The sequence below is a fragment of the Acinetobacter sp. AOR01_HL genome, assembly GCF_027855455.1.
Lineage (GTDB): Bacteria > Pseudomonadota > Gammaproteobacteria > Pseudomonadales > Moraxellaceae > Acinetobacter > Acinetobacter baumannii.
Map to the genome: position 1 here is coordinate 1 of NZ_JAKTIM010000043.1, position 56,719 is coordinate 56,719.

General features: G+C 37.4%; 69 protein-coding genes (1 of these 69 cut by a window edge). 19 read left to right on the forward strand and 50 right to left on the reverse strand.

The window, feature by feature from the left end:
* Positions 1-55: 55 nt before the first annotated feature.
* A protein-coding gene (locus MKL62_RS13395) for an IS3-like element ISAba45 family transposase (protein WP_094081405.1) occupies positions 56-1,434 on the forward strand; the annotation gives its coding sequence in 2 pieces (ribosomal slippage) (positions 56-530 and positions 530-1,434; 1,380 coding nt in all).
* A 66-nt stretch (positions 1,435-1,500) separates the two neighbouring features.
* Here MKL62_RS13395 and MKL62_RS13400 read toward each other — a convergent pair.
* The 19 genes from MKL62_RS13400 to MKL62_RS13490 all read right to left on the reverse strand — a co-directional run bounded on the left by MKL62_RS13400 (position 1,501) and on the right by MKL62_RS13490 (position 12,850).
* The gene (locus tag MKL62_RS13400) at positions 1,501-2,325 is read right to left on the reverse strand and encodes a hypothetical protein (protein WP_031980906.1); all 825 of its coding nucleotides are present in this window, start codon (positions 2,323-2,325) and stop codon (positions 1,501-1,503) included.
* A gap of 46 nt (positions 2,326-2,371) precedes the next feature.
* Positions 2,372-2,854: a terminase small subunit gene (locus tag MKL62_RS13405; RefSeq protein ID WP_270899778.1), complete on the reverse strand. Its 483-nt coding sequence runs from the start codon at positions 2,852-2,854 to the stop codon at positions 2,372-2,374.
* 168 nt (positions 2,855-3,022) lie between these two features.
* Positions 3,023-3,205: a hypothetical protein gene (locus MKL62_RS13410; protein ID WP_270899779.1), complete on the reverse strand. Its 183-nt coding sequence runs from the start codon at positions 3,203-3,205 to the stop codon at positions 3,023-3,025.
* A 10-nt stretch (positions 3,206-3,215) separates the two neighbouring features.
* Positions 3,216-3,494, reverse strand: coding sequence for a hypothetical protein (locus MKL62_RS13415; protein ID WP_000649784.1), 279 nt, complete (start codon positions 3,492-3,494; stop codon positions 3,216-3,218).
* Entirely contained in the window at positions 3,491-3,790 is a 300-nt protein-coding gene (locus MKL62_RS13420) for an HNH endonuclease (protein WP_086321588.1), read from the reverse strand. Before MKL62_RS13420 ends, MKL62_RS13415 begins: the two co-directional genes overlap by 4 nt.
* The gene (locus MKL62_RS13425) at positions 3,720-4,010 is read right to left on the reverse strand and encodes a hypothetical protein (protein WP_270899780.1); all 291 of its coding nucleotides are present in this window, start codon (positions 4,008-4,010) and stop codon (positions 3,720-3,722) included. Before MKL62_RS13425 ends, MKL62_RS13420 begins: the two co-directional genes overlap by 71 nt.
* Positions 3,988-4,545 (reverse strand): hypothetical protein, encoded by a 558-nt coding sequence (locus tag MKL62_RS13430; protein ID WP_017724760.1) that lies wholly within the window; start codon positions 4,543-4,545, stop codon positions 3,988-3,990. Before MKL62_RS13430 ends, MKL62_RS13425 begins: the two co-directional genes overlap by 23 nt.
* 20 nt (positions 4,546-4,565) lie before the next feature.
* Positions 4,566-4,790 carry a hypothetical protein gene (locus MKL62_RS13435; RefSeq protein WP_017724761.1) on the reverse strand — a complete coding sequence of 75 codons (225 nt, stop codon included), beginning with the start codon at positions 4,788-4,790 and terminating at the stop codon, positions 4,566-4,568.
* The gene (locus MKL62_RS13440) at positions 4,780-5,310 is read right to left on the reverse strand and encodes a hypothetical protein (RefSeq protein ID WP_000433065.1); all 531 of its coding nucleotides are present in this window, start codon (positions 5,308-5,310) and stop codon (positions 4,780-4,782) included. The genes MKL62_RS13435 and MKL62_RS13440 overlap by 11 nt, the downstream gene beginning before the upstream one ends.
* A gap of 183 nt (positions 5,311-5,493) precedes the next feature.
* The gene (locus tag MKL62_RS13445; protein WP_000782273.1) at positions 5,494-5,880 is read right to left on the reverse strand and encodes a beta-sandwich lipoprotein; all 387 of its coding nucleotides are present in this window, start codon (positions 5,878-5,880) and stop codon (positions 5,494-5,496) included.
* A gap of 46 nt (positions 5,881-5,926) precedes the next feature.
* Positions 5,927-6,157: a hypothetical protein gene (locus MKL62_RS13450; protein ID WP_171290046.1), complete on the reverse strand. Its 231-nt coding sequence runs from the start codon at positions 6,155-6,157 to the stop codon at positions 5,927-5,929.
* Between the two features lie 188 nt (positions 6,158-6,345).
* Positions 6,346-6,576 (reverse strand): hypothetical protein, encoded by a 231-nt coding sequence (locus tag MKL62_RS13455; protein ID WP_017724764.1) that lies wholly within the window; start codon positions 6,574-6,576, stop codon positions 6,346-6,348.
* A gap of 290 nt (positions 6,577-6,866) precedes the next feature.
* The gene (locus MKL62_RS13460; RefSeq protein ID WP_270899781.1) at positions 6,867-7,763 is read right to left on the reverse strand and encodes a hypothetical protein; all 897 of its coding nucleotides are present in this window, start codon (positions 7,761-7,763) and stop codon (positions 6,867-6,869) included.
* 65 nt (positions 7,764-7,828) lie between these two features.
* A complete protein-coding gene (locus MKL62_RS13465; RefSeq protein WP_002000320.1) occupies positions 7,829-8,302 on the reverse strand; it encodes a hypothetical protein in 474 nt (157 codons plus the stop codon).
* Positions 8,303-8,328: 26 nt separating this feature from the next.
* Positions 8,329-8,607, reverse strand: coding sequence for a hypothetical protein (locus tag MKL62_RS13470; RefSeq protein ID WP_000847048.1), 279 nt, complete (start codon positions 8,605-8,607; stop codon positions 8,329-8,331).
* A complete protein-coding gene (locus MKL62_RS13475; protein WP_270899782.1) occupies positions 8,604-9,620 on the reverse strand; it encodes a replicative DNA helicase in 1,017 nt (338 codons plus the stop codon). Before MKL62_RS13475 ends, MKL62_RS13470 begins: the two co-directional genes overlap by 4 nt.
* Positions 9,589-10,428 carry a tyrosine-type recombinase/integrase gene (locus tag MKL62_RS13480; protein WP_270899783.1) on the reverse strand — a complete coding sequence of 280 codons (840 nt, stop codon included), beginning with the start codon at positions 10,426-10,428 and terminating at the stop codon, positions 9,589-9,591. The genes MKL62_RS13475 and MKL62_RS13480 overlap by 32 nt, the downstream gene beginning before the upstream one ends.
* 176 nt (positions 10,429-10,604) lie before the next feature.
* Positions 10,605-11,747: a cell division protein ZapE gene (gene zapE, locus MKL62_RS13485; RefSeq protein WP_000933387.1), complete on the reverse strand. Its 1,143-nt coding sequence runs from the start codon at positions 11,745-11,747 to the stop codon at positions 10,605-10,607.
* 83 nt (positions 11,748-11,830) lie between these two features.
* Complete coding sequence (locus MKL62_RS13490) at positions 11,831-12,850, reverse strand: helix-turn-helix domain-containing protein (protein WP_000830351.1); 1,020 nt, start codon at positions 12,848-12,850, stop codon at positions 11,831-11,833.
* A gap of 121 nt (positions 12,851-12,971) precedes the next feature.
* Between MKL62_RS13490 and MKL62_RS13495 the strand changes: the two genes are divergently transcribed.
* Together MKL62_RS13495 and MKL62_RS13500 are read left to right on the forward strand one after the other, a co-directional pair.
* Positions 12,972-14,519, forward strand: coding sequence for a flavin-containing monooxygenase (locus tag MKL62_RS13495; protein ID WP_109850671.1), 1,548 nt, complete (start codon positions 12,972-12,974; stop codon positions 14,517-14,519).
* Positions 14,520-14,568: 49 nt separating this feature from the next.
* Positions 14,569-15,480 (forward strand): LysO family transporter, encoded by a 912-nt coding sequence (locus MKL62_RS13500; RefSeq protein ID WP_001190745.1) that lies wholly within the window; start codon positions 14,569-14,571, stop codon positions 15,478-15,480.
* Here the strand turns inward: MKL62_RS13500 and pyrF are convergent.
* From pyrF to MKL62_RS13640, 28 genes are all read right to left on the reverse strand, one after another.
* A complete protein-coding gene (gene pyrF, locus MKL62_RS13505; RefSeq protein ID WP_000392929.1) occupies positions 15,477-16,175 on the reverse strand; it encodes an orotidine-5'-phosphate decarboxylase in 699 nt (232 codons plus the stop codon). The genes MKL62_RS13500 and pyrF overlap by 4 nt on opposite strands.
* Before the next feature lie 166 nt (positions 16,176-16,341).
* Complete coding sequence (locus MKL62_RS13510) at positions 16,342-16,707, reverse strand: lipopolysaccharide assembly protein LapA domain-containing protein (protein WP_005128787.1); 366 nt, start codon at positions 16,705-16,707, stop codon at positions 16,342-16,344.
* Positions 16,708-16,731: 24 nt separating this feature from the next.
* Positions 16,732-17,034 carry an integration host factor subunit beta gene (locus MKL62_RS13515; RefSeq protein WP_000205997.1) on the reverse strand — a complete coding sequence of 101 codons (303 nt, stop codon included), beginning with the start codon at positions 17,032-17,034 and terminating at the stop codon, positions 16,732-16,734.
* 156 nt (positions 17,035-17,190) lie between these two features.
* Positions 17,191-18,864 (reverse strand): 30S ribosomal protein S1, encoded by a 1,674-nt coding sequence (rpsA, locus tag MKL62_RS13520; RefSeq protein WP_000140309.1) that lies wholly within the window; start codon positions 18,862-18,864, stop codon positions 17,191-17,193.
* Positions 18,865-18,968: 104 nt separating this feature from the next.
* Positions 18,969-19,655, reverse strand: coding sequence for a (d)CMP kinase (cmk, locus tag MKL62_RS13525; RefSeq protein ID WP_000218018.1), 687 nt, complete (start codon positions 19,653-19,655; stop codon positions 18,969-18,971).
* Positions 19,656-19,662: 7 nt separating this feature from the next.
* Positions 19,663-20,106, reverse strand: a complete 444-nt coding sequence (locus MKL62_RS13530; RefSeq protein ID WP_001246675.1) for an SRPBCC family protein — start codon at positions 20,104-20,106, stop codon at positions 19,663-19,665.
* A 69-nt stretch (positions 20,107-20,175) separates the two neighbouring features.
* The gene (gene tadA, locus MKL62_RS13535) at positions 20,176-20,679 is read right to left on the reverse strand and encodes a tRNA adenosine(34) deaminase TadA (RefSeq protein WP_001997771.1); all 504 of its coding nucleotides are present in this window, start codon (positions 20,677-20,679) and stop codon (positions 20,176-20,178) included.
* 6 nt (positions 20,680-20,685) lie between these two features.
* Complete coding sequence (locus MKL62_RS13540) at positions 20,686-21,810, reverse strand: enoyl-CoA hydratase/isomerase family protein (RefSeq protein ID WP_001983908.1); 1,125 nt, start codon at positions 21,808-21,810, stop codon at positions 20,686-20,688.
* The gene (gene ung, locus MKL62_RS13545; protein ID WP_001177528.1) at positions 21,807-22,520 is read right to left on the reverse strand and encodes a uracil-DNA glycosylase; all 714 of its coding nucleotides are present in this window, start codon (positions 22,518-22,520) and stop codon (positions 21,807-21,809) included. The genes MKL62_RS13540 and ung overlap by 4 nt, the downstream gene beginning before the upstream one ends.
* 50 nt (positions 22,521-22,570) lie before the next feature.
* Complete coding sequence (locus tag MKL62_RS13550; protein WP_000908452.1) at positions 22,571-23,167, reverse strand: 6-pyruvoyl trahydropterin synthase family protein; 597 nt, start codon at positions 23,165-23,167, stop codon at positions 22,571-22,573.
* 229 nt (positions 23,168-23,396) lie between these two features.
* Positions 23,397-24,356 (reverse strand): type II secretion system minor pseudopilin GspK, encoded by a 960-nt coding sequence (gene gspK, locus MKL62_RS13555; RefSeq protein WP_005128789.1) that lies wholly within the window; start codon positions 24,354-24,356, stop codon positions 23,397-23,399.
* Positions 24,356-25,057 (reverse strand): type II secretion system minor pseudopilin GspJ, encoded by a 702-nt coding sequence (gene gspJ / locus MKL62_RS13560; RefSeq protein ID WP_004747380.1) that lies wholly within the window; start codon positions 25,055-25,057, stop codon positions 24,356-24,358. Before gspJ ends, gspK begins: the two co-directional genes overlap by 1 nt.
* Positions 25,057-25,437 (reverse strand): type II secretion system minor pseudopilin GspI, encoded by a 381-nt coding sequence (gene gspI / locus MKL62_RS13565; protein WP_000836911.1) that lies wholly within the window; start codon positions 25,435-25,437, stop codon positions 25,057-25,059. Before gspI ends, gspJ begins: the two co-directional genes overlap by 1 nt.
* On the reverse strand, positions 25,427-25,981 hold the full coding sequence (locus MKL62_RS13570; protein ID WP_005128793.1) for a type II secretion system protein: 555 nt from the start codon (positions 25,979-25,981) through the stop codon (positions 25,427-25,429). The genes gspI and MKL62_RS13570 overlap by 11 nt, the downstream gene beginning before the upstream one ends.
* Before the next feature lie 9 nt (positions 25,982-25,990).
* Positions 25,991-26,599, reverse strand: coding sequence for a TetR/AcrR family transcriptional regulator (locus tag MKL62_RS13575; protein ID WP_000375838.1), 609 nt, complete (start codon positions 26,597-26,599; stop codon positions 25,991-25,993).
* A 37-nt stretch (positions 26,600-26,636) separates the two neighbouring features.
* Entirely contained in the window at positions 26,637-27,410 is a 774-nt protein-coding gene (locus MKL62_RS13580) for a TatD family hydrolase (RefSeq protein WP_000497302.1), read from the reverse strand.
* Between the two features lie 17 nt (positions 27,411-27,427).
* Positions 27,428-27,769: a PilZ domain-containing protein gene (locus tag MKL62_RS13585; protein WP_001183024.1), complete on the reverse strand. Its 342-nt coding sequence runs from the start codon at positions 27,767-27,769 to the stop codon at positions 27,428-27,430.
* A gap of 11 nt (positions 27,770-27,780) precedes the next feature.
* Positions 27,781-28,761, reverse strand: a complete 981-nt coding sequence (locus MKL62_RS13590) for a DNA polymerase III delta subunit-related protein (RefSeq protein WP_001075416.1) — start codon at positions 28,759-28,761, stop codon at positions 27,781-27,783.
* An 11-nt stretch (positions 28,762-28,772) separates the two neighbouring features.
* Positions 28,773-29,534, reverse strand: a complete 762-nt coding sequence (gene kdsB / locus MKL62_RS13595; protein WP_000680692.1) for a 3-deoxy-manno-octulosonate cytidylyltransferase — start codon at positions 29,532-29,534, stop codon at positions 28,773-28,775.
* Positions 29,535-29,543: 9 nt separating this feature from the next.
* Complete coding sequence (gene lpxK, locus MKL62_RS13600) at positions 29,544-30,554, reverse strand: tetraacyldisaccharide 4'-kinase (protein ID WP_005128796.1); 1,011 nt, start codon at positions 30,552-30,554, stop codon at positions 29,544-29,546.
* Between the two features lie 2 nt (positions 30,555-30,556).
* The gene (msbA, locus tag MKL62_RS13605) at positions 30,557-32,284 is read right to left on the reverse strand and encodes a lipid A export permease/ATP-binding protein MsbA (RefSeq protein WP_005128798.1); all 1,728 of its coding nucleotides are present in this window, start codon (positions 32,282-32,284) and stop codon (positions 30,557-30,559) included.
* Positions 32,281-32,709: an ExbD/TolR family protein gene (locus MKL62_RS13610; protein ID WP_000669684.1), complete on the reverse strand. Its 429-nt coding sequence runs from the start codon at positions 32,707-32,709 to the stop codon at positions 32,281-32,283. The genes msbA and MKL62_RS13610 overlap by 4 nt, the downstream gene beginning before the upstream one ends.
* 15 nt (positions 32,710-32,724) lie before the next feature.
* Positions 32,725-33,360 (reverse strand): MotA/TolQ/ExbB proton channel family protein, encoded by a 636-nt coding sequence (locus MKL62_RS13615; RefSeq protein WP_000264037.1) that lies wholly within the window; start codon positions 33,358-33,360, stop codon positions 32,725-32,727.
* 49 nt (positions 33,361-33,409) lie between these two features.
* Positions 33,410-34,297 carry a ParB/RepB/Spo0J family partition protein gene (locus MKL62_RS13620; RefSeq protein ID WP_000023429.1) on the reverse strand — a complete coding sequence of 296 codons (888 nt, stop codon included), beginning with the start codon at positions 34,295-34,297 and terminating at the stop codon, positions 33,410-33,412.
* The gene (locus tag MKL62_RS13625; protein ID WP_000057212.1) at positions 34,294-35,076 is read right to left on the reverse strand and encodes a ParA family protein; all 783 of its coding nucleotides are present in this window, start codon (positions 35,074-35,076) and stop codon (positions 34,294-34,296) included. Before MKL62_RS13625 ends, MKL62_RS13620 begins: the two co-directional genes overlap by 4 nt.
* Before the next feature lie 21 nt (positions 35,077-35,097).
* Positions 35,098-35,730, reverse strand: coding sequence for a 16S rRNA (guanine(527)-N(7))-methyltransferase RsmG (gene rsmG / locus MKL62_RS13630; protein ID WP_000553193.1), 633 nt, complete (start codon positions 35,728-35,730; stop codon positions 35,098-35,100).
* An 87-nt stretch (positions 35,731-35,817) separates the two neighbouring features.
* On the reverse strand, positions 35,818-36,507 hold the full coding sequence (gene murU / locus MKL62_RS13635; protein WP_005111008.1) for an N-acetylmuramate alpha-1-phosphate uridylyltransferase MurU: 690 nt from the start codon (positions 36,505-36,507) through the stop codon (positions 35,818-35,820).
* Positions 36,507-37,520: an aminoglycoside phosphotransferase family protein gene (locus tag MKL62_RS13640; RefSeq protein WP_005111009.1), complete on the reverse strand. Its 1,014-nt coding sequence runs from the start codon at positions 37,518-37,520 to the stop codon at positions 36,507-36,509. The genes murU and MKL62_RS13640 overlap by 1 nt, the downstream gene beginning before the upstream one ends.
* Positions 37,521-37,640: 120 nt before the next feature.
* Between MKL62_RS13640 and MKL62_RS13645 the strand changes: the two genes are divergently transcribed.
* Together MKL62_RS13645 and MKL62_RS13650 are read left to right on the forward strand one after the other, a co-directional pair.
* Positions 37,641-40,082 (forward strand): LPS-assembly protein LptD, encoded by a 2,442-nt coding sequence (locus tag MKL62_RS13645; RefSeq protein ID WP_270899784.1) that lies wholly within the window; start codon positions 37,641-37,643, stop codon positions 40,080-40,082.
* Positions 40,082-41,392, forward strand: a complete 1,311-nt coding sequence (locus MKL62_RS13650; protein WP_000850091.1) for a peptidylprolyl isomerase — start codon at positions 40,082-40,084, stop codon at positions 41,390-41,392. The genes MKL62_RS13645 and MKL62_RS13650 overlap by 1 nt, the downstream gene beginning before the upstream one ends.
* Before the next feature lie 118 nt (positions 41,393-41,510).
* Here MKL62_RS13650 and fba read toward each other — a convergent pair whose 3' ends face one another.
* The 3 genes from fba to MKL62_RS13665 form a co-directional block, all read right to left on the reverse strand.
* Complete coding sequence (gene fba / locus MKL62_RS13655; RefSeq protein WP_001174011.1) at positions 41,511-42,548, reverse strand: class II fructose-bisphosphate aldolase; 1,038 nt, start codon at positions 42,546-42,548, stop codon at positions 41,511-41,513.
* 121 nt (positions 42,549-42,669) lie between these two features.
* A complete protein-coding gene (locus MKL62_RS13660) occupies positions 42,670-42,912 on the reverse strand; it encodes a hypothetical protein (RefSeq protein ID WP_005128800.1) in 243 nt (80 codons plus the stop codon).
* 124 nt (positions 42,913-43,036) lie between these two features.
* On the reverse strand, positions 43,037-44,224 hold the full coding sequence (locus MKL62_RS13665; RefSeq protein WP_001011094.1) for a phosphoglycerate kinase: 1,188 nt from the start codon (positions 44,222-44,224) through the stop codon (positions 43,037-43,039).
* A gap of 138 nt (positions 44,225-44,362) precedes the next feature.
* Between MKL62_RS13665 and MKL62_RS13670 the strand changes: the two genes are divergently transcribed.
* The 14 genes from MKL62_RS13670 to putP all read left to right on the forward strand — a co-directional run.
* Entirely contained in the window at positions 44,363-44,746 is a 384-nt protein-coding gene (locus tag MKL62_RS13670) for a DUF2237 family protein (protein ID WP_000022187.1), read from the forward strand.
* Positions 44,746-45,339, forward strand: a complete 594-nt coding sequence (locus MKL62_RS13675; protein ID WP_000812866.1) for a Maf family protein — start codon at positions 44,746-44,748, stop codon at positions 45,337-45,339. The genes MKL62_RS13670 and MKL62_RS13675 overlap by 1 nt, the downstream gene beginning before the upstream one ends.
* A 30-nt stretch (positions 45,340-45,369) precedes the next feature.
* On the forward strand, positions 45,370-46,533 hold the full coding sequence (locus MKL62_RS13680) for a ribosomal protein uL16 3-hydroxylase (RefSeq protein WP_030423812.1): 1,164 nt from the start codon (positions 45,370-45,372) through the stop codon (positions 46,531-46,533).
* Between the two features lie 336 nt (positions 46,534-46,869).
* Positions 46,870-47,436, forward strand: coding sequence for a TetR/AcrR family transcriptional regulator (locus tag MKL62_RS13685; RefSeq protein WP_000037059.1), 567 nt, complete (start codon positions 46,870-46,872; stop codon positions 47,434-47,436).
* Positions 47,437-47,910: 474 nt separating this feature from the next.
* The gene (locus MKL62_RS13690) at positions 47,911-48,219 is read left to right on the forward strand and encodes an ArsR/SmtB family transcription factor (protein ID WP_000651464.1); all 309 of its coding nucleotides are present in this window, start codon (positions 47,911-47,913) and stop codon (positions 48,217-48,219) included.
* Between the two features lie 421 nt (positions 48,220-48,640).
* Complete coding sequence (gene sstT / locus MKL62_RS13695) at positions 48,641-49,843, forward strand: serine/threonine transporter SstT (RefSeq protein ID WP_000889007.1); 1,203 nt, start codon at positions 48,641-48,643, stop codon at positions 49,841-49,843.
* A gap of 5 nt (positions 49,844-49,848) precedes the next feature.
* A complete protein-coding gene (locus MKL62_RS13700) occupies positions 49,849-50,529 on the forward strand; it encodes a YoaK family protein (RefSeq protein ID WP_001116532.1) in 681 nt (226 codons plus the stop codon).
* 3 nt (positions 50,530-50,532) lie between these two features.
* On the forward strand, positions 50,533-51,069 hold the full coding sequence (locus tag MKL62_RS13705) for a DUF2058 domain-containing protein (protein WP_000240310.1): 537 nt from the start codon (positions 50,533-50,535) through the stop codon (positions 51,067-51,069).
* Positions 51,070-51,443: 374 nt separating this feature from the next.
* Positions 51,444-53,291, forward strand: coding sequence for an ABC transporter ATP-binding protein (locus tag MKL62_RS13710; RefSeq protein WP_005128802.1), 1,848 nt, complete (start codon positions 51,444-51,446; stop codon positions 53,289-53,291).
* Entirely contained in the window at positions 53,291-53,746 is a 456-nt protein-coding gene (locus MKL62_RS13715; RefSeq protein ID WP_005128803.1) for a MaoC family dehydratase, read from the forward strand. Before MKL62_RS13710 ends, MKL62_RS13715 begins: the two co-directional genes overlap by 1 nt.
* 92 nt (positions 53,747-53,838) lie before the next feature.
* Positions 53,839-54,864: an AraC family transcriptional regulator gene (locus MKL62_RS13720; protein WP_000705524.1), complete on the forward strand. Its 1,026-nt coding sequence runs from the start codon at positions 53,839-53,841 to the stop codon at positions 54,862-54,864.
* A 38-nt stretch (positions 54,865-54,902) separates the two neighbouring features.
* Complete coding sequence (gene gcvH, locus MKL62_RS13725; protein WP_001016343.1) at positions 54,903-55,277, forward strand: glycine cleavage system protein GcvH; 375 nt, start codon at positions 54,903-54,905, stop codon at positions 55,275-55,277.
* A 94-nt stretch (positions 55,278-55,371) separates the two neighbouring features.
* Positions 55,372-56,079: an SIR2 family NAD-dependent protein deacylase gene (locus MKL62_RS13730; RefSeq protein WP_109850673.1), complete on the forward strand. Its 708-nt coding sequence runs from the start codon at positions 55,372-55,374 to the stop codon at positions 56,077-56,079.
* 407 nt (positions 56,080-56,486) lie between these two features.
* Positions 56,487-56,719, forward strand: partial view of a sodium/proline symporter PutP gene (gene putP / locus MKL62_RS13735; RefSeq protein ID WP_000119795.1) — the beginning only. Its footprint extends 1,258 nt past the window's final position; the window shows 233 of its 1,491 coding nt (coding positions 1-233); the start codon lies at positions 56,487-56,489; its stop codon lies off the right edge, out of view.

Sequence of the window (56,719 nt, forward strand, 5' to 3'; positions counted from 1 at the left end):
TGAACTGCACCCCGAAAGTTGGACACATTCAGTCTAACTTGGAGGGTGCTTTTCTATGGCTAAATATTCTCAAGAATTTAAACTTGAGGTTGTCCAATATTACTTATCTGGTTTTGGCAGACACCAAGTAAGTCATAAATTTGGAATACATCATAGCGATGTTGCTAAATGGGTAGCCAATTATAATAATCATGGTGCTGAGGGTCTGAGCAGGAAAAACACAAATACTGTATATACTCCTGAATTTAAATTTAAAGTTATTCAGTCTGTTCTTGAACAAGGTTTATCTGTACGTGAAGCTACAAATCAATTTAATCTGAAATCACACACACAGTTATTAAGTTGGTTGCTCCAATACGAAGAACACGGTATAGATGGCTTAAAAGCTAAGCCGAAAGGACGACCTAAATCCGTGCCAAAGCCTAAGATAAAAAAAGTCAAAAATGCTCTGAATGATAGAGACAAAACCCAAGAACAGCTACTAGAAGAACTTGCATATCTACGAGCTGAGAACGCTTATTTAAAAAAGCGGAGAGCCTTGATTCAGAAGCAGAAAGAACAGGAACAAGCCGAACAGCAACGGTTACAAGATTCATTTCTGAATTAAGGCAAAACTATAAATTGAAATATCTATTACGTGCATCACAGATGGCTCGAAGCACGTACTTTTATCATGAGCAGCGATCAAAGCTTAACGACAAATACAGTGACCTTAAGCAGCAAATTAAGATGATCTATCATAAGCATAAAGGTCGGTATGGCTATCGTAGAATTACTCTTGCTTTAAAGAATATGGGATTAACAATTAACCATAAATGTGTACAAAGACTCATGCAGTCAATGAAACTTAAATCACGCATTAGAATCGCAAAATATCGTTCTTACAAAGGGGACATCGGGCAAGTTGCAGATAATGTACTACAGCGCCAATTTAAAGCTGACAAACCAAATCAGAAATGGGTAACGGATGTAACCGAGTTTAATATTCGAGGAGATAGGCTTTACCTATCACCAATTATGGACTTGTTTAATGGGGAAATTATTGCCTTCCAAACCCACCGTAGACCAATGTATGAGTTAGTAAAAAATATGTTGAAAGATGCACTTACGAAGCTTGCAGATCATGAAAAGCCTATCATCCATTCAGATCAGGGATGGCAATATCAAATGCGTCATTATCAGCGAGAACTAGCAGAAAATGGTTTAACCCAAAGTATGTCTCGTAAAGGAAATTGCTTAGATAATGCATCAATGGAGAGTTTCTTTGGAATACTTAAATCAGAATGTTTCTACGGTGAAAAATTTAATTCTGTTGAGGAATTAGAGAAAACTGTGAAAGAATACATTCATTATTACAACCATGAAAGAATCAAGGTTAAATTAAAAGGACTAAGCCCTGTACAATACAGAACTCAGTCCTTAGAAGCTGCTTAATTAATTGTCCAACTTTATGGGGTCAGATCATTTTAAGACGGTTTTTCAATAAATAAACTTTAATTACTAGCTTAGTAGATTTAAATTTTTACCAAATAATTCTTTTCTTCTTTTATTTTCTGCTAAACCACCTATTAAATACTCTAAACAATTTTGAACTGTTTTTGCTCTTATTAAACATTCTTCATCTGTAAAGCTATGTACACCTTCACTCAGAATTTTATAAAGCGAACCCAATGGATTTTTCCCCTGCACATAAAGTGTAAGAGGTAAAGCATTTTTTGCAATATCAATCTTATTAGACATTGGGCTTTCTTTTTTTAACTCACTGATTGCTTTTTTCATATTTATATCAGCACCATCATCTTTTTCGATCATTTCTAAAAGTGAAATAATGCTGTTTTCAATAAGCCTTCTAAAATAAACAAATGCTCCGATACCATAACCATTATCAAGACAAGCAATTGCTTTTCTATACAACTGCATTTCAGTTTTAAAAAATTTATCCAAATCTTTATTTTTAGTTAGTTTTTTTTGTGGAAATTCACCAAATTTTGTAATTTTATACTCACATTTTTCTCCTGCTAAATCTGAACCATCTACATAATCAACTCCTATAGAAAATGTTTTTTTTTGCGACTTGCATGAAACACATTCAAATTCAGCCATTACATTTAGATTATTAACTTTTCCTATAAAGCGAAATACATATAAATCTTTATTTAAGTTATGAAAAGGTCTAACTTTATTACAAACATCACATTCAAAATTAACTTCCTCAAGCATGATAGAAGTATAATCATAGATAGAATGATTACCTACCATTACAAAGCTAGTATAAAGTGCTTGGTTTTCACATAAATCTTTGAATTTTTCGCTATTTTCACACATAAGTTTTACATAAAATTTATTTCGCCATTATTTTACACATTATTAATTAACTTGGAAGTTGATTATTTAAAGTACCAAACTTGCTAGATTTCGTAGCTTGCTTTGCCTCCTCCTCTTTGGTTTGTTTCTTGCCCTTTTCAGCTACTTTACCGTGTTTATAAGGCAATGCTGCAATTGCTGCTTGCATTCTAAGTGGCAGCTTGTTGCCATTGAAGTTCATGACCTTAATTAAAAAATCTAAAGGATCATCACCTTCAAATTGAAATTCCTCAATAGGGTTTTCATCTTCACCACTATTTTCGGGTGTATCTTTAGGTTTAACTTTTGGTGAATTAGATGTTAAAGAGCGCCCTTCTTTTTGGGCCTTTAACATTTCAATATAGACAATAATTTCAGGATCTTTTGCTAACCTAGCACCTGCGGCGGATGCAGTTTTTTCCGCATAACCTGCTGAAATTGCTGCTTCTTTATTTGTCTTGCCGTCAACAATGGCAAGAGCAAATTTTTCCATTTTCTCTGTTAATGCCATTGCTCTACCTTTAACTTGATTTTAACTTTTTGCTTTAACTTTTTCTGAGAGGGAAATTTTTTTATAAATGAGATGGGGGCGGTGTCCAACGGCGAAGGGCTTGGAACTTTTGACCTCCCCCCTGCCTGCTGGATTTTTGTGCATCATTTTGGTGCATCCTAAATATATTTAATAAAGCTTACAACCCGCTTCTATCTCTTCAGGTTCTGCATACCGGACCTTGCTTGAATCTGCGTAGTCACCCGATGTGAAATAAACCTTCCCACACTCTACCTTTTCAACTGTCATAAGGTCAGTCCAAGCACCCTGCAAAGCAACCACATCACCTTTAGCAAAATCTTTAGTAATCATTTAGCAATCCTTACCCGCATATAGGATCTTTATAGAGTCTATAGAATTGATCTATAAGCAGAGCTTCCACATCACCATTATCGTGACGAAATAAAACATGCTGCTTATCCAGCTCTTCTATGTAGTCTCTAGTGTGAACACGAATGGAACTGCCACCAATAAGAAACTTGTTTTCTTGGTGCATCTTTTTTACCCATGCAGGCAATGTTGAAAAATCTTCTTTTGCTCTTATTAAAAGCGCCTCAACATGCCAAGCATCAACTGTGCGCTCAATTGTTATGCATTTCATTGCCGGCTCTCCTGTAGGGTTTTCTTTTTATGGCATGGAACACAAAGAGATTGGAGGTTGGATTCATCATCCGTTCCACCTCTTGCCACATTGACAATATGGTCAAGTTCTAAGTCTTTAGTGACAATGCCACAACATTGACAGGTCCACTCATCACGTAAATGGATCTTGGCTTTAAGACGGCGCCACGGACGGCCACCACGACCAGAACCCCAATTGTTTTGTTTAGAGTTCTTCTGGCTTTGTGCGGGTGCCTGTAGCGTCTGCAACTTGTTTTTGAATGTTTGGAGTTTCATTTAAGTTTACTCGCGCATCTACACCATTAAGTAAGTCAATGGATATCCAATCGATATCTAAACCCTTGCGTTGATACTCTTGGACCAATCTAACTAAACGAAGTTCCAATTGTTTACGCTGGACTTCTGGAGTTTCTGGCTCAACTATTAAATGCGGCTGTTCAAGATCATCTAATCCATAAAACCCTAAGCGGTTATTAATAATGCTCTTCTGAATCATCTTGCTCACCTTTGGAATCTGGAACGGTGCGAACAATACCCTGTTCATCTTTCACCAGCCCTGTTACTGGTGGAATGATTGTTGAATGAGAAGGGTTGTTTTTAAGGAACTCCGTTAAAGCATCGTTCTTAGGCGGCTTTAAAACTCTCTCACCTTTATCAACCAAGAAAGTCCCTTCCATTGGTACATTCGCTACACCAGCTATTGAAAGCCCTGTTACTTCTGGACGGTGTTTGCGTTCAATGAGCACCTTCTCGTCTTGTAGTTGCTGGATTTCCTTTTCAATCTCATCCAAGCGGTTGTATTCTTGGTCACGTTTAATAACCTCAACATCTGCAAGCAATGCATTAATTTGCTCTTGATTAGATGGGTACACTTCAATGATTGCTTTCCACGGCGAATCAACTTCTGCTACTAAAGTGATTTTGTGGACACATCGTAGGTACTCGCCATTATCAAGCAATATTTTTGTACCCTGTGCTTTAGTAATGTTGGAGTCATCTTTAGGCGGTATAACCGATACAATTCTAGGCATTGATATTCATCCTTATAAAATCACCCATCTAGTGATCCTGACCGTTGTGCTGGTTCACTATCTTCAAGCATTAATAGAACTTCGGATAACTGAGCGGATTGTTCTGCATTGATTTGAACGAGTAAGCTATTCTGTTCGATCAGTCTATTGTTGTGATCAGTCAGCTTATTGTTTTGGTCAATAAGCTTGTTTGTTTGCTCTATCAGTTTAAGCACTACATCTTGCAAATTTGAATCATTGCTCATTTTGATAACACCACTTAAGGTCATCCGGGATAATCAACATCACGCCCAAGTCTCTATGTGCATAGATGTTGATCTTATCCAGATATTTGGTGAATTCTTTAATGGTGGCCTTCTTGCTTTGCAGGTGGTCTTTAATGAAGGTATTGACCAAAACTTGGTAATCCTTTTCAAGTTGACGGCGCTTAGGTCCATCGAATGCTTGAATAACATCTTTAAAGTTCTGCAAAGCCATGTACTTTTCTGCAGTCTCTTGCCGACCTTCAACATAGATCCGGGCAAGAAACTTTTTCTTAAAAAGTAAATGAAGGTCATCCTTTGAATTACCGGTCTTTTGCCTGATCTGTTCAAGCCAAGCCCAGTAAAGCCGATTTTGTGCGGCGCTCCTGTCGTCTTCCTTCTGGTTGATTCTAACGACTAAAGGTTTACCTTCTGCGGCTGCTTTGGAGTGGTTATTGTTCAGATAGTTAATTACCTGAACAATCCCAGAATAACTATTGATTGGGAATGTTGCTGGTTCCATACACTCACCACTGGCTAAACAACCATCTCAAAGCCAACACACTCAGAACCATGCCTATAACAAAGCGGAAATGCTCTGTGATTAAAATCAACATGAAACCAAGCACTAGGCCAATGCCTATTGATAATAATGTGTGTCTGTCCATATTCCCCTCAAAAATTAAAACCCTCGAACTCGAGGGAATTAATTCACTTTCAGATCAACGTCAGGGATGATTGATTGAGGTTTAAAAGCTACCTTGTAGTGGTATGTGCTAACACCTTTACTTGTTAGTTGCTCAGAAAAATAAGTAACATTGTCAGATATACCCAAAGAATGTTTCTTGAATTCTGAATCACCTGTCTTGCAAGTTACATCCACTTTCTTTTCACTTACTGCATCAAAAGAACATTTACCCTCGATTGTGAGAATGTAGTCACCAGTAATCCCGTTATAAAAAACAATCCTGCGGTCCAGCTCAAAGTTATCAGCAGCATAAGAAAGGTTCTTAGAAGCTACTTGAGCATCACGTGAACAACCAATCATTGTCATTGTGCACATTAAACCAATAGCTAAGAATTTCATCTTCATTGTTTCACCTTTATAAAGATACAAAAAAAGAGCTTCTCAGCCCTGGTTAAAATAAATCATCATCAGGCTCAAGCATTGTGTTGGTTCGCTTAAGCCATTTATTAAATAAGTCTTCGCTTTCCTGTCTGTTGCCTAGTTGGTAGGTATCAAACAAACGATGGCAGGAAAAACACAAGGAAATAGTTTTAGAGTCGCAAGCCTTAATAGATCTGCCTTTACCGTCTTTGCTTGAATTAGAGTGCGCGGCTTGGCTTGGTGCTGGTGCACCACATCTCATGCATGGCAGCTTGCGTACTTCGGCTAGTCTTTTGGCATCACGCATTCAACATAGACCGTAAATTATTAATCTTGTTTCTAAGTCGAATAATGATTCGATCTATAACAAGCATTTCTTCACGACTTAACCCGGTGCGAGATAAGTTCTGGTAGCGGTTTAATTCATCCGAATATTTGTTTAAATTTTTCTTAGCTTCGCTTGTATCCATGTTCGCCACCCAATGCCTGTTTTAATTCTGACAATTTGTAGTGTGAATGTGGATTGTGAACACCGACAATACACTTATCTGTGTAAAACCCATGTACCTTAAAATGCTCATTCCATTCATCCACAAAATAAACAGCTTCTTGGTGTGCACTCTCAAGAATCTTTTTTATTCCCTTAGCACCAAGCTTCTCTAAAAGTTTTTTAGCTTTCATATATCCCCCGAAAAAATAAAAGCCCCGCCAATAACTAGTATTCAGCGGGGCCATATATGCCGTAATCCGTTCGGCAAAATTGAGAGGCGCCCCAACATGGCACCTCTCGCGAGATAAGATTTTTATCTTTCCAGAAACGCAAAAAGCCCATCAACTTAATGACAGGCTTTAATCTAGTTTCGCCTTCTTGCGTATGGTGCAAGGGTTACTTACTAATTTAGTTGCACCTTATTTACACTTCGCACAACTTTAACACAAAAATACCACTAGCCCTGATCAGGGTCAAGTGTTCAAGCAAAATTATTTGCATATTTTTCGATATTTTTTTTCTCATTTGGTTTTGTAAATAACACGGCGAATTGAACTAGGTTTTCAGGGGTAAATAAGCGATTGGCTCTTTTAATGAAATCCTCCAACTCCCTTAAATTTTGGTCATGCTGTCTAAGCTTTTTAGATAATGCCTTAATTGCCACCCCGTCCATTTGGTTAGGGTTCTTGATTTCCCTGTACAGTCGATCAAAATAGTCCTTTAATCTTTCAGCATTATGCCAAGTGGCGATAACATCATATTCAGCAATATTTGCGACCAAAACCCGCTTGATGTCTGAGATGTTCTTTCTACCACTTAGGATTTCAGCATTGATTTCTTCTTTTGTTTTGAAGTAATCAATAAAAATAGATCCGTTGCTTGTTACCTCTTGCCTAATTCTCATTCGTATCCAGCAATCCAATGCATCTTCTTTAAAGCTCTTTACTGCCATCTTTATTTGCAAAAATGTCATTTTGCCCGACTGGTTCAAAATTCTTTCTAGACTTTCCTTTAACTGTGGCAGCTTTTCAAACATTGCCTTAATTTGCAGATATTGATTCGCATTGTCTCTAAGATGCTTGAACTGTTTAGCTTTTTCATCAAAGGTCACACCAAAGTGTTTTTTCCCGCACTTATGGCCAATGATAATTTCATTTCCATCATGCAGTGCTGCGATATAACCCTTTTGGTGCTTTCTACCGCAACTAGAAATTCCACAACTAACAAAATCCCTTAATACATAAAACCCAACTAAATCAGAGATAATGTTTTGAACATCCTCACCCCTAGCAATCGTCACCTTTTCAACAAAATTAGGTCTAGATGTGATTTCTTCAAAATTTGTTATTAAATTAAAATGTTGCGGATTTTCTATCATTCTTGCTCACCGTTGTTTAATCTTCATACAATTATCTGAATTACCAATAAATATCAATAGTTAGATCATACTGAGCCATTTTTATATCTAATAAACTGGTAGCGATTGTGCAAAGCTGCTAAGCCACAACGAACATCGTATTTTGCATCCATGGCCGTTCGCTCTGGAGTTACTAACTGAGTCCACGATTTTTGATTGAAATAACGCTCTATAATTGCGTCCATCCAATCAAGCATAGCCTCAGAAGTGCAGCCGTCTAAAATATCAATGATCAAGCGCTGAACGGCTCTAGCTTCATCGTCTGTAATTAGACAGACATTAGGTTTTTTAGATGGCTTCTCGATAAAATTTTCATCACAGAGATAATAAGCAACGATCTTTTCCCTATCCCCTTTCTTAAGTCTAAGTTTTGCTTTTTTAATCGCTCCTACTAATGGATTTTCAGTAGATCCACCAAAGCGAATCACTGCCCCTTGCCAATAACCAAATTGGCGCAACCATTCAGGCAAATCATATTTAGACCAGTCTACACCTTGCATGATATGCAACTTTACATTTTCTTTTATCACGCTTTACGCTCCCACTTTTCGAACCGATAAAAAATTAGATACAACGCCAACAAAAATAAAATTCCGTGAGAAAACGCCAGATATTTACCTCCACCCAATACGATTAGGGTCAAAACACATAAAAAGAAAAAAGTGATATCCATGAAAGCCAAAGAAAAACGAAATTTAGCTAGACTTCCTGAAAACTGGTGCAGCTTTGCAGCTAATGCAGCCATAACCAAACCGAGAAAAGTTGAAATACAAATAAGAACCATGATTGATAAGAACGTTTTCATATGAAGCTTCCTGAATTATCTTTACTTTCAAGAGCTGCCAATTGATCACTATGCACATTTGAGAAGCGGCTATAGTCCAGCTCAGAACAAAGAAAGGTTTTGCCTACTGAGCCGTCACGCACTTTTGCGGCGTTCACTTCAAGCAAACCGGGTGTTTTTGACTTCTCGCCGTTGTAATACTCATCCCGGTAAAGGAATAAAATTACGTCAGCATCTTGCTCAATTGCTCCAGATCCGCGAAGGTCTGACATAATTGGTCGCTTATCTGATCGGTTTTCCAATTGACGACTTAATTGCGATAAAGCAAACACTGGGCAATTAAATTCCATTGCCACGCGCTTCAATGAATCTGAGATATAAGTCAAACGGTCATTTTCAGACGCACTTGCTGGCAAATGCGGTGTAATAATTTTTTGTAAGTAATCAACAAAAATGGCACCCAGCGAACCCTCTTCCGATCTCACTTTGCGCGCATGCTTTCTGATATCAGAAATTGTGACGGCGCCATCCATGATCATGAGAGGCGAATTTTGAATAACTTTTGCAGCCTCAGTAAAACAAGTCCAATCTTCGCCATCCAACTCAGCATTTTTGATTTTTGAAAGTTTAAGATCCCCTACGCTTGAGATGATCCGCTTGGTGATTGCATCTCTTTTCATTTCGATGGATTCAATCAAAACCGGCTTACGTAAATTAGTTGCAATATTGGTTGCCAAGTTCAAAGCAAAGGCCGTTTTACCCATACTTGGACGAGCTGCAATAACAACTAAATCGCCGTTATTAATTTCCCCAATTCGATGATCAAGAGCTACAAAACCAGTATTAACCCCACGAACTCTGTATTGACCGCTCATCCTTTCAGTTTGGATGCTGTTGATCTCTTCCATTATTGAAATTACAGAATGAGAAAGGTGCTCTACATCACCCTTGTTAGACACGGAATTAATATTGCTTAAGAGGGTATTTGCCTTTTCCAAAACATCATCGGCAGATCCATAACCGGCGGCTATCATGGAAAGTAAAACCTTCTAAACCCGCTTCTAACTTAGCATCACGAAATTCATCGGTTGCATCATCGCTAGTTATGCTAAATACATACCCTTGCTTTTTTGGGCCGATGGATTTAAAGATTTCAACCGCTTGGGAACTTAAAGGCACTTCCCTTGCACGACCATTTTTTGTAAGATCTAAAATTAAATAGCTTTTACTCAATCTAATTTTTTCCCATTTCAGGTTGCAAATTTCTGAAAGTCTCATTCCAGTTTGTAAAGCGATTAAAAAGATATAGCGCATCTCAGTAGATAAGAAAGGTAATAAAATTTCTATTTCTTCATCACTAATTACACGTTCTCGATGCGGTGATTCTGAAGGGAACTTAATTTCACGTAGAGGGTTCACTGATAGCCATCGCTTGACCTCAATGCACCAAGTAAAAAAAGCTGACAGCAAAATAAACTCACGCCTAATCGTGGCACCTTTAACATTTAAAAGCCTTTGCTCACGCCATTCTGTTAAGAAGTCTTTATTAACTTGAATGAGCGGCTGATCTACATACATGGCTTTTAATAAAAAGTTTATTTTTCTTCGTTCTTTTTCATAGCCACGTTTATTAATAGAGACAGTATCACGGTACTCAATTAAGGCATCTTTAAATATAATATGGTCGAAAATCTCTAACTTTTCATTCTTTAATCTTACTTCTGTTTCTTGCGCCCACTTCTTTGCATCGCGCAAAGTATCAAATGTTTTTGATTTAGCCGGATGCGGCTTAATTCTAACGGTAGCTGTCACTCTACCATTGCGTTTTTGAAAGGTCGCCATTGTTTAAAATCTTGCTGCACTTTTGTTGCACTTGATTTTAAATTCTATGCAAATTGAATTGCAAGAAAATTAAATATAATTTATAAGTAATTGTTTTTTATAATTATTAAACAAATGAAATTTGATTAAATTTAATAAAAAGCGCTCAATTTAGAGCGCTCTTCATATCTGACTTCTTAAGAAGTTTTAGTCGCATCAATATGTCGATGTTCAGAATGCAAATACTCATCTGACTGCATTTCTAATAAACGTGAACGAGTACGCTCAATTTCAAAAGCCAATTTCTCGCCTTGATAGATATCAATAATACTATCTTGAGAGGTTAAAAGTAGTTTGACTCCACGATCATAAAATTCATCGACTAGATAAATAAAACGACGTGTGCCTTCAGACAAGAAGTCTGTTAAGTGAGGAACATTACTAACTAAAACCGTATTATAAATATTGGCAATTTCAATAAAGTCTGCTGGACTACGGGGCTTTAAGCAAAGTTCAGAAAACTCACACCATAAAACATCTTCCGTATGCCCTAGGGTTTCAACAACACGGTTATTGATCACAATCGGTTCATGAGAATTTGTTTGAGTATGAGTTAAAGCAGTATAACGCTCTGATATCCAGCTTTGAGCTTCATTACCTAATGGTGATTTAAACAATTGAGCCTGTTTTAAAACACGTAAACGGTAATCCACTCCTGCATCTACATTTAAAACGACACAGTTCTTTTTAACCATTTCAATTGTAGGAATAAAACGATCACGGTGAATCCCGTTTTTATATAAACCGTCTGGTGCAATGTTTGAAGTTGCAATGAGTGTTACACCACGAACAAATAACTTTTGGAATAAGTCACTCAAAATCATTGCATCAGTTACGTTCGAGACAAAAAACTCATCGAAACAAATAACGACAGCATCTTTATAAATTTGATCAGCTACGATATCGAGTGGATTACGTTGACCCGAAAGTTTATTTAACTCTTTATGAACATGTTGCATAAAGTGATGAAAATGCATACGTGTTTTACGGCGAAATGGTACAGACTCATAAAATTGGTCCATAAGCCAAGTTTTGCCACGTCCTACACCGCCCCACATATATACACCTTTTGGAGAAGTTTGGCGGCGGAAACGACGGAAAGCTTTTTTAGAAGCCTTATAACGATTTAAAAGTTCTTTCCATACACGATCTAATTCTTGCACTGCCTGTGCTTGTGCTTCATCTGCCATAAACTGGCCTGAAGCCAATGCCTCAGCATAGCGCTCTGCTGGGGAAGACGGAGTAAATGCAGTACTATGAGAAGATTTTAAATTTAACATATCATTTTATTTCAATTTTAACTGAAGAGAGTATAGCGAACATTTTGTCCGACCACATTAGCTTTTAGCATCAAGAGTTACACTCAGTAAAACTCTTTTCCATATTGCCGAGGACTCTGTCCAAACCATCTTTTAAATGCATGATTAAAAGCGGCAGGTTCAGAATAACCAAGTGCTTCTGCAATAACTTCTATTGAATACTCTTTATATTCCATAAGTTTAAGCGCCTTATTCTTAATAATCTGTTCACGAATTTGTTTATAACTCGTATTAAGCTGCTGCAATTGATGCCTTAATGTCCTTTCAGGCATTTTCAAAGCAAAAGCGGTTTCCGCCATGCTCGGGATAATTCCTTGTTGTAGCTCTAAATAATCTTGCACATATTGAATAATAGGCGGTATTTGATGATCTTGTTCATTTAATCTTTCTATTTCTTTGATACATTTAGCCTCATAGATACGATGAGTAATAATATCTGCTGAAGGAATTTTTATTTCCAGCATATTCTTACTTAGGCTAAATGCTGCATGTGTAGAATTAAAATGTAGATCATCTCCATAATATGCGTAATATTGAGCAACGGTATCTGGATCAGAGGGTTCCGGAAATGGTAAATCTATACGCATATCAGGCATTTTTAAGCCCATCATGGTATAAATATCCTGAATAAACTTATAAGTGCCCGAAATTTCGCATTGGGCACGGAGTAAACCGATTTCTGTTTTTAAATCGACCGGTAAATAGTTCAAAATGATGTGATTTTCAGTTTCTTGTAAGCTCAAAGTACCAAATAAATGCGTAAGCTTTTGATACTGTATGCCTTTTTCTAAGGCTGTTTGTATATCATGGCTGGTCACAAGTAACATGAGTAAAGGACCATAACCTGCCAATGCGTAATGTTGTCCAATAAATAATCCTTTCTCTGGGTCAACATTCTCACTAATAATTTGCTGTATATCCCATTCCAAACTGTCATGAATTGTTGAGCTTGGGTCCAAGGAATCTACTTTAATACCTATATCTGCCAAACGTGAGTCGACATCAATGCCCGCATTGCGCATTCCTTGAATTAAATAGATTAAACCAAGTGCCGATCGTTTCATTCTTTTATCAATTTCCCTAGACTGAAATGTTTTACTATAAAGAAGTGATAAAATTAATTGCCGAATCTATCAATTTTCACGTCGATACAATCATGTTTAAACTGTTTAAAAAACGTTAGTCTTGCCTGCAATCCTCTTTACCGCATATGCAGGGTTTCCAATGCTAAACGCAAAACAACATGCTATTCAAAAAACTAAAATCGCAATTATTGGTGCTGGATTCGGTGGCCTTGCCATGGCTATTCGTCTGTTACAAAGCCAACAATCAGATTTTTTTATTTTAGAAAAATCTAATGATGTCGGTGGAACTTGGCGTGAAAACCGATATCCAGGAGCTGCGTGTGATGTTCAATCACATATGTACTCTTTGTCTTTTGCACCTAAAACTGACTGGTCAAAACGTTATGCAGAAGCTCCTGAAATTTTCGATTATATCCAAGATATAACCAATCAATATCAAATTAAAAATTACTGTAAGTTTAACCATGAGGTTACTCATGTACAGTATGATGAACTGCGCCATATATGGACACTAAATTTTGCAAACCAACCTTCTCTCGAAGCACAATTTGTAGTTTTTGCATCAGGTCCGCTACATATTCCACAAATCCCTCATATTCAAGGTATTGAAAAGTTCAAGGGTAAAGTTTTTCACTCTTCCCAATGGGAACATGACTACAGTCTAGAAGGTAAATCAGTTGCTTCCATCGGTACTGGTGGTAGTGCAATTCAATATATTCCAGAAATCGCAAAAGACGTTAAGCAATTATATGTATTCCAACGTACAGCAGCTTGGGTTATCCCACGAGATGAGCGTAAATACTCTAATTTGAGCAAAGCTCTATTTAAAAAATCAAACCTCTACCGACAAATTCATCGCAGCCGCCTTTATTGGAGTAATGAATCCCGCGTTGTTCCTATAGTTCAGCCGCAAATCATGAAATATGGGCAAAAATTAGCTGAGGCATTTATACGCTTCCAAGTTAAAGATAAAGATTTAGCCAAGAAACTTACACCAGACTTTGTGATGGGCTGTAAACGCATTCTTATTTCAAATAAATACTTCCCTACTTTTAACCGTAAAAATGTTGAATTAGTGACCGAGGGTATTCAAGAAATTAAAGAGAACAGTATTATTACAAAGGATGGAAAAGAAAGACCAATTGACTGTTTAATCTATGGAACTGGTTTTGTTACCGATCCACGTATTTATTTAAAACATTTTACATGTATTGGTCGCAATCAAATTGAATTGAAACAGGCCTGGAAAAACGGTGCAGAAAGTTATTATGGAATTATGACCAAGAATTTTCCTAACCTATTTCAACTGGTCGGGCCAAATACCGTTTTAGGTCATAACTCGATTATATTTATGATTGAGTCACAAGTTAATTATATTTTACAGCTTATTGATCTGGTTGAAAAATCTGGACAGCACGCTATAGAAGTTAAACCGGAAGTTCAGGATTCCTTCAATGAAAGAATACAAACACAACTTCAAGGTACTGTATGGCAAGCTGGCGGATGTAGCAGCTGGTATCAAGCTGCCGATGGAAAGAACTTTTCTTTATGGCCAACTTATACATGGAAATATTGGCTAGACACTCGTAAAATTAATCCTAAAGATTATTTGTTATTAAATAAATGCTCACAGAGCTATGCAGCATAAAATGTTCAATAGATAATAGATAGGTTGATAACAATCTATCTATTATTATATGCAGTCCATTAGTCTCATTATTCAAATTTTTCTTGTATTAGCATTTGGTTATTTTCTAGGTCCTAAACTCTCACTAAATATTCGGCATTTTATTTTTAAAATCCTACCTTATTTTTCTTATATTTTACTAACCAGTGTAGCTTTAGAACTAACACTCGCCCTTGATCAAATTGATAATCCTTCTACTATACTTCCACCTGCTCTATTAATTGCATTAACCACTTCTCTTGGTTCTTTTTTTACTTGCTTATTCGCCTATACAATTTTTGATAAAGAGAGTGTTAAAGGGAAAATTTCACTTCAACTTTTTATGAATGCATTAAAAAATATTGCCAAGGCATTTTTAGCTTTAACAATAGGCGTGATTTTAGGAATTCTTCTTACCCAATTACATACCCATATTCCCTTTAATAGTTGGTATTTACTATTACTTTTTATTTTTTTAATCGGAATCGAACTTGCTTTTACTCATTTTAATCGCACATGGTTAAGCTGGAAAATTCTTATTGTACCTTTGGCCGCCTTTATAGGCTCCTGCTTAGCTGGGTTTCTCAACTATTCCTTACTTGGTCATGAGTTTACACTTAATGAAATATTAGCTTTGGGCCAAGGCTATGGTTGGTATTCAATGTCAGGTATTTTATTTACACAGCTACATTCAGCTGAGTTAGGTGGGATTGCCTTGCTTACAGATCTATTTAGAGAGATAGTTGCAATTTTACTCATGTATACCATGGGTTGGCGGTTTCCACGTCCAGCGATTTCAAGTGCTGGCGCTACTTCAATGGATGTAACATTAGCAATGGTAAAACAGTCATGTGGCACACATTATGTACCACATGCCATGATGAGCGGCTTACTCTTAAGTCTACTCGCTCCACTTTTAATTACTGTGTTTTTAAACTTTTAAACAATTGAAGCAAGAATTGATTTCAACATTTCAGTTGGATTTTCTGCTTTAGTAATCGGACGACCAATAACTAAATGTGTAGACCCATCAAGCATTGCCTGTTTCGGAGTTACAATACGTTTTTGGTCATCTGCATTACTACCCTCAGGACGTATTCCCGGAGTAACTAAAGAGAAATCTTGTCCGATTAACTCACGAAGAATTTTAGCTTCTTGAGCAGAACAAACTACACCATCTAAACCACTTTCTTTAGTAAGTTTCGCCAATCTTTTAACTTGCTCTACAGGTTCAATATCTAACCCGATATCTTTTAAATCTTCACGGCCCATTGAAGTTAAAACTGTTACCGCAATTAATTGTGTTTGATAATTACCCGCTTTTAAACGCTCTACACAGGTTTCCATCATTTTACGGCCACCTGATGCATGTACGTTAACCATCCATACACCTAAGTCTGCGGCAGCACATACAGCTTGGGCCGTCGTATTTGGAATATCATGGAATTTTAAATCTAGGAAAACTTCGAAATTTTCTTCTTGAAGTTTTTTTACAACAGATGGGCCTTCATGAGTAAAAAGCTCTTTACCTACTTTTACGCGACATAAAGTAGGATCAAGTTGTTCAACAATTTTTAAAGCGTCATATTGGCTTTTAGCATCCAACGCAACAATGATACTCAAGAGACTTTCTTCCATCACATAAAATCAGCGCTATTATAATAGACAAGTCAGCCAGTAATAAAGAAATCTATTGAACCAAGTTCTTAAATGAGGAAATAGTGATTTTAAACTAGTAGGATAATGAGGAATATAGAAGGGAAAATACTACTCTTTATGACGAGATAAAGAGTAGTACCAAAAATTATAAAGGAGTAGAGTTTTTATCTTGCGGATAAATATCTACAACAGTTTTTTCGTGTCTTACATTTGCAGCTGCTTCTGCTGCAGCCAATTGAGCATTTTGAATTTGTTCTTTTCTCAAATGATCAATATCTTTGCGAAGACGTTTGATTTCCCAGCTTTTTTGGAAAACTCGGAAAACTTGTACACCTAATAAAAGCCCAACTACAATTCCAAGCGCTAAGGTAAGCAACAATAATAAACCTAAACGCATTGCAGGAACTTGAGTAAATAATAAATCAACAGGAAGTTCTGTTGGGTTCTGCAAAACAAGTGCTAAAGAATAGCCAAATACAATAATGAGTAATGCAATTAGAATATAACGCATAGGCACCCCACTTATGAGTTTTATTTATTTTCCAGATTCATTCACTGCATCACGAAGTGCTTTACCTGGTTTAAAATGTGGAACAGCCTTCGCTGCAACATCTACTGACTTACCTGTTTTAGGGTTACGACCAACTCTAGGTTCACGGTGGTGTAATGCAAAGCTACCAAAACCACGGATTTCAATACGATTGTCAGACGAAAGAGCTTCGATCATTTGGTCAATCATAATCTTAACCGCTTCTTCCACCAATGGTTCAGCCAAGTGTGGATTTTTTAGCGCAATGCGTTCAATCAAATCAGACTTATTAAGAGCTTCAGTAGTCATCTACGACCTCGTTATTTATTACTACTCTAAGTCGTTTGATAATAACCTGTTTAAATACAAAACGGTAGCGCAGTATGTTGAATACTACGCTACCGTTTACAGTAATTTGTATAAAAAGTACAATTTCGTTACATGAAACTGTACTTTGTTAACTTATTACTTCATTTGTGCTTTGATCAAGTCACCAATAGTCTTAGGACCATTGTCTTGAGAAGCTGATGCTGTACGCAAGTTAGCAACTGCTTCTTTCTCTTCAGCTTCGTCTTTCGCTTTGATAGACAAGTTGATAGAGCGAGATTTACGGTCAACGTTGATGATTTTCGCTTCAACTTCTTGACCAACTTCTAAGAATTTAGTTGCGTCTTCAACGCGGTCACGGTTGATTTCAGAAGCTTTAAGAGTAGCTTCTACTTCGTCAGCTAACTTAACAGTTGCGCCACGAGCATCAACTGCAGTTACAGTACCTTTAACTAAAGCACCACGTTCGTTAGCAGCTAAGAAATCATTGAACGGATCGCTGTTCAATTGCTTGATACCAAGGCTGATACGGTTACCTTCAGCGTCTACAGACAAGATAACTGCTTCAACAGTGTCACCTTTCTTGTAACGACGGATAGCTTCTTCGCCTTGTTCGTTCCAAGAAATATCAGACAAGTGAACTAGACCGTCAATACCGCCATTTAAACCAATGAAGATACCAAAGTCAGTGATAGACTTGATTGTACCTGAAACTTTTTCGCCTTTCTCATGAGACTTAGCAAACTCTTCCCATGGGTTAGCACGAGTTTGTTTGATACCAAGGCTGATACGACGACGTTCTTCGTCAACTTCAAGAACCATAACATCAACTTCGTCACCGATCTGAACAACTTTAGATGGGTGGATGTTTTTGTTAGTGTGGTCCATTTCAGAAACGTGTACTAAACCTTCAACGCCTTCAGCGATTTCAGCGAAACAGCCGTAGTCAGTTAAGTTAGTAACACGTGCTTTAACGATAGAACCTTTAGGGTAACGGCTCATGATCGCTAACCATGGATCTTCGCCTAATTGTTTAAGACCTAAAGATACGCGGTTACGTTCACGGTCAAACTTAAGTACTTTAACAGTAACTTCTTGACCAACTTCAACAACTTCTGAAGGGTGCTTGATACGCTTCCAAGCCATATCTGTGATATGAAGAAGACCATCAATACCGCCAAGATCAACGAATGCACCGTAATCAGTAAGGTTTTTGATAGTACCTGTAACTGTTTGACCTTCTTCAAGTTGAGCAAGTAATGCTTCACGGTCAGCAGAAGATTCAGCTTCCATAACAGCACGACGAGATACAACAACGTTGTTACGTTTAGCATCAAGCTTGATTACTTTAAACTCTAACTCTTTACCTTCAAGGTGAGTTGTGTCACGGATAGGACGAGTGTCAACTAATGAGCCTGGTAAGAACGCACGAACAGGACCGATGTCAACAGTGAAACCGCCTTTAACTTTACCAGAGATAACACCAGTAACGATTTCGCCATCTTCAAAGATTTTTTCAAGTTTAGTCCAAGTTTCAGCACGTTTAGCTTTTTCACGTGATAAAACTGTTTGACCCATACCGTTGTCAAGAGCTTCAACAACTACGTCAACAGTATCGCCAACCTGAACTTCAAGTTCACGTTGTTCATTTAAAAATTCAGCACGGTCAACAATGCCTTCAGATTTAAGGCCAGTGTCAACAGTAACCCAGTCACTATCGATGTTTACAACAACACCTTGGATGACTGCACCCTTTTCAACGTTGAGGTTTAATTCACTTTCTTCAAAGAGGGCTGCAAAAGATTCGGTCATGATATACCTGATAAAGTCAGCGGTCTTGGATCAGACAAGGCCGGTTTAGTTAAGTATCAACATAGTCTTTATAAACTGATCAAGCTATGCGTCAACTGATAATCTTAGTTGCTAACAGTACGGCTATTGACGTAATCAACCATCAACTTAAATACTTGATCGATCGTTAATTCCGAACTATCAATAATATAAGCATCTGCGGCTGGCTTGAGAGGAGCTACTTCTCGCTCCATGTCTCTTTTGTCACGCGCTTGTATATTAGCTAAAATGTCGTTTATTTTAGCATCTAGCCCCATACCCTGCAACTGTTTTACTCTTCGCTCAGCACGCGACTCAGCTGAAGCAGTCAAATAAATTTTAGCATTAGCTTCCGGGAAAATTGATGTTGCCATATCTCGGCCATCTGCAACTAATCCCGGAGTTTGTGCAAATGCTCTTTGGCGCTCAAAAAGTGCTTGTCTGAGCTCTGGTATTGCTGCAACTTTAGATGCATATTCTCCAACTCGCTCTGTACGGATAGTTTGGGTTACATCTTCCCCATCGAGGAAAACTAATGTTCCCTCTGCCGAGGTTTCAAACTTAATATTAAGCTGACGAGCATAGTTAACACACTCATCTAAATGGCTATCTAATTTTTCCAATAAATCATGTTTATGTAATGACAACCCTAACAAACGATATAAGGCACCCGAATCAAGTAAATGAAATTGATAATACGCAGCAAGTTTCGCCGCTAATGTTCCTTTACCCGAACCACTCGGACCATCAATAGTAATAATTTGAACTGTCATTGAACTCTCACGAAGAAGCAAATGCTTTAGCTAATCTCGAAAAGCCTAGTGTAATCGCTAGTTTTAGCTGTGCAAGAATTAATTTACTTACAACAGGAGCTTTTGCGGTTAATTCGATACGATACGTAACCAAAGTAATATAAGGAGTAATTTCTGAGAACTCGATTCGACCTAAATGGTGTTTCACTAGAGGATTATCAATCAGTTTATATTCAATACGTTTGTTTTCTTCGAGATGCGTGATTTCTTCTTTAAGTGGTTTAATCACGCCAAACCCCATACGACGAACAGAACCCACTCCATCAGGTCTTTCAGGATCTGCCGAATCTTTAACACGCACAACTTGTAGTGGAGCAAATGCAGTGTTGTAAGCTGCATGTTTAGAAAGCAGGTTAAAAACATCACTAAGAGGAGCATTAAATTCTTTTTGTATAGTAATTACATTACGCATGAAAGTTCCTTATTTAAATAAATCATGTCAATGAAACGGCGTTAGTGTGCCATAACCTCATGACATTTTTTAATCATTTAAGGACGTTTTTTGTTGTTTCTCTTGTTTCTTTTGTTCACGTCTTTGCTTAAAAAAAAGACTTAACTGTTGAGCACATTTTTCATGTAAACATCCATGCTCAAAAGTAAATTTATGGTTGTAATAACCATTTTCTAATAATTGACGTGCACTCACGAGTGAGCCAGCTTTAGGTTCTGTTGTTCCAAATACGACATGTTTAATTCTTGCATGTACTAATGCTCCCACACACATTGTGCACGGCTCAAGCGTAACATACAAAGTCGCGTCTTCAGGTAAACGATAATTTTTCAATGACTCACAAGCCGCACGAATAGCTTGAATTTCTGCATGAGCTGTAGGATCAGATAAACCAATTGGAGCATTAAAACCAGCTCCAATTAACTTATTTTGGCTCACGATTACAGCTCCTACAGGAATTTCCCCCTGCTTGGCTGCTAATTCAGCTTGCTCGTAAGCAAGCTGCATCCAATACTCATCACTAAATTTAGACATTATTGATTATGACACTACACCATATTGTCTAAGTAATGCATTCCAGCTATCAATCGTCGTGATCGGTGGATCATCGGCCAAAATACCTCGTAATGTAAGGTCTTCACATGCTTTCCATTCAGGCGATAAATCTTTATCGACTAAACGAGCACGCACGCCTTCCACAAAGTCAGGATGGCGAATTTTCCATTCAGAGATTTGCGCTTCTAAATCAAAAACTTCATCCCAAGAATGAACTTGTTTACCCCATTGCCATAACAACCAAGTAATTGCTGCCGTACTAGGCGAGCCCTTTTGTAAGTTTTCACTCGCTTGACGCAACCAGTCACTGCTTGCATCTCGCAAGCTGACGATCGCTTGATAGTCTTGTTCAAAGCTTGAACCACGGCAAACACTATGTATAACGTCTAACGAATTTTGTAATGGCCCTGCTGCAACCGGGCGATGTAAACTATTTAAAGTATCATCGATCGCACGGAAATCACCTGCCGGATAGTGAGCCCAATTAATATTGAGTACTTTCTGTAGAACATTATCACGTTGTGCTTCACAAATATGCGTCGCCCAACCAATGCTATATGCCCCAGCAGCCGTCATAATAGAACCTGTCAAACCAGTAAATAAACCAATTTGCCCACGGTCAGCAAGGAAACGGCTTGCTCCAACATCAGGGTATAAACCAATATTAATTTCAGGCATAGCCAAACGTGAATATGGTGTAACCAAACGGAAAGGTGCAGCCATAAACAAGCCTAAACCACCACCCATTACATATCCTTCGCCCCAAACAACAACTGGTTTAGCATAGTTATGTAACAATAAATCCAAAGCATATTCTTGCTGGAAAAATTTATTTGCGGTTTCTACTTCCTGATTAATTACCAGCTGACGTAATTTGCGTACATCTCCACCCGCACAAAATGCTTTTGGTGTAGTCGAGTCCAACCAAATTGCTTTTACTTGCTCATCATCACGGAAGTCTTCAAATACTCGTAATAGAGCCGTTACGATTGATTCATCTAAAGCGTGTAATGATTTAGGTCGATTCAAACGTACGATACGCCAACCATTTTTCGCTTCTTCAACTACCAAATCCGGATGATAGCTATTTACATTGGGAGAGTTCATCATGCGTCCAATTGCCAGTCTATGGGCTCAATGCCATGTTGTTTCAAATATTGATTTGTTTTGGAAAACACTTTACATCCAAAGAAACCACCACGATTAGCCGCAAGTGGCGATGGATGTGCAGCAGTTAAAACCAAGTGTTTTTCTCTATTTATACGTTGTCCTTTACGTTGTGCATAAGCACCCCATAAAATAAAAACAATGTGTTCACGTTGTTCATTTAAAACATCAATTACTGCGTCAGTAAACTCTTCCCAACCTTGTTTTTGATGTGATGTGGGTTGCCCTGCTTCTACAGTAAGTACACTGTTTAATAAAAGTACACCTTGCTCAGCCCATTTGGTTAAATCACCATGACGAGAAACCGGCACACCCAAATCTGTATGTAGTTCATGAAAAATATTACGTAAAGATGGTGGTAATGCAACCCCTCTTTGAACCGAGAAACTTAAGCCATTTGCCTGATTTGGACCATGATATGGATCTTGCCCTAATATAACGACTTTCACATGATCTAACGGCGTAATATTTAAAGCATTAAATATTTGTTTACTTGGTGGATATATGGTTTTTTGAGCCTGTTTTTGTTGAAACAAAAAGTCTCTTAAACTATCCATATAAGGACTCAGTAAAAATGGAGTTAATGATCTTTTCCAGCTTTCTTCTAATTGAACTTTACTGAGTTTGTCTTGCTGTTGCTCAGTTAATTGCATTAATGTCATCCTAGATCAATTTTCATTTCTACAAACAAAAGGAAGTTAACTTACACTTCTACTTGTAAGTTAACATGCGGATTATGAAACTTAATCCCTTGTTTTAAATTTTCATACATATCTGGATCAGCCCATTCGGATTGGACTTGTTCTGAAAAAATAATTCCCTCAAGGTTTAACAGCCCCATTTGTTCATTTTGAATATCCTCAAGAAAACTTTGGGCATAACCTGTATCGGTTTCATGAACAATCACTGAATAGACTTCAACATCACCTTCCCCATTTTGGGTAACAGTAGATTGTAATACTTGCTGAGCTAAATAGAAGAAGATTCGAGAAAATTGCTCAGCAGATGGCGAAACTGGTAAAGAGATCCAACGCGCGCTAAAAGTCTTACAAGCATCAATATATTGTGGATCATCTTTTTCCCAGAAACAAATCGCATGATCAAAGCTATCGAAAAGGTCCTTAATTACGCCTTTTAACAGCCCAAAATCATATACCATTTGTCCATGATCTAATTTCGAAGCTTTAAGTAATAACTCGACTTTATAACTATGCCCATGAATAGATCGCTTACAACGATCCGATGTACAGTTACGTACAACGTGTGCATTTTCAAACTTAAATAACTTACGAATTAACATGTGCCAAATCGATCATTCCTTCTAAGAACATTATTATAAAGCAAAAGATAAAAACTTCGCACCACTTTTCAAATAGAAACAATTAGCAAAAAGTATGATAAGAGATGTGAAGAAATTTTGAAGATATTGATTTTTACTTTAAATACTGCCTATACAGAAGTATGACCTCATCCCTTTTATTAATAAGTTTCAAGTATTACAGACTCAGAAAAAATATCAATAAATTTATTTAGTTAAATGGAGCCATGCTTCTTGAATAAACATATACTTGCTTATCTTTTCTCATTAAAGCACTAGTAAACTGTCGCTTCCTATTATTTAGAACAACTTCAATCTGAGCTTGAAAGAAGCTGGATTTAACATCAATAAGGCTATTTACTTGATTTTTCTTTTGACTATCAACCGCTGAAAAAGCATTCAATTGCCATAATTCATCTACATTTTGGAAGAACTTTAAATTTTGTTGGCGTGTCTGTAATTCTCTTTCGATAGCCCCTATATCTAATTTTTCATCCATACTTGCTAAAACCAATGGCGAAGCAGTATTAATATTTAACTTCGAATTTTCTGGTAAAGCAGAAATATATGGAGCGATTAGATCAAATTTTTTTCCATCAAAGCCTCTCACTAGCTTTAACTCTTCAATACGGTGGAATTTAGTATTCGCAGCCATGTAACCTGGATCCAAACCTTCATAATAACTACTTTCTGCCCCCATTGGCCCAGTTGGCTCATCATTTGGATCTTGCCAATCAATCACAGCTTGGCTTAATTCGGCTGGTAATCCCACACGTACCAATAAACGTTCAAACCAACTTTTAGCATCTTCATTTACAATGCCTTCCCCATTAGTTAGATTATTTAAATTAAATTTACCAGACTCATCAAGCAAACGACCGGATACTGAACCATCTTCAATAGGAAACGGAGGCATAGGTTGTGCCCATGTCTCTTTTAAATGATCTACTCCACCTGCATTATTTGCATCTTGAATTAATAATTCTGAAAAAAAGGCTTCTGCACTTTTTGCATAAAGCAAAGATTGATTTTGGCGCATTAAGTAGGCTGTATTTTCCATAGTATTATTTTGATGCTTGGCAATAGAAGCCGCTAAAATTGTAGCTAAGGCAACCATAATAAGTATTGTCAGTAAAGCGACACCCTGTTGGTGTTTGTAACTAACGGCCATTATGAATTACCTTCCTGTGAAAGCGATAAGTCACCCTGATTTAAGCTATAAATCCATTCATAATTTACACCAGCGACTGTAAGTTGGATTTTTATCCCTTTCGGTAATTTTTTTAACTCATTAGGTTTCGTTGGATCAATATTAACCTCGGGCCATTTTGTGACTTCTTGCGGAGTCAAAACCATAATCTGATATTGGTCGACTTGACTTAACAAAGTACTCGATAAAGGTTGCTCTCTGTTCGAAGTATTTAAATTTGTATATTTAAGACGATATAGTTTTTTTTGATCTGCATCATAACGATATTCAATTCGTTCAAATGGTGATAAGCCTTGTTTTAAAGGATCTGTTACCCCAGCTTTACTAAAACGTAGAATTTGATTATCGATTTCTAAAGCTGGATGAAGTTGCCCACCTTGGTTGGCGGATAAAGGGATAATCTGCAAAGTATCACGAAGAATTTGTTGATAAGCATCTTGTAATTCAAATAAATGCACTTCATGTTCGGCATTACGATCACGAACTTTGAGCAAGTAATCGAAAATTTTCCACCCCAATAAAGATAAAACCGCAAAGATAGCGATCGCGACTAACAATTCAACCAAAGTAAATCCTGAGGCGCGAGTTAATCGAGCACTGCTCGATCGTGCTGCAAGGCGAGAAGCAAAGCTGCGGATGTGAATATATTTATTTTTTATCATTATTTTGCTTTCACTGGATAATTAAAAAAGACCATATGTGTAATGCCATTTTGTACTTTTCCCTTATCCGGATCATACAAACTCACTTGTAAATCAATTTTTTGAACATTCGGGCTAATAGTAGATTGAGCTGACTTATCAATTTGCCAAGTTTCACCTTGGGAAGTTACTTGCTTACTTTGAGTTCCTTGCAACCATTCTTGATTAATCTCCATCATAGCAACTTCATTCATTGCTACAAACTGAGCTTTTGTTCGCAAAATTGCATTTGAAGTGGACTGAGTGTACTGCATTGCCACTTTAGTTAAAGCGACAGCTGCGACAGCAAAGATTGCCAAAGCAACCATAACTTCTAAGAGGGTAAAGCCTTTAGATTTCATTTATTTTACCCAAGTGATCTATTTGTATTTCTGAACCAATCGGTTTTTGTTCTAAATAAAATTGTATTTTAACGGTTTTAGCTTCTCCATTGCCAAACCAGATGAGTTGAGGCGTTTGTCCTCCAATCAAATCTGTATTTTTAGCTTTAGAATAATTCTGGTCATCTAAGGGTTGTACTGAAAAAGACACATGGGCAGGAAGTTGCCGTGTTTTAAACTCAGTATATTTCTGCCAACGGTTTTTTATATCTTGTACTTGTAAGGTGCTTTGATCGTGATATTCATAAAGTTCATAAGAAAATGGTGAGACATCTGTCTCACCATGAGTTTCTAAAGCCAATACACGTGATTGATCGATCGATTCTTTATTAATTTTCTGTAAATCGAGTAAAAATAACTCTCTCGCCTGCATTGCTTTTTTTTGGTCGACGCCACCTATATTCAATACAACCAGAGAAGTCATAATTGTCATAATCACAATGACTACCATCACTTCTATGAGGGTAAAGCCTTTTTGTGATTGAAATGGTAGATTCGATTTCATATCGACCTATTAAGCATACTGCTCAACTGCTTGTTTGGGTAAGGCTAATGCCTGGTCAATATAGGCTACTCGTAAAGTATCTCTTGAACCCAAATAACGTTGATAAAAGCTTGAATTCAGAATTGCAGCAGCTCCATGAGTGAGTGACCAAATTGAAGCCAAGTAATCTCGTGTAGTCATATGACTCTGGATTGACTCTAAATAGTGATCAGTCATACGAATAATAATACGTAAGCGTTGCTTTCTCACTTGGTAGAGTTCATTAAAAAGATGGTGCACACCTTGGGCAGTAATTGAAAGCTTTTCTTCAATTTGGTGAAACAGCACTGTTCTTTCCGGATGGTGCAAATGATGCAACATAAAGAAAGCTAAATGTTCTGGAAAAGCCTTTTCAGTATCTTGAACCATTTCCAGTAACATGCGCTCATTACGAATAATTAATAGCATGTACAATTCATCTTTACTTTGAAAGTGCTTGTACAAAGTACCTTTTGCCAAATCAAGCTCAGCAGCCAGCACATCAAGTGTCATTCCGGCTTCGCCATTTTCTAACAACAACTGTTCCGCAACTTGAAATATTAATGCTTCTCTTGCTCGGAACTGAGCTTGACGGTCCATCTTCACGCAATTACTCTCTTTATATAGTTTCTATAAGTTAAATCGCTTTAAGTAAATTTTCAAAATTCTGCGAGGTGATTCTTGCAATTTCCTCAACTGGCTTATCATATACCTCACTTAGTGCTTTCGCTACATAAGGTACATATTTTGGTTCATTCGTTTTACCACGATATGGTACGGGAGCCAAATAAGGGCTATCTGTCTCAATCAAAAGCCGATCTAAAGGAACTTGCTTGGCTACATCTCGTAGATCTTGAGCATTTTTAAATGAAACAATTCCTGAAAAGGAAATATAGTAACCACAGTCCAATACAGCTTTTGCTGTTTCCCAGTCCTCAGTAAAACAGTGCAAAATACCATGTGTAGATTGTTCAGCTCGAATAATATCCACCGTATCATGTTTTGCTGAACGTGTATGAACAACTACTGGTTTTTTAACATTTTTAGAGGCTTGAATATGACGAGCAAAACAATCTTTTTGCTCATTAATAAAGTCAGTGCTGTGGTAATAGTCTAAACCTGTTTCACCTAAAGCCCACACCTTTTCTGATTGAGCCAATTCAGTCAAATACTCAGTCGTTGCTCGAGCCATAGTATCAACATCCTCACACGGATGTACGCCTACCGTATACCCCACATCTTCATGACGCTTTGCGATTTCAGCTAAAGCAATATAATCATCAAGGTCAACTGAAATTGCCATAAACTTAGAAACACCTTCTGCTCGCGCAGCAGCAAGTGCTAGATCTAAATCACCGTTATAAGGCGTTAAATCTAACATTGTTAAATGGCAATGGGTATCAACAAACACTGTTCTTTCCTATCTGCTTACATGGTATAACTTGGGCGATCTAAAGACATACTACCAGCTAAAATCCGCTCAGCTTCAGCTTTATAGTAAATTCCTTTATCACCACTCAATTGAATTGCGAAACCTTGCGGTTTAAATCCACTTTGCTTATGTGAAATCCAAACTACTTTACCAGTTAAAGGAATTTTTTGTGATTGTTCTGGTAACGTAGCTAAAATAAAAATTTCCTGACCCATCTTCACTTTTTGCTTCGATGGTACAAACAAGCCCCCACCTTGTACATATCCCATATAACTTGCTTGCAATGTTGCTCTATCTGGAATATTGACCTGAATAATTCCACCCATTTGTGGTTGCATTAGTGTTCCCCTTAAACGTTCATTAATTTTATAAAAAGTTGATCTATGATGAGTTGTGTTTGTACATTCTGTTCAACTAATCTTTTAGATTGCTGTAATTCCTCATAAAGACTGAATAAGCTTTCTAAATTATAGTTTTGCGCTAATTGATCGAACTGTAAATCAATATTTTTCTGTGGTTGATTGAGCTTGACACAAATTAAATCCCCTAACAAGTATTCAAGAAGCATCATAAAATCACTAAAGTTGAGTTCTTTTTGCCATTTAGCCGAATAAAATAAAGGCATATTTTTTTGATTTACAACTTTAGTCCAATCTTCTAAAAAAGACTGTCTTTTAGCAAACCAATCACTAGTCGCAATTTCAACTGCTTGCAACGGCATATCATTAGAAAGGCCTAGCAATAATTCAGGTGGTACAGATGCTGTTTCCGCTAAATGTTCATTTAGATAAGATGTGGCTTCTGTATATGAAATACGGTCTAAAGCAAAATGCTGTAAGCGACTTCGAATGGTTGCCGGTAATTTCAAATAATGATCGGCCAACAAGATTAAAACGACGCGTTCACCTGGCTCTTCTAAGGTTTTTAGCAGCGCATTTGATGACGCAAGATTTAAAGCTTCAGCTGGCTCAATAACAACAACACGCCATCCCTCACCAGTTTGTTGTACAAATGGCAATAAATCTCGAATTTTTTCTATTTTAATTTTTGCATTCTGTTTTTTATTTTCTTCATCTGTCGTGATATGAACATAGTTTGGATGCGTATCTGATTTTAACCATTGACAGCTACTACATTCACCACAAGCACCTTGAGGTTGTTTATTTAAACAAAGTACCCACGCTAAGAAATGCTTAGCAAAAGCATGTTTACCACAACCTTGTTTACCATAAAATAATAAGCCATGCCCAATATTAGGAAAACGTGTTGTTAACGTTTCCCACATTGTCTGTTGCCACGGATAAACCTTAGAAGTCACATTCTGATTCATTAAATTAACGCTTACTCAAAAGACTCAACAGGCATATTATTTAAACGATCAAGATCTGCTTGAGTGTCAACACCTGGTGGTAAATTCGCTTCTGCTACAGCAATAGCAATACGGTGTCCATTTTCTAAAACACGCAATTGCTCAAGACTCTCGAGCTTTTCAAGTTTACCCATTTCCCATGTAACATATTCTTGTAATAAGCTCACACGATAAGCATATAAACCTAAATGACGAAATGCTTGGCTATGTAAAGTTGGTTCAGCTTGTTTAGCACTATCTCGATCATAAGGAATAGTTGCACGACTAAAATATAATGCTTCATTTTGTTTAGACATGACTACTTTTACGATACTATCACGCTGAAATTCATCCAACGCATGAATAGGCTCACATAATGTAGACATTGAACAGTTTGGCTTATCAACCAAAAGCTTTGCAACTTGCTGAACAAGCTGGGCTGGCAGTAATGGCTCATCGCCTTGTACATTTACAATAATGTCATCAGCATCCCATCCTTTAATACGAGCAACTTCACTTAAACGATCTGTTCCCGATGGATGGTCTGCACTTGTTAAAACAACATCAACGCCCTCTGCACAACATATTTCAGCGATACGTTCATCGTCCGTTGCTACACATAGGTCATCGAAACCTTCAACTTTTTTTGCTTGATCCACTACACGTAAAATCATAGGACGATCATGAATAAGTAACAATGGCTTACCTGGCAAACGCGAACTTGAGAAGCGTGCTGGAATGACGATATGTTTCATTTTTTCTTCCTAAGATATTTGAATATCAAGCTTTTGCAATTGCTGATTTAAAACCTGATAGCACTCTTCAGACAAAACAGCTTTAACTGGCACGACCCAAATAGGTCGTTTAAATTCTGGATGCTTTTTAAGTAATGGTAACAACTTAACTGCATCTTTTTCAGTTGTAATGATAGGTTGGTCATCATTAAATAGAAGGTCATCAATACTGTAATCATGATGATCACGAAAAGCATGCTCTTGAAATTGTTTCACCCCTAAACCTTTAAGTGTTTGGTAAAAGCGCTGAGGAAAACCAATACCGACTACTGCATGGTAATTATTTTGAATATTGAATGATAATTCAGTTGCCGAAGAAGGATTCAATAAGTAAGGCTGGCCTGCATCAAGATGCATATGCAATGTAGTTGTTGGTGTGAAAGTATGCTCAATTACCGTACTAGTTTTTAAACGTTCCACAGGTTCACGTAAATATCCCTCTGGTAATAACTTTCTATTTCCAAGGCCACGATTTTGATCAAGTACGATCCATTCTATTTGGCGACCTAATGCCCAATGTTGCAACCCATCATCACTAATAATTAAATCTAGTTTAGTCGATGCTAATAATAACTCGATTGCTACTTGTCTATTGGGTCCTACTGCCATAGGTACGCCAGTTGACTGTACAATCAAAGCAGGTTCATCTCCTGCTTCAGCTGCTTGACTGGCCGATGTTACCAACATAGGAAAAGGGCCAGCTCCACCATAGCCTCTACTAATTACCCCTACCTTTACATCATGCTGCTTTAGATAATTGACCAGCTCTATTAATAATGGAGTTTTTCCACTTCCCCCCACCGTAATATTGCCAATTACCATGACCGGCACAGGTGCGGTATAAACTTTTTTAAAGCCTGAACTATAAAGATAACGATTTAGTAAAAACCCAGCACGATACAAGCAAGACAAAGGACGTAAAACAATCAACCAACTTGATTGCTTATTCCATGCATTTTGGATCAGCTGGGCTAAAGACATACTTAATGGTCCTCAAAATTACGCTGATGTAATTGATAATAAGCACCGTGCTTAGCAAGTAATTCTTGATGAGTACCTTGTTCAACAATTTGTCCGCGGTCCATCACAACAATACGATCCGCATTTTCAATGGTTGATAGACGGTGAGCAATCACAATCGTTGTACGATCTTGCATAGCTTCATCAAATGCTTGTTGAATAAAGTGTTCAGATTCATTATCAAGCGCACTTGTCGCCTCATCCAAAATGAGAATTGGGGCATTTTTCAAAATTGCACGAGCAATTGCAATACGTTGACGTTGACCACCCGATAAATTTAGACCTTGAGCACCCAAAACAGTATCGTAGCCATTTGGTAAGTTCATAATAAAGTCGTGGGCATAAGCAGCCTTTGCTGCAGCTATTACGTCTTCATCACTTGCATTATGTAACTGACCATAAGCAATGTTTTCACGTACAGTTCGGTTAAACAAAACAACTTGCTGATTTACCATTGCAATTTGTGTACGCAAACTTGAAAGCTCAATATCACGTATTGGCAAATCATCTAAATAAATTTGACCACTTGAGATTTCTTGGAAACGTACCAACATGTTCACTAAAGAAGTTTTACCAGCACCAGAGCGCCCTACCAATGCAACAGTTTCGCCTGGACGAATATCTAAAGAAAAGTCTTTAATCGCTTGCGTACTGTCAGCATAGTTAAGTACAACATGGTCAAAACGAATTGCACCTTGCAACTGCGGTTTAAGTTCACCACTATTTTGCTCTTCAGGTAAATCTAATAATTCAAAAACTGAGTGTGCAGCTGCTAAACCCCGCTGTAACTTTTCATTCACATCTGTCAAGTTTTTAACAGGCTTTGAAAGTAACCCTGCTGCCGTAATATATGCAACAAACTCACCAGCAGTTGTATTCCCTAAAATTTGTGGTCTTAATGCTAACCATACAATTAGAGCCATTGCACAAGCCATTACCACTTGAACAACAGGACTATTTAGGTTTTGCACAATCACCATTTTTAAACCACGTTTTAAGTTTTCTTCCGATGACTTATAGAAACGCTCTTGTTCTGACTCTTCACCAGCGAAACTTTTAACAACTGCATTACCATTAATACTTTCTTGCACTACATGGTTAACATCACCCATAGTGTCCTGAACTTGCATCGAAAGCTTGCGCATTCTTTTTGAAGCTTTACGCACCAAAATCCCAATTACAGGTAAGAACACCATAATACAAATTGTTAAACGCCAATTGGTATAGAACAAATAACCTAACAACCCCAATGTAATCATGCCATCTCGAACAATGGTTTTTAATGATTCAGATGAAGCAGCTGTAAGTTGCTCGACGTTATACATAATTTTGGCAGTAATATGACCCGAAGAGTTATCGAGATAATATTGAGCCGGCAGTCTTAGAAGTTTTGCATAAACTTCTTGGCGAATACTAAAAACCAAACTACGCGAGATCACAGCCGTATAGTACCCCCCCATAAATAGGCCAAGGCCACGGAAGAATACCAATAAAATGATTAATAAAGGGAACCAATCCAGATCCGCTCTACTCGCATTTTGAATTGCATCAATAATAAATTTAATGAGCTTAGCAACAGAAACCTCCGTTGCTGAGTTCATACCGAACCCGATAAGAACTAATAAGGCCACGCCCCAATAAGGTTTTAAATAGGATATGAGACGCAAATAAACCTTAAAATCTTGATTCACTCAGAAAAACCTCTAGAAGGAACTTTGGTACTAATATTGATGTTAACAAAACCGAGTTGTCCTGCTACATCCATAACACGAATAACATCCTGATGGGATGCTTTTGCATCAGCAGCAATGATAAACATAAAGTCACGTCGCTCTTGAGCAATTTGCTTAATTGCAGTGCTCAAATCAGCCACATCTTTGGTAGATAGCGCCTGACCATTCACGGCGTAATGTCCGCTAGAGTCTACCACGACTTCAATTTTATGATCGTACTGTTTTGGTGGAACACCTTGTGCATCTGGTAAAGTTAAATTGATGCGACTTGGCTGATTAAAAGTGGTAGATAACAATAAAAACACTAGAATGAACAATAAACAGTCAATCATAGGTGTTAGATTGATATGAATGTCTTCAACCTGAGAACGTTTAAACTTCATATTGCGATCTACCCATCAACCAACGCGGCGATGTTCTTGCATGACTGAAGAACGTTTGTAAAACAATGAGGCATGAAATAGCGTAGATTGTTGCTCTAACTCAGCAATATAATCTTGCACTACTCTTTGAAAATATCGATAGGAAATAAGTGCAGGAATTGCAATGAGCATACCAACTGCTGTTGTGATCAAAGCCTTGGAAATACCGGGAATCATTAAACTAGGACTACCTGCCGAACCAAAATCAATAACCAAAAAAGACTCAATAATTCCCACAACTGTTCCAAGCAGCCCTAGTAGAGGCGCTATAGCACTTAAGGTCCCTAAGAAGTTAATATTTTTTTCTAAATAAGAAATTTCTTGAGAAGCCATAGCTTCCATTTGTGCTCGAGCAAATTGTTCGCCATGTTCCTGATGCTCAAAACCAGCTTTTAGAATATTGCCCAATGCCGTGCTTTGCGCATTAGTATCCTGTTCCAAATTTGTTATGACAACAGAAATATCTGCACTGCCATCATTCATTAGTACTTTAGGTAAAACTTGTGAACGTCTTAAACGTACAAAACGCTCAATACTAATTGCGACGGTTAAAATTGAACACAAAATTAAAGGCAGCATTAACCAGCCGCCCGCTTTCACAAGTTCCCACATATTTTCTTCCCCAAGAATATAAATTAGAAATATATGACCTAACTTAGAATTAATCTGGTAAACAAATATTCAAAATACCATCTAACTCATCGAGTGAATGATAGTGAATAACAAGCTTACCTTTACCTTTCTGGTTATGATCAATTTTAACATTGGCACCAAAACGTTCTGATAATTTCTGAGTTAGTTGCTCAATGTCTGGTGCAACAGGAGCTTTTTCCTTTTCCTGTTTAGGCTCGTTCCAATCGCGTACTAACTGCTCAGTCTGACGAACAGATAATCCTTTTTCAATTACAATTTTTGCAACTTCAAGTTGTTCTTTGCCCTTTAAAGTTAAGATGGCACGAGCATGCCCCATATCAAGCTGGCCTTGCTGCATAAATTCTTTAATGTCATCAGCCAAGCTCAACAGACGTAATAGATTACTTACCGTTGTTCTTGCTTTACCGACTGTATCAGCAATTTCTTGATGGCTTAAACCGAATTCATCATGGAATCGTTGTAGCGCTAACGCTTGATCAATCGGGTTTAAATCTTGACGTTGAATATTTTCAATAAGTGCTAAAGCAATAGCAACCTGATCATTTAAATCACGAACAATTGCAGGGATTTCCGTTAATCCAGCAATTTGAGCTGCGCGCCAACGACGCTCACCTGCAATAATTTCGTAAGGATGAGCTTCATCATCTACAGGACGAATAACAATTGGCTGCATTACCCCATGTTTTTCAATAGAGGATGCCAACTCTTGCAAATCATGCTCATGAATAAAACGACGTGGTTGATATTCACCTCGTTTCAACAACTTCACATCAATTTGCTTTAACTGACCATGATCAAGCGCTTGAGCTTCTAGTTGTAATTTTTCTTTTTGAATTGAACCAAGTAATGCATCTAAACCACGACCTTTCGCCAATCCGCGTTTTTTGATGCTCATACTTTACTTCCTTTCTTCACTTTACTTTTCTTTAACATCTCAGCCGCAAGATTTAAGTATGCAACTGCACCTTTCGAACTTTTTTCAAAATAAATTACTGGCAAACCATGTGCTGGAGCTTCAGCCAAACGAACATTACGTGGAATCACAGTGTCGTAGAGTTTCTTACCAAAATATTGTTCCAACTCAGCAGATACATCGCGAGTTAAGGCATTACGCGCATCATACATGGTGCGTAAAACACCAATAATTTCCAAATCTGGATTTAACGCTTTTTGAATACGATCGATCGTTTGAGTTAAATCTGCCAAACCTTCTAATGCATAGTACTCGCATTGCATTGGAATGATTACACCATCTACTGCAGCTAAAGCATTCACGGTAATTAAACTTAAGCTAGGCGCACAATCAACAATAATGTAATCGAATGAGTCCCGGATTTCATTCAAAGCATTCTTTAAAATGAACTCACGACCTTCTTGCTCTGCAATGGCAAGCTCGACACCAGAAAGTTCACGGTTTGAACCCAAAACTTTATATCCAACCTCAGCTTTTTGAATTGCCGTTTCGATTGGCACTTCACCCAATAACACATCCGTAATTGAGTAAAGTAGATCATTCTTTTGAATACCAGACCCCATCGTAGCATTACCTTGCGAATCTATATCGACAAGTAGCACACGTTTTTTCAATACAGCTAGTGACGCTGCAAGATTTACTGCAGTCGTTGTTTTACCAACACCACCCTTTTGGTTTGCAATCGCAATAATTTGAGCCATGGTAACCCTAATACTTTTTATTTAAATTCGTTGAAGTAAAAGTAAATGACGTTGTTCATCAAGTCTCGGTACATGCAGTTCAATCACTTTACATGAAAATTCCTGCTTAAGCTCTTCCATTTCTTCAACTGGAATCAGTCCTTTCATCGCGGCAATTATACTCTGCTCATGTAAATATGGACGCGCAGCCTCAACAAAATCTGTTAATGATGCAAATGCACGACTTGTTATTACATCAAATTGGCCAAGTTCATCAATTGTATCTTGATTTTCAACACGCGTTTGCACAGCTATTACGTTTTTAAGCTTAAGGTCAGCAATAAACTGTTTCAAAAAACGAATTTTCTTACCATTTGAATCAAGCAATACACAAGAGCGTTCTGGCTGACATAAAGCAATGATCATGCCTGGCATGCCACCACCTGTGCCTACATCGAGCAAACGACCTGCTGGCAAATCTTTCAAAATACTTAGGCTATCCAACAAATGCTTCACTAACATTTCTTTTGGATCACGAATCGCTGTTAGATTATAAGCTTTGTTCCAAAGTACCAAAGCATCTTGATACTTCAACAATAATGTCAAAGCTTCATCGCTAAGCGATAAACCTAATTTTTGACTACCCTGTTGTAACTCTTGAAAAAACGGATGCATAAACAGATAACATCTAAGTAAAATTTAAAACAAAGTATACCCATTTATGCATCGTGGAACACTAGTTAACGATTAGGGATTACGCAGTTAATCGTAGAAGCCTTCACGAATTTGCAAATCTAGCTCCATTAAACGCTCAGGCGTTCCCACATCTACCCATGCACCTTTAAGCTTTTCACCAGATATTTTTTGATTGTGCATCGCTTGCTTCAACAATGGGGCTAAAGGACGCTTACCAGCTTCCAATCCATCAAAAAGCTTAGGATGGATAACAGATACACCACTAAAAGTGAGGTTCTCGCCCTTCACATCTTGATCAAACGCAAAAGCGCGTCCATTTAATAATGTAAAGTCGCCTTCGGGATGCTGTTTAGGATTATCAACTAATACAAGATGTGCCAAATCATCATTTAACTTAATATGGCGTAGGGCTTCAAAATCCATTGTAGTCCATACATCTCCATTCACCAGAATGAAAGGATCTGTTCCAAGCAGTGGCAAAGCATTAATAACTCCACCAGCGGTTTCCAGCCCTTCTTCTTCTCGTGTCCAACGGATATCCACACCAAATTGAGAGCCATCTCCCAAGCTACTGATGAGTTTATCGGCCAACCACGCAGAATTTATGACTATTTCGGTCACACCAATTTTCTTAAGTTTTTCAATATGCCACACAATAAGTGGCTTACCACCTACCTCAAGCAGAGGCTTTGGTGTATATAGTGTGAGTGGACGCATACGATTGCCCAAGCCAGCAGCTAGAATCATTGCTTTCATTATGCTGCAACCTCATAAGGGCCATATTTTTCAATAAATTTAGGCATTACTGAACTGTGAATAAACGCCATGAAGTCATCAAGCTCATGATAGCCGCGGCTCTCTTCAAGTAAATACCACATGACTCGTGGTAAATCTTTCAAATAACCAGACTTACCATCTCGCTCGAACAAACGGACAAAGATACCTAAAATTTTGATATGGCGTTGAATTGCCATTAAATCAGCATCACGTTTAAATTGGTCAAAGCTTCGGTTTTGTCTAGCAGATGCTGGTAAAAGCTCATAGAACACTTTAAACCATTGATAAACACGCTCAGCATTCCACTGCACGTATGCATCACGTGTAATCGAGATCAAATCATACGTATCAGCACCAATAACCGCGTCTTGGAAGTCAATTACTCCCAACTCTTCTTCATTAGCAATTTTCATTAAATTACGGCTATGAAAATCACGATGTACAATAACTTGCGGTTGAGCTAATGCTGCCTGAGCCAAGAAATCAAATGCATCATCAATAGTTTTCTTTTGCTCAACTGTTGGATGGATATCGAGTGACGGTAACATCCAATCTGTTAACAACTGCATTTCCGATAAGAGCTTTTCATAAGAATAAGCCGGGAAGTGTTCAGCGCCATTAATCGATTGCAAATGAATAAGCTGTTTAAAGCTCTGCTCATAATATTGATCAACTGTTTCATCATTTAACAATGTAGACAGCAGCACATCACCAAAGTCTTCTAACAATAAAAAACCTTGATTTAAATCTTTTGCAACGATCTGAGGTACCCGAACCCCATGCCCTGCAAAAAACTCGTCAATGGTCACAAACGGAACACAGTCTTCTTTTTCAGGAGGTGCATCCATAAGCATATACGTTTTATTTTGTAACTGGATGCGAGCATAACGTCGAAAGCTTGCATCCCCTGCTAAATAAGCGATCTGAAATTGATCATTTTCAAGAACAGATGTAAGCCATGTATGTATCAATTGTTCACGTTGTGTATTCATTTGCAATAAAATCTAAAACAAGCTGAGATTTTTGAAGGGTTAAGTGTAGCCACTTATAAACTTTTTCTCTATGATGCGACAATAATTAATTGTGAATTAGCATACTTGGTTAATGAGACAATGAAGCATCAGTTTAAATTTAATCCTTTAGCGACCGCTATTTTTACGCTCTTATGTAGTGGCTCCATACAATCAAGTTATGCTGAGTCAGCTGGTGTTGTCTCCAACATAGACAATAATCAACTTAAGGCGAGTATTAAGGAAGCCTATCCAGGGCAGGAATTCTTTCAACAATATTATGTTGATAAATCTGCTCCTGAGGCGCAATTGCGCAATAATAAATATTTGAGTTCAGCATTCTGCCAAGGAACTTGGATTACACCAATTAATCCTGAAACTAAAGCGTTAGATGCAGATAAGGCTACTTCAGTTGTAACAGCTGATTATGGGCACTACAACCCTGCTGGCGACTCTGTGTTGGAAGGAAACGTGGTGATAGATCAGGAAGGCCGTACAGTTCGTGCCGATAAAGTCACCATCGATAAAACTCAAACATTTGCCCATGCACAAGGCCGAGTACAGTTAGCTCAAGGCGGCTTACTCTCTCAAAGTGATGAAATTAATTACAATTTAAAGACTCAAACCGGAAATTTAGATAATAGTTTTTATATTTCTGAACAACAACATGCCCATGGTCATGCTGGGAAGATCGAGAGAACCTCTCCGAATGTAATGGTTCTCAATGAGGCGACTTACACAACCTGTCCGCCAGGCCAGAAACCAAGTTGGAAAATTCAAGCCAACAAAATTGAGTTGAACCAAGAAACTGGGCGCGGTGTTACGCGCGGAACAAAACTATATGTAAAAGATGTTCCAGTTCTAGCAGTTCCCTACTTTAACTTCCCGATTGATGACCGCCGTACTACAGGTATCCTCAACCCACAATTTGGTTTCTCAAACGATGGTGGTATTGAACTTTCGGTTCCTGTTTATTTAAACCTTGCGCCTAATTACGATGCAACAATTACGCCACGTTACTTAGCAGATCGTGGGGCAATGTTACAAGGTGAATTCCGATATTTGACGGATGGGTTTGGTGCCGGACAGATTTGGGGCGGCATTTTGCCATCTGATAAAGAATATGATGATAAAGACCGTAAAGATTTCCATTTTTTACATAATTGGGATATCAACGACCAATGGTCTACCAACCTTGAATATAACTACGCATCAGATAAAGACTATTTCTCTGATTTAGATAGTAGCCCTAACTCTAAAACAGATCTTAACTTGCGTAGAGCTTGGGAACTTAACTATCAGCATGGTATTCCGGGTTTAAAAGCACAGCTCAAAGTCGAAGATTTCCAGACCCTTGACCCAGAAGTAAAAGACGTCAATAAACCATACGCCCGCTTACCTCAATTTTTATTAAATTATGTCACTGGTAATCCACTAGGACTACAATACGAATTTAATAACGATACTGCTTATTTTAAGAAATCAATTAACGATGATTCTGCACAAGAAAGTAGCGGTACGCGTATTTATAACCAGTTTGCAACACGTTATAACTATCGAACACCAGCAGCCTTTGTAATTCCTGAGGTTTCTGTACGTTCTATTCAAACCTTCTATGACAAGGACAGTATCGCCTCTCAAGGTTTAGATGGCGGTTCTGAAAACAAATCAGTCGTTGTGCCACAATTTACATTGGACACTGGATTGAATTTTGAACGTGAGGGCAAATATTTACAAACACTTACACCACGCGCCTTCTATGCCTATGCGCCATACAAAAATCAAGATGGCTACCCAAACTTTGACTCAACCACTGCGTCAATTAGTTACGATCAGTTATTTAACCCTTACCGCTTCTATGGACATGACCGCCTTGAAGACAATAACTTTTTATCGTTAGGTGTAAGCTATAGTCTTTTTGACACAGTAGGCTTAGAGCGTTTACGCGCAAGTGTGGGCCAAAGCTATTATTTTGAAGATCGCCGCGTCACCTTGAAACAACAAGATGAAATTGATACTGAACGTAATACAGGTCCTGTTGTTAGCTTATCAAGTCAACTTAATCAAAATTTCACCATTGCTGCAAACTCGGCCTGGATGTCAAATGGCGATAATGCACAGCGTGATTTTCAACTTTACTATACAGGCGATAAAGGAAATCTATATAACTTAGGCTATTTCTATCGTAAAGATATTCCTGGTCGTCAAGACACTTATGACCAAGTTGTTGCATCGTTTATACAACCAATTAAAGACAATTGGCGTATTATGGGGCACGTACAATATGACATGGACAATGATGTTGCCCGTGAATTATTACTAGGTGTTAATTATGAATCGTGTTGCTGGGGCATTTCTGTCTATGGCCGTTCATACTATAACGATCTAGACGATCCAAAATCTCCAGATGTTAGTGAAAAGCGCGCGATCATGGCCGAAATTACACTCAAAGGTTTAGGTGGTTTAAACAATAAACTCGCGTCTTTACTTGAAAATCGCGTTTTAGGTTTTAACAAAATTAATCAATCTTGGACACAACGTTAATGAAGACAAAACATCTTAAACAGTTTTTTAAAGCGACAACCCTTGCTGTATTAATATCTTCATCAATGCATAGTTTTGCCCAACCTACTGATGAAGTTGTGGCAATTGTGGACAATAGCGTAATTTTAAAAAGTGACCTTGAACAAGGAATGGCTGAAGCAGCTCACGAATTGCAAGCACAAAAAAAAGAAGTTCCACCTCAACAATACTTACAATTTCAAGTATTAGACCAGCTCATCTTACGTCAAGCACAACTTGAACAAGTTAAAAAATATGGCATCAAACCTGATGAGAAAAGTCTAAATGAGGCTGTACTTAAAGTTGCAAGTCAATCAGGTAGCAAAAGCCTAGAAGCCTTTCAACAAAAATTAGATGCGATTGCACCTGGAACTTATGAAAACTTACGTAGCCGTATTGCTGAAGATTTAGCAATTAATCGTCTGCGTCAACAGCAAGTTATGTCTCGCATTAAAATCAGTGATCAAGATGTAGATAACTTCTTGAAGTCACCACAAGGACAAGCTGCTTTAGGTAATCAAGCCCATGTGATTCATATGCGAATTTCCGGAGACAACCCTCAAGAAGTTCAAAATGTAGCAAAAGAAGTTCGTTCACAACTTGCTCAAAGCAATGATTTAAACGCTCTTAAAAAGCTTTCAACTGCGACTGTAAAAGTTGAAGGTGCAGATATGGGATTCCGTCCTCTTTCTGATATACCGGCTGAACTTGCTGCTCGTATTACTCCACTGCAAGACGGTCAAACAACTGACTTAATTTCTGTACGCGATGGTGTACATGTTCTAAAACTTTTAGAACGTAAGCAAAATGAACAGAAAGCATTAGTACCGCAATATCAGACACGCCATATTCTTATTCAACCTTCTGAAGTGGTAAGCCCTGAAAATGCGAAACAAATAATTGATAGCATTTACAAGCGATTAAAAGCGGGTGAAGATTTCGCTACTCTTGCTGCAACTTATTCAAACGATACAGGTTCAGCACGTGATGGCGGCAGTCTAGGTTGGGTTACGCCAGGTATGATGGTTCCTGAGTTTGATAAAAAAATGCAGGAAATTCCTGTAGGTGAAATTAGTGAACCTTTCCAAACTCAATTCGGCTGGCATATCTTACAAGTGACAGACAAACGCGAAAAAGATATGACACATGAATATCAAGAGCGTATGGCACGTCAAATTTTAGGTGAGCGTCAATTTAACACTGAAATTGATAGCTGGTTGCGTGAAGTACGTGCAAATGCTTATGTAGAAATTAAAGATCCAAGCCTCGACAAAAAGAACTTACAAAAATAAGTTAATCTTTTGTCGTTAAAACCTGTGTTGATCACAGGTTTTTTTATAAACAAAACCCAGCCATTAAAAAACCGGTTATATGAATAACCGGTTTCTATAAATCAGACCCTAACGGGAATTATTTATAACGATCAACCATTTTCTCTAAAGAAATTGGGCGAATCTTGTCAGCATTACCAGCTGTACCGAAAGCTTCATAACGATCGATACAAATTTGTTTCATTGAATCGACAGTTTTAGCGAAATACTTACGTGGGTCAAATTCAGCTGGGTTTTCCGCCATGAAACGACGAATTGCACCTGTTGAAGCTAAACGCAAGTCAGTATCGATATTGATTTTACGTACACCATGTTTAATCGCTTCTACAAGCTGCTCAACTGGTACACCATAAGTCTCACCAATATTACCACCAAACTCGTTAATTACTTTTAACCATTCTTGTGGTACAGAGCTTGAACCGTGCATTACAAGGTGAGTATTTGGCAATGCCGCATGAATTTCTTTAATACGGTCAATTGCTAAAATATCCCCTGTAGGTGGACGTGTAAATTTATAAGCACCGTGTGAAGTACCTACAGCAATTGCTAAAGCATCAACATTTGTATCAGCAACGAATTGTTTTGCTTCTTCAACAGAGGTTAAAAGCTGAGAATGGTCAAGTACACCTTCTGCACCCACACCGTCTTCTTCTCCAGCCATACCTGTTTCAAGGCTACCTAAGCAACCGATCTCACCTTCAACAGATACACCACAAGCATGAGCCATTGCTACCACTTGACGAGTTACATCTACGTTGTAATCGTAAGTTGTAGGAGTTTTACCATCAGCGCCTAATGAACCGTCCATCATCACTGAGCTAAAACCAAGTTGAATAGAACGTTGGCATACATCAGGGCTTGTACCATGGTCTTGGTGCATTACCACTGGAATGTGTGGCCATTCTTCAATTGCAGCCAAAATAAGATGGCGTAAGAATGGAGCGCCTGCATATTTGCGAGCTCCAGCAGATGCCTGAACAATTACAGGTGAATTGGTAGCATCTGCGGCAAGCATAATTGCACGCATTTGTTCTAAGTTATTTACGTTAAATGCTGGTACGCCGTAGTTATGTTCCGCAGCGTGATCCAAGAGCTGGCGCATTGAAATGAGTGCCATAATATCCTCCCAGGTAGTGCGGCTTATTCTACCTTGTCATTTATTTCAATTCAGCAACAAATCACAGTATTTCAAAAAAAATCCCTGCATTTGCAGGGAATTTTTAACAAAAAACAACAAATTAATGCGTTTCTGAAGCAGCCGTCTCGCTAGATACACTACCTTCAACCACATCTGTATTCTTTTCATCTAAAACTGGCTTATCAAGCGCATCGATTGCAGCTTGTTGTTCAGGAGTTACTTTATCAGCAACAGCTGTAGATGCCGCATCTTGGCCTGCTTGATTCGCCTCTTCTTTTTTCGCACAAGCAGTCAACATCATTGGGACAATTAACAAAGCAGCAAAGGTAAGTTTTAAATTCATCACTATTTTCCACAATTGGTGATTTAGTACTCATTATATTATTTCAGGAATATGACAATTTAATGACTTATCAATGAAAAAGGGATTGATAACTCAATCCCTTCTTATTTCAATATAACAGTTTTTAAGCACGTTCAAGTAAAACGGCAACTGCTGGCAATGTTTTTCCTTCAACAAATTCAAGGAATGCACCACCACCTGTTGAAATATAACCAATTTGATCAGCTACATTATATTTATCGATCGCAGCTAAAGTATCACCACCACCAGCAATTGAGAATGCATCAGATTGTGCAACTGCAAGAGAAAGTGCTTTAGTACCTTCACCAAATTGATCAACTTCAAATACACCAACAGGACCATTCCAAAGAATCGTTTTTGAAGTTGTTAAAATATTTGCAAATGCTTTAGCTGTTTCAGGACCAACATCTAAAATCATATCATTTGCTGTGACATCTTCAACTTTCTTAATTACTGCTTGCGCTGCTGCCAAAGAACCTAAGAAATCTTCGAAGTTAATTTGTGAAGCATCAGCTACAACTACATCTGTAGGAAGTGGAACACTTACTTTAGCAGCAATTTGTTTTGCAGTTTCAACCAAGTCAGCTTCATATAAAGATTTACCAACATTGTAACCAGCAGCCGCCAAGAAAGTATTTGCAATACCACCGCCTACAATCAGTTGGTCACAAATACCAGATAATGAATTTAACACATCAAGTTTTGTTGAAACTTTAGAACCAGCGACAATTGCCACCATTGGTTTTTCAGGTGTTTGCATTGCACGGCCAAGTGCATCTAATTCAGCAGCCAATAATGGGCCTGCCGCTGCAACAGGTGCAAAACGTGCTACACCTTCTGTAGAAGCTTCTGCACGGTGAGCAGTACCAAAAGCATCCATTACAAACACATCACATAGAGCTGCATATTTTTGTGCAAGTTCAGGATTATTTTTCTTTTCACCCGGATTAAAACGAACATTTTCAAGCAAAACAACTTGTCCTGCTTCAACTTCAACCCCATTTAAATAATCAGTAAATAATTTAACTTCTTGACCTAATGCTTCAGTTAAATATGCAGCCACTGGTGCAAGTGATTGTTCAGGCTTTGGCTCACCTTCCACAGGACGACCTAAATGTGAAAATACCATTACAGCAGCGCCTTTTTCTAAAGCAGCTTTTATTGTTGGAAGTGCGGCACGTAAACGAGCATCGCTGGTAATCACACCATTTTTAACAGGAACGTTTAAATCTTCACGAATAAGGACACGTTTACCTGCTAAATTAAGGTCAGTCATGCGCTGAAAATTCATGTAAAGCTCTCTTTATGATTTTAAAAACGCGCCAATTTTAAATGATTACATCAAAAAAGGTTAGTTTTTTTGCATAAAAGCTGTAGAAAGCCAAAGTTTTGATTATGATAGAGGTAGTAATCTAATATTTCATCCATTATGTCTATTCATCCAGATCCACAAATCAATCGTTTAAATGTTTTAGGTGAACCCTTAGCAAGCTGTTGTTTTGACCCTATTACTGGCTACTTTCGGAATGGTTTTTGCCATACAGCCGTAACAGATCTTGGTCAACATACGGTGTGCGCCCAAATGACTTCTGAGTTTTTAAATTTTTCACAAAAAGTCGGAAACGATCTGATCACTCCTCTACCTGAAGCAGGCTTCCCTGGCCTACAACCGGGAGACTTCTGGTGCATTTGTGTAACTCGTTGGGTAGAAGCTTATCAAGCTGGTCAAGCACCCCCTGTTAAACTTCATGCTTGTCATCAAGCTGTATTGAGCTATGTTCCGTTAGATGTATTAATGGAATTTGCAGTGTAATGAAACAACCCAAAATTATTTTGGCATCAAGCAGTCAGACACGTAAAGATTTAATGAATCGTTTAGGAATCGAATATATCTGCATTAGTCCAGATATTGACGAGAGTCCTTGTGGTGAAATGCATGCCGATGATTTAGCAAAAAGACTGGCATTTACTAAAGCACAAGTAATTGCACAAAAAAATCGTGAAGCAATTGTAATTGGATCAGATCAGGTTGCATGGCGAGAGCATGCTCCTCATGATTTTATTGGCAAACCCTTAACAATTGAAAATGCCAAAGCTCAATTAGCAGCAAACTCTGGCCGAACAGTCTTTTTTAGTACTGCTTTAAGTGTGCAGTGCCTTGAAAAAAGTTTTGAACATACGCTTGTTGAGCATTATCAAGTTAAGTTTCGCAATTTAAGCGCGCCTGAAATCGAAAGATACGTCGACTTAGATCTGCCCTTACAATGCGCAGGAAGTTTTAAGTGTGAAAGTCTCGGCATTAGTTTATTTGAAAAAATGATAGGCCAAGACCAAACCACGCTGATGGGTTTACCCATGATTCAGCTTTGTCAGATTTTAAGACAACTCAACCTCCAAATTCCTTAATATTTATTAGCTTATTTATAGGTTATTTCCATGACAGAAGCTTTAACCGTTTTAGGCGGTATTACTGCTGAACAGTTTTTAACAGAGTATTGGCAGAAAAAACCATTACTTGTACGTAATGCTATGCCTGAAATTGTGGGTATGTTAGAGCCGAATGATGTAAAAGAACTCGCTTTAGAAGACCATGTAACTGCTCGTCTTATCCGTCAAAAAGATAAAAATCCAAATGAATGGCATGTAAAATCATCTCCCTTAACTAAAGGTGATTTTCAAAAACTACCAAAGTTATGGACACTTTTGGTTCAAGCAGTAGACCATTATTCATTTGATATAGCTGAATTATGGAAGAAATTTCCTTTTATTCCGCAATGGCGCCGTGATGACATTATGGTCTCTTATGCCCCAAAAGGTGGTTCAGTAGGAAAACATTTTGACTTTTATGATGTTTTTCTTGTTCAAGGATATGGTCATCGTCGCTGGCAACTCGGCCAAATGTGTGATGCAAGCACTGAATTTGTACCTAATCAACCTTTAAAGTTGCTACCAGAAATAGATGTTCATTTTGATGAAGTATTAGCTCCTGGCGACTTATTATATGTTCCACCTGGATTATCACATTATGGCGTTGCCGAAGATGATTGTTTAACTTTCTCCTTTGGTTTCCGTATGCCTAATATTTCAGGCATGATCGATAGAATTAGCGATCAATTTGCTACTGATGAATTACTTCAAAATCCTGTTGTCGATATTACCCGTAAGAATCTTCCTCAAATTGGGGAAATAAACACGGAAGAGTTGGCTTATTTAAGAGATTTAGTGCTAGCTCAATTGAAAAATTCAACAGTACTTGATGCTGCCCTCATGTCGTACATGAGCGAGCCTAAATATCCAGACAATATTCCAGAACCAGATGAAATAGAGGTTGAAGACCTAAATGCTATTTTGTCAGATGGCTATGAGCTGCTACTCGAACCTGCTTCGCGTCTACTTTATACAGAACAAAATGGCGTTTTAAAGTTTTGGGGTAATGGAGAAGAATTACTGATTGTGGAATCTTTTGCCACCCAACTCAAATCGATTGCCGATGGGAAAAGCATTCCTTTCAATAGTGAGCTTAACAATACAGATATTTTAGAAAACATTGTTCAATTATTGAATAATTCAATTCTTATGTTGTTACCTCCTGCAGAGTAATACTAACTAAATATATAAAAGGAGAAATTATAAAATTTCTCCTTTTTTCTTTTATAAATACATGTTTAAATATACCAATCTTTAAATCAAAGTTATAAAGGCCCACTTATAGTAAAAACCACCTTACCAAATCAAAAAATTAACTACTAAACATAGCTATTCAATTATAAAAAAATTAATGCTTAGCATTGAGTTTTGTCCTTTTATTATTTTTAAAAAACCTATTTTTTTCTATCAATAACAGTCAATACAATGTAAAATTTCGCGTTCGTGCTTTTTATTTGTACACTCGACCTTTAGGCTAATAGCAAAATATTTGTGTGAGGCTACTAAAATATGTCAAAAAAAGATGACATTATTACCACTGCTTTAAGACTTTTTAATTCATATAGTTATAATTCTATAGGGGTAGATCGTATCATCAGTGAATCTGGTGTAGCGAAAATGACATTTTATAAATACTTTCCTTCAAAAGAGAAACTTATTGAAGAGTGTTTATTATTAAGAAACTCACTTTTACAAAATTCTCTTACTGCGGCAATCTCTAAAGAAGACGAAACCAACCCACTAGCTCGTATTAAAGCCATCTTTTTATGGTATTCAGATTGGTTTAATAGTGAAGACTTTAATGGTTGCATGTTCCAAAAAGCCTTAGAAGAAGTATTAAAACAATACCCGTCAACACATCAACCAGCAACTTTATACAAAATCTGGTTAACACAATTAATGCAAGATCTTCTTATTCAATATGAAATTGAAGAGTCTCGACCTTTGGCATTGCTTTTAGTCAATATTTTAGAGGGTATGACCATTCAAGCTCAAGTTGAGCATGGTTCAGTAAAAATTGATGACTATTGGAAGCGTGTAGAGAAACTCATTGAATTTGAAAAAATTGCACATTAAAAAATAAAGCGTGATATTATTCTTCTTATCTTGTTGAATCTTCTTCTTATTCATCACGCTGCGTCTGAAAGTCATTCTAGCTTAGAGTTTGACATTTTTTTAAATTATCATCCCAAACTAGAATATACAGACCTGTCTGTACATGGTCGATTATAACTTTAGAAAATAAAAACACAATCTTTTTTTCTTGCCCTTTTATATATAAATCAGATTTAACTATTGATAGACAGAAAAATAGAATTTATTTTCTTTGACTTTGTTTCATTTATACTTAACAATTACGCTTCTCACACAAAGCAACACTTTTGACACAAAACAAATACAAATTCTTGTTTTACCTTAATAATGTTATATATTTATCAATTACACTTATAAACCTTTTCAACAAAAACAATTGGATTGATTAGTTTTGCTACATTCATTTTCTTAAGATCAATCTATACTATGCCGGCCATATTGATATAGGTATAAAGTATGAAAGATGGACTCCAAATTGAAGAAATGAAAAATGCGGCGGATTCAGTCGTAGGAACATTAAAATCTTTAGCTAACACTGACCGTTTATTAATTTTATGTCACTTAGCCCATGAGGAGTTAAATGTCTCTCAAATTGAAGAGAAAACACAAATCACCCAACCCACCCTTTCACAACAATTGATGATGCTACGTAAAAGTGATGTCGTTTCAACACGTCGTGATGGCAAGCAAATCTTCTATTCGATCAAGGATGATAAGATGCATTCAATTTTAAATATGCTTTACCAGTTATACTGCATAGAATAACTGCTCTAAACTTATAAAATTATAATAATATTAATGTATTCCTGAAATATGCGATTTTTCAACTTGGTAGCTGGTAATTATCCGAGCAAAGAGGATTGAAAATTCGCGTAGTTTTTCTAGCATTCCAATCTATTAAAAAACAAAAATAACCTCTACTATTTCTTTTATATCTTTTCTCCCTCTTCACTAATTTTTATGGCAAATAATAAGAACTTAAGCGTTACTGGCTGTAATATAAGCAAAACATTAGATACCCCACTTTAAAAAATCAATTTTATTTATTTAAAAACAAAAACTTAATATTACCAAACCTTATAAAACTGATGACTTGATATAAAAAAGCTTAAGATTCACATCACTTACGTATAAAATACTCAGCTTGTTCAACCTTTAGCCATGAATAGGTTAATAAGGCCTTTATATGCTTGAATTCTTTTCTCGATTAAGCTTAGTCACTAAAATTATTATCGCCATTATTTTAGGGATAGGCGTCGCACTATTATTTCCAACCGTTACGCCGTACTTAAGCTTGTTTGGTGAACTATTTATTAAAGCATTAAAATCGGTTGCTCCTATTTTAGTCTTTGTACTGGTTCTCTCATCTATTGCCAACTTCCAAGTCGGTCATAGTGCAAATTTACGCCCAGTATTACTACTCTATGTAGTAGGTATGTTATTAGCTGCTTTTAGTGCTGTGATCGCTAGCTTATCTTTTCCTAGCACCCTTTATCTCAACACTGTTTCTCATAATAATTTGCAAGCGCCTGGTAGTCTCGCTGATATATTAAAAAATCTGCTTTTAAGTTTTATTGCAAACCCTGTTCAAGCAATCAGTGAAGCGAACTTTATTGGTATTCTTGCGTGGGCAATTGGTCTCGGCTTAGCAATGCGCCATAGCTCGGATACGACCAAACAAGTAATGCAGGATGTTTCACATGCTGTAAGCGCTATTATTCATAAAGTCATTGCGTTTGCACCTGTTGGTATTTTCGGTCTAGTTGCAGTAACTTTTGCAGATGCTGGACTAGCAACACTTGAAAGTTATGCACAATTACTTGCTGTTCTATTAGGAACAATGCTGTTTGTTGCTCTAGTGATTAACCCAATTCTGGTAGGTTTAACAATTCGCGGTAATCCCTACCCATTAGTATTTAAATGCTTAAAAGAAAGTGGTATCACAGCGTTCTTTACACGCAGCTCAGCAGCTAATATTCCTGTAAACCTTGATTTAGCTGAACGTTTAGGCGTAAATCCTTCAACTGCGAGCGTTTCAATTCCTTTAGGTGCTACTGTTAACATGGCTGGTGCAGCAGTTACGATTACTGTACTTACTTTAGCAACTGTGCATACGTTAGGAATTCATGTTGATTTGGCAACAATGATTATTTTATCTGTTGTAGCTACAATATCAGCATGTGGTGCATCTGGTGTTGCAGGTGGTTCCCTACTTCTAATTCCAGTCGCATGTAGCTTATTTGGTATTTCATCAGAAATTGCAATGCAAGTTGTTGCAGTGGGTATGATTATTAGTGTATTACAAGATTCAACAGAAACGGCGCTTAACTCATCTACCGATGTTTTATTTACAGCCGCAGTTGATATTCGCTCAAGACAAAACTCATAGAGAACATGCCATTTCAAAGTTTACCAAACTGGTTCCAACTTGGCGCCTTCTTACTGGCAATAAATGCCGGAATGATTAATGTATTAGGGCTTATCACCCTTTTACATCAATCGGTGTCGCATATGACTGGTAATGTCAGTATGCTAGCCATGAGTTTGGTAAACTGGCAGTTTGAACACATCATATATTTAGTACTAGTTATATTATGTTATGTATGTGGATCATTTTACAGTGGTTTTATTCTAGGCAATAGCCATTTCAAATTAGGCCGCCGGTATGGCCTTCCTTTAAGTCTAGTTTCACTATTTATTTTTCTCTGTTGGTTACTGCTGCCTTATTTTCCAAAATATGGACTATTATGGGCTTGTGTCGCCATGGGGCTACAAAATGCAATGGTAAGTCACTATAAAGGAACCATTATTAGGACTACTCACTTATCGGGTGTCTTAACAGATCTTGGGCTTGCACTTGGTTATATAGCACGAGGTTTAAAAGTAGAGAATCGCCGCATTATTTTGCATCTACTTATTTTTATAGGTTTTCTATCTGGCGGTATAATTGCTGCTTTAGTTCACCCTTATTTAAAATTGCAATCATTTTTGCTTCCAGCAATTTTAAGCTTAACTCTCAGTATTTCGTATTGGGCAGTTTACTTTCATAGTTCTTCCTCTTCAAATTCGGATTAAGTCATGGTTAAAAATGCCTTACAAGCTCAGTTACTCAAAGCTGGTTTAGTTGACAATAAAAAAGCGAAAAAACTTACCAAACAAGCTCAGCATGAGCAGCGTACTGGTCAAAGCAATGAAGCAGAAATTAAAGCTAATATTGAAAAAGCTCAAAAAGAGAAACAAGCAAAAGATCAAGCTTTGAATCTAGAAAAGCAGCAGCAACTCGAAGAAAAAGCATTAAAGGCTTCAATCATTCAAATGATCAAGCAACACAAAATTGTAGATTTTGCCGGAGATGTGGCTTATCAATTTATTGACGAGAATAAGATTAAAAAGGTTTACCTATCTCAGCAAGTTTATAATGCACTTGTTACAGGCAGTTTAGTGATTGCTAAAGATCAAGATCAATATGCTTACCTTCCTAAAGCCTTAGCTGAAAAAATTGATCAAAAAATGAAAGGATTTATTTTGATCAATAATGCTGAGAAAAATGAACAAACTACTGATGAAGAAGATCCATATGCAGCATATGTAATTCCGGATGACTTAATGTGGTAACTGTTATGAGCCTTTATCAATATTCGGATAAAGGCTCATACTGCTTAAAATAAATATTAATATTTTATCATTTATTAAAAAAATTTATAAAAATTACATTCAAGCCAAATTCATTCACCACTTCATCTATTATTATCGATATAATGAATAAAACATTTTTTGTCTTTACGATGCCTTTTAGGCTTCTTCCCGATTCCAAATTTATGTCTTGACTAAATCATGTCAGTTTTAGCCAAAGATATACAACATAAACTTTGACGTGTATCCACACACCCAACAGATCAATACCTTAATTAAGTTTGATCTAACTGACTTTATTGCAAATTAAATTGCGAAATTTTACTAAAGTAGCTGATGTATAAAGGTAGTCATTCATGCTGAAGTGGTTTGAAAAACTTGTAGATCCTTATCCAACCAAAGGCTTGGATGAGCCCTTACCAACACGCTTTTTCCCATTTGTTTGGCAAGCTACTGTAGGTGTGCGCCCATATTTATTGCTACTTATTATATGTACAGCTGGTGCAGCTAGCTTTGAAGCCCTGCTCTTTTCAAAAATTGGGCAACTTGTAGATTGGCTTAGTAATAGTCAGCCTGAAAGTTTCTTGAGCCAACATGCTTCAAACATCCTTATTCTCATTAGCGTGTTATTTGCTAATATTTTATTTGTTAATATTCAATCTATTATAAAACATCAAATTTTATATAGTACTTTTCCAATGCGCTTGCGTTGGCGCTTCCATAACCTTTTATTAAAACAAAGCCTAGACTTTTTCCATAATGATTTTGCTGGTCGACTTTCTGCAAAGGTCATGCAAACAGCTTTAGCAGTCCGTGAATTCTGGATTATTTTAGGCGACATGTTGGCTTACGTCAGCATTTACTTTATTACCGTAAGTATTGTTCTTGGTGCAATCTCACCCACATTACTTATTCCACTTATGGTTTGGTTAGGATTATTTTTATTAAGCGCATGGTTCTTTATTCCACGTTTAAGCAAAGTATCACAACAACAAGCCGATGCACGCGCTGTAATGACTGGTCGTGTAACTGACGCCTACACTAATATTCAAACTGTAAAACTCTTTGCGCATGCTGGGCGTGAAAGCCAATATGCAAAAGCGTCAATGAAAGAGTTTATGACCACAGTCTATGCGCAAATGCGTCTAGGCACTCTTTTTGAAGTTAGCATTAATTTACTGTCTGCTGTTTTATTTGTTGGAGTAATTGGTACCGCAGTTTGGTTATGGACTCAAGGCTTAGCAGCGTTAGGTGTAATTGCAGCCACTACTGCCATGATTTTAAAACTTAATAGCATGGCTGAGTTTATGATGTGGCATATGTCAGCATTATTTGAAAATGTTGGTACCATTCAAGATGGCATGCAAACACTTGGTAAGAAAATCAATATTCAAGACAAGCCAGATGCAAAACCACTTACAGTCACACAAGGTGAAATTGTATTTAAAGATGTGACCTTTGCTTATAACAATAAAAATGTCATCGATCACTTTAATCTACACATTAAAGCAGGTGAAAAGATTGGTATCGTTGGCCGTTCAGGTGCGGGTAAATCTACCCTCATCCAATTACTTTTACACTTTTATCATCTTAAAGAAGGTGCAATTTTAATTGATGGGCAGAATATTGAAGATGTTACGCAAGATAGTTTGAGAGCAAATATTGCTTTAGTTACTCAAGACACTTCTCTACTACATCGCTCAGTTGCCGAAAATATTAAATATGGCCGTCCAGATGCAACTGATCAAGATATGCAAGGTGCCGTGCATAAGGCAAAAGCAGCTGAATTTATTCCTCAACTTGTCGACTTAAAAGGACGTTCAGGTTATGAGGCACAAGTGGGTGAACGTGGTGTCAAACTGTCAGGTGGTCAAAGACAACGTATCGCTATTGCGCGTGTTTTCTTAAAAGATGCACCAATTTTAATCTTAGATGAAGCAACTAGCGCTTTAGACTCAGAAGTTGAAGCAGCTATTCAGTCTAGTTTAAATGACCTGATGGTAGATAAAACAGTTATTGCAATTGCTCACCGTTTGTCTACCATTGCTCAAATGGACCGTTTAATTGTTCTTGATGAAGGTAAAATTGCAGAGCAAGGTACTCATGAAGAATTAATTGCTAAAAATGGTATATATGCACAATTATGGAAACGTCAAACGGGCGGTTTTCTTATTGAGCAAAAAGTAGTACAGGGTCAAGATTAATGCTTTATTTAGAAGATTTAAAAATTGGTGATCGTTTTGTCAGTCGTGAGTATGAAATTACACTTGATGAAATTAAACAATTTGCAAGCCACTATGACCCTCAACCTTTCCATACAGATGAAGAGTTAGCCAAAGAAGATCCAATCTTTAAAGGTATTGCCGCTAGCGGGTGGCATACCTCGGCAATTACTATGCGCTTATGGACTGAATGCATGCCGATTCATGGTGGACTAGTAGGCTCAGAATCTAGTCTACGTTGGCCACGCCCTACTCGGCCTGGTGACCGTATTCATGTTGAAGCTGAAATTTCTGCCATTACGCCATCCAAAACAAAATTGGATCGTGGTATTGTAAGCTACGTTACGCAAGCCTTAAATCAGCATGGGGATGTTTTACTTATTTCAACGACAAAAATCGTTGTCTTTAAAAAGAATGTTAATGAATCGTTGATATGATTGTCTAACAGTTTTTATAAACTCAAATTATATTTCATGACAAGATGTGTAAGAAATGCACGTAGAAAATTGATGAGAGCAACGGAACGCATATGAAAATTACCTCAGCTCGTCAAGATCAAGGTATTCCAGGAGTCTATGGCTTATTGCTATTAGATGTAGTTTCACGTTGGGGATACAACGATGAAACATTATTTGCTCCTTTTCATCTTACGAGTGAGCAATTGGCCGATCCTGAATATCGTATTTCAACACCCGTAGCAAATGAGCTGGTCAAACATGCCTTAAATCTTACCGGTGAAAGTACGCTGGGTTACCATATTGGCACTCAAATGCGTATTTCCATTCACGGATTTATTGGCTACGCGATAATGACAGCCAAAGATATTACAGAAGCGATTGCTCTCGCTGCCCGTTTTATCCAATTACGCTTACCTTTTTTACAATTATATTTTTCTACTTTCGGACCAAAAGCCACATTACAATTGCAATGTGATATTGAGTTAGAGCCTCTTCGTACTGAGATCGTTTTAGGCTTAACTATTGGTATTATGACCATGGCTAAAGCAATTACGGGTATTGAAGATTTAGCGGGCGATGTTGATTTAGACTTTCCAGAACCGGAAGGTTTTGATAAGTATAGAAGCAAGCTAAGCAGCACCATCCGCTTTAACCAGCCTCATCTAATCTCTAGTTTTGATAAAAAATATTTAGGTTTTAAGTTAGTTAATGCCGATCCAATCGCAAGTCAAATTGCTATTAACCAATGTGAAGCGGAACTATCTGCTTTAGGTGAACGCCGACGTCTAGCCATGCGTGTACGTGATATTTTAAGTAATTCTGAACAACATTACTTAAGCATAGAGAATGTAGCAGAATATTTACATATGTCAGATCGTACCTTAAAGCGACAATTGGCAGCCGAAGGTACTTCATTTTCTACTTTAGTAGATGAAGTTCGATATCGGCATGCGACCTCTCTGCTTTCGCGTACAGATTATAGTCTTGAACAAATTGCAGATGAACTTGGTTACTCGGATGTCGCAAATTTCAGTCGCGCTTTTAAACGCTGGAGCGGTCGCAGTCCGAGCAACTGGCGCAAAGACCCCTATTTATAATGTTATTAAAATATTGGACACAAGCTTAAGGAGTTGTCATGAACCATCCTTCAGAATTGAAGTATGCACGTACACATGAGTGGGTAAAAATTGAAGGAGACCTTGTTATTACAGGGATTACCGACCATGCACAAGATGAGCTTGGAGATTTGGTCTATGTTGAAACTCCTGAAGTGGGTAGCCAAGTAACAGCTGGCGAACAAGCTGGAGTTGTTGAATCAGTTAAAACTGCTTCTGATATTCATGCCCCTGTCTCTGGTACAGTAGTAGAAGTTAATACTGATCTTGAAGATGATCCGGATTTTGTAAATGAAGATCCATATGGCAAAGGCTGGATCTATAAAATCAAACCAGACAATATTGCAGATGTTGAAAAACTTTTAACAAATGCAGAATATGAAGCTGGTCTATAATATAGATATAGTTTTTAATAAAAAAACCAGTTTAGATTTAACTGGTTTTTTTATATATGTATAGATCAGATTTAAAAACCAAATTCATGAATGGATCATTCATATGACAAAACTTGTGGTATTTTCCGGCGCCGGTATGAGTGCAGAAAGTGGAATTAGTACTTTCCGCGATAGTAATGGTCTCTGGGAAAATTATGATATACAACAAGTTGCCACTCCCGAAGCGTGGGAAAGAAATCCAGCTTTAGTTCAACGCTTTTACAACGAACGTCGTAAAAATATTTTAGAAGCCCAGCCGAACGAAGCTCATCAATATATTGCTAAACTACAAGACTATTATGATGTACAAGTCATTACACAAAATATTGATGATTTACATGAGCGTGCTGGAAGCCAAAATGTCTTACATCTACATGGCAATATTCGACTAGCGAAAAGTTCTGGGCCAGATGCACAATATACAACTCAATTTTATGAAGTTAATGGTTGGAAGCTCGATTTAGAACAGGACTTTTGTCCAGATGGTTACCCGCTTCGCCCTCATGTCGTTTGGTTTGGTGAAGCTGTACCTGCTTATGAAGAAGCAATTCGTTTAGTACAAAGTTCTGATATTTTTATTGTAATCGGTTCGACATTAAGCGTATATCCAGTTGCCGCCTTGGTCCATGAGATTCCTCATTATACCAAAGCGTATTATATAGATCCCCAAGCAGATCATTCTCGTGTTCCACCTCAATATAAATTATTAAATATGACGGCGACAGAAGGTATGCACGAGTTATTTCATCAATTGACGAGTTAATATTTCCTCTTTTGATATTCTTTTTTTCTTATTAAAACCATTTTTTCGCGTAAAATTGATGAGAAATTATTCATCTAAATAATAACTTTTCTTAAAAGGCACCCTGTCATTACTATTTTTGTAACTAAAAAACTGAATTTAGCTCTTAGTTTTTTATATTATTAGTTTTTTAATAAGTTTTGATATTATTTTTAAATTGATAATTAATTGATTTTATTAAACTAAATATAACATGTAATCAAAGTTACACTTGTTTACACAAAGATACATAAAATACATCACAAAGATAACAGAGCAAAAAAATTCTTTTATGGTTGAATCTCAACCTCTTGAAATGCCGTACAAGAAAACAGCGACCTGGATTAGGTTACAATCACGGATTATGGATATAAGGACACACATCCATTATGAGTTATTTTGATCCCACCCTCATCATGTTTATGGTGTACATCGTAGCAATGGTACTTATCGGCTTATTTGCCTACCGTGCTACAAGCGACTTCTCTGATTATATTCTTGGTGGTCGTAGTTTAGGCAGTTTCGTTACTGCATTATCCGCAGGCGCATCGGACATGAGTGGTTGGTTACTCATGGGCTTACCAGGAGCGATTTATCTTTCTGGTTTATCTGAAGCGTGGAT

Bases quoted from the DNA above. Each gene is read 5' to 3' on its own strand.
- MKL62_RS13490 (WP_000830351.1), bottom strand. From the start codon at position 12,850: ATGAAACGATCGGCACTTGGTTTAATCTATTTAATTCAAGGAATGCGC.
- MKL62_RS13715 (WP_005128803.1), top strand. From the start codon at position 53,291: ATGCTTTATTTAGAAGATTTAAAAATTGGTGATCGTTTTGTCAGTCGT.
- fba (WP_001174011.1), bottom strand. From the start codon at position 42,548: ATGGCACTCATTTCAATGCGCCAGCTCTTGGATCACGCTGCGGAACAT.
- MKL62_RS13615 (WP_000264037.1), bottom strand. From the start codon at position 33,360: ATGTGGGAACTTGTGAAAGCGGGCGGCTGGTTAATGCTGCCTTTAATT.
- MKL62_RS13640 (WP_005111009.1), bottom strand. From the start codon at position 37,520: ATGAATACACAACGTGAACAATTGATACATACATGGCTTACATCTGTT.
- sstT (WP_000889007.1), top strand. From the start codon at position 48,641: ATGCTTGAATTCTTTTCTCGATTAAGCTTAGTCACTAAAATTATTATC.
- MKL62_RS13720 (WP_000705524.1), top strand. From the start codon at position 53,839: ATGAAAATTACCTCAGCTCGTCAAGATCAAGGTATTCCAGGAGTCTAT.
- pyrF (WP_000392929.1), bottom strand. From the start codon at position 16,175: ATGGAAGAAAGTCTCTTGAGTATCATTGTTGCGTTGGATGCTAAAAGC.
- MKL62_RS13405 (WP_270899778.1), bottom strand. From the start codon at position 2,854: ATGGCATTAACAGAGAAAATGGAAAAATTTGCTCTTGCCATTGTTGAC.
- MKL62_RS13420 (WP_086321588.1), bottom strand. From the start codon at position 3,790: ATGAAACTCCAAACATTCAAAAACAAGTTGCAGACGCTACAGGCACCC.
- MKL62_RS13665 (WP_001011094.1), bottom strand. From the start codon at position 44,224: ATGAATTTTCAGCGCATGACTGACCTTAATTTAGCAGGTAAACGTGTC.
- MKL62_RS13645 (WP_270899784.1), top strand. From the start codon at position 37,641: ATGAAGCATCAGTTTAAATTTAATCCTTTAGCGACCGCTATTTTTACG.
- MKL62_RS13550 (WP_000908452.1), bottom strand. From the start codon at position 23,167: ATGTTAATTCGTAAGTTATTTAAGTTTGAAAATGCACACGTTGTACGT.
- lpxK (WP_005128796.1), bottom strand. From the start codon at position 30,554: ATGTCTTTAGCCCAGCTGATCCAAAATGCATGGAATAAGCAATCAAGT.
- MKL62_RS13685 (WP_000037059.1), top strand. From the start codon at position 46,870: ATGTCAAAAAAAGATGACATTATTACCACTGCTTTAAGACTTTTTAAT.
- MKL62_RS13470 (WP_000847048.1), bottom strand. From the start codon at position 8,607: ATGAAAACGTTCTTATCAATCATGGTTCTTATTTGTATTTCAACTTTT.
- MKL62_RS13475 (WP_270899782.1), bottom strand. From the start codon at position 9,620: ATGATAGCCGCCGGTTATGGATCTGCCGATGATGTTTTGGAAAAGGCA.
- MKL62_RS13590 (WP_001075416.1), bottom strand. From the start codon at position 28,761: ATGAATCAGAATGTGACTTCTAAGGTTTATCCGTGGCAACAGACAATG.
- MKL62_RS13440 (WP_000433065.1), bottom strand. From the start codon at position 5,310: ATGGAACCAGCAACATTCCCAATCAATAGTTATTCTGGGATTGTTCAG.
- MKL62_RS13575 (WP_000375838.1), bottom strand. From the start codon at position 26,599: ATGGACCGTCAAGCTCAGTTCCGAGCAAGAGAAGCATTAATATTTCAA.
- MKL62_RS13705 (WP_000240310.1), top strand. From the start codon at position 50,533: ATGGTTAAAAATGCCTTACAAGCTCAGTTACTCAAAGCTGGTTTAGTT.
- MKL62_RS13425 (WP_270899780.1), bottom strand. From the start codon at position 4,010: ATGATTCAGAAGAGCATTATTAATAACCGCTTAGGGTTTTATGGATTA.
- MKL62_RS13610 (WP_000669684.1), bottom strand. From the start codon at position 32,709: ATGAAGTTTAAACGTTCTCAGGTTGAAGACATTCATATCAATCTAACA.
- MKL62_RS13660 (WP_005128800.1), bottom strand. From the start codon at position 42,912: ATGAATTTAAAACTTACCTTTGCTGCTTTGTTAATTGTCCCAATGATG.
- MKL62_RS13690 (WP_000651464.1), top strand. From the start codon at position 47,911: ATGAAAGATGGACTCCAAATTGAAGAAATGAAAAATGCGGCGGATTCA.
- cmk (WP_000218018.1), bottom strand. From the start codon at position 19,655: ATGACAGTTCAAATTATTACTATTGATGGTCCGAGTGGTTCGGGTAAA.
- MKL62_RS13515 (WP_000205997.1), bottom strand. From the start codon at position 17,034: ATGACTACTGAAGCTCTTAATAAGTCTGATTTGATTGAACGCATTGCG.
- MKL62_RS13530 (WP_001246675.1), bottom strand. From the start codon at position 20,106: ATGCGTAATGTAATTACTATACAAAAAGAATTTAATGCTCCTCTTAGT.
- MKL62_RS13680 (WP_030423812.1), top strand. From the start codon at position 45,370: ATGACAGAAGCTTTAACCGTTTTAGGCGGTATTACTGCTGAACAGTTT.
- MKL62_RS13500 (WP_001190745.1), top strand. From the start codon at position 14,569: ATGCAGTCCATTAGTCTCATTATTCAAATTTTTCTTGTATTAGCATTT.
- gspK (WP_005128789.1), bottom strand. From the start codon at position 24,356: ATGGCCGTTAGTTACAAACACCAACAGGGTGTCGCTTTACTGACAATA.
- MKL62_RS13625 (WP_000057212.1), bottom strand. From the start codon at position 35,076: ATGGCTCAAATTATTGCGATTGCAAACCAAAAGGGTGGTGTTGGTAAA.
- rpsA (WP_000140309.1), bottom strand. From the start codon at position 18,864: ATGACCGAATCTTTTGCAGCCCTCTTTGAAGAAAGTGAATTAAACCTC.
- MKL62_RS13620 (WP_000023429.1), bottom strand. From the start codon at position 34,297: ATGAGCATCAAAAAACGCGGATTGGCGAAAGGTCGTGGTTTAGATGCA.
- gspJ (WP_004747380.1), bottom strand. From the start codon at position 25,057: ATGATAAAAAATAAATATATTCACATCCGCAGCTTTGCTTCTCGCCTT.
- MKL62_RS13670 (WP_000022187.1), top strand. From the start codon at position 44,363: ATGTCTATTCATCCAGATCCACAAATCAATCGTTTAAATGTTTTAGGT.
- MKL62_RS13710 (WP_005128802.1), top strand. From the start codon at position 51,444: ATGCTGAAGTGGTTTGAAAAACTTGTAGATCCTTATCCAACCAAAGGC.
- MKL62_RS13435 (WP_017724761.1), bottom strand. From the start codon at position 4,790: ATGAGCAATGATTCAAATTTGCAAGATGTAGTGCTTAAACTGATAGAG.
- MKL62_RS13445 (WP_000782273.1), bottom strand. From the start codon at position 5,880: ATGAAGATGAAATTCTTAGCTATTGGTTTAATGTGCACAATGACAATG.
- MKL62_RS13585 (WP_001183024.1), bottom strand. From the start codon at position 27,769: ATGCAACCACAAATGGGTGGAATTATTCAGGTCAATATTCCAGATAGA.
- gcvH (WP_001016343.1), top strand. From the start codon at position 54,903: ATGAACCATCCTTCAGAATTGAAGTATGCACGTACACATGAGTGGGTA.
- MKL62_RS13480 (WP_270899783.1), bottom strand. From the start codon at position 10,428: ATGGCGACCTTTCAAAAACGCAATGGTAGAGTGACAGCTACCGTTAGA.
- MKL62_RS13465 (WP_002000320.1), bottom strand. From the start codon at position 8,302: ATGCAAGGTGTAGACTGGTCTAAATATGATTTGCCTGAATGGTTGCGC.
- MKL62_RS13455 (WP_017724764.1), bottom strand. From the start codon at position 6,576: ATGAAAGCTAAAAAACTTTTAGAGAAGCTTGGTGCTAAGGGAATAAAA.
- zapE (WP_000933387.1), bottom strand. From the start codon at position 11,747: ATGTTAAATTTAAAATCTTCTCATAGTACTGCATTTACTCCGTCTTCC.
- MKL62_RS13410 (WP_270899779.1), bottom strand. From the start codon at position 3,205: ATGATTACTAAAGATTTTGCTAAAGGTGATGTGGTTGCTTTGCAGGGT.
- MKL62_RS13450 (WP_171290046.1), bottom strand. From the start codon at position 6,157: ATGAGATGTGGTGCACCAGCACCAAGCCAAGCCGCGCACTCTAATTCA.
- MKL62_RS13415 (WP_000649784.1), bottom strand. From the start codon at position 3,494: ATGAAATGCATAACAATTGAGCGCACAGTTGATGCTTGGCATGTTGAG.
- kdsB (WP_000680692.1), bottom strand. From the start codon at position 29,534: ATGAAACATATCGTCATTCCAGCACGCTTCTCAAGTTCGCGTTTGCCA.
- MKL62_RS13570 (WP_005128793.1), bottom strand. From the start codon at position 25,981: ATGAAATCGAATCTACCATTTCAATCACAAAAAGGCTTTACCCTCATA.
- MKL62_RS13400 (WP_031980906.1), bottom strand. From the start codon at position 2,325: ATGTGTGAAAATAGCGAAAAATTCAAAGATTTATGTGAAAACCAAGCA.
- MKL62_RS13430 (WP_017724760.1), bottom strand. From the start codon at position 4,545: ATGCCTAGAATTGTATCGGTTATACCGCCTAAAGATGACTCCAACATT.
- MKL62_RS13460 (WP_270899781.1), bottom strand. From the start codon at position 7,763: ATGATAGAAAATCCGCAACATTTTAATTTAATAACAAATTTTGAAGAA.
- gspI (WP_000836911.1), bottom strand. From the start codon at position 25,437: ATGAAATCTAAAGGCTTTACCCTCTTAGAAGTTATGGTTGCTTTGGCA.
- MKL62_RS13700 (WP_001116532.1), top strand. From the start codon at position 49,849: ATGCCATTTCAAAGTTTACCAAACTGGTTCCAACTTGGCGCCTTCTTA.
- MKL62_RS13510 (WP_005128787.1), bottom strand. From the start codon at position 16,707: ATGCGTTATATTCTAATTGCATTACTCATTATTGTATTTGGCTATTCT.
- MKL62_RS13540 (WP_001983908.1), bottom strand. From the start codon at position 21,810: ATGATGAACTCTCCCAATGTAAATAGCTATCATCCGGATTTGGTAGTT.
- tadA (WP_001997771.1), bottom strand. From the start codon at position 20,679: ATGTCTAAATTTAGTGATGAGTATTGGATGCAGCTTGCTTACGAGCAA.
- MKL62_RS13650 (WP_000850091.1), top strand. From the start codon at position 40,082: ATGAAGACAAAACATCTTAAACAGTTTTTTAAAGCGACAACCCTTGCT.
- murU (WP_005111008.1), bottom strand. From the start codon at position 36,507: ATGAAAGCAATGATTCTAGCTGCTGGCTTGGGCAATCGTATGCGTCCA.
- ung (WP_001177528.1), bottom strand. From the start codon at position 22,520: ATGCAATTAACTGAGCAACAGCAAGACAAACTCAGTAAAGTTCAATTA.
- MKL62_RS13675 (WP_000812866.1), top strand. From the start codon at position 44,746: ATGAAACAACCCAAAATTATTTTGGCATCAAGCAGTCAGACACGTAAA.
- rsmG (WP_000553193.1), bottom strand. From the start codon at position 35,730: ATGCATCCGTTTTTTCAAGAGTTACAACAGGGTAGTCAAAAATTAGGT.